Origin of the sequence: Acinetobacter sp. AYS6 (genome assembly GCF_025630795.1) — a bacterium.
GTDB lineage: Bacteria > Pseudomonadota > Gammaproteobacteria > Pseudomonadales > Moraxellaceae > Acinetobacter.
The window spans coordinates 288,358-346,028 of sequence record NZ_JAOTNV010000008.1 but is presented as its reverse complement, the minus strand read 5'-3'; the positions used below and the strand labels follow the sequence as shown (position 1 = coordinate 346,028).

Here is a 57,671-nt window from a genome sequence, read left to right as displayed (position 1 = left end):
CGTTTCACACCGTATATTGGTGTGGGTGCTACAGCATTTATTCCTTGGGATGAAGAAGGAGTTGCTGACAAAGTAAAAGAAGATTTTGGTGTGGCAGGACAAGTTGGTTTTAATTTTCAACCTGCTGATGCTAAAAACTGGGGAGTATTTGTAGACGTTCGTTATGCAGATTTAAGTCCTGAAGTTACTTTAACAAATGGGACTAAATTTGATTTGGATATTAATCCATTTATTTACACTTTAGGTTATAGCTATAAATTTTAAGCATAATAATAAATAGAACAATATAATAATAAACCTAGACTCAGGCACCTCACATATATTTTATGTGAGGTTTTTTTATGAATTTTATTTGCACTAAAAAAATCATAAAACAGACAGTTTTATACATATCTTATGCCAATTTTTTTCTAAACTAATTTTATTCATTACAAACATGGAAATAAAATCATGAACAAAAAATTAGCAATCTGTTTGGCTCTTTTTAGTGGTATCGCTTTTACACAGAGTTTGCAAGCCGCAAGTTTCTCGTGTGATGCTGCAAAAACGAAAACAGAAAAAAGTATTTGTAAAAACCGCTCTTTAAACGATGCCGATGTCAAAATGGCGACGACCTATCAAATCGTTTTGCATGCTTTACCAATGGGCGGACGGGATAACCAAAAAGATGCTCAGCAGCAATGGTTGAAAAAAAGAAATGCTTGTGCTGCTGGTGTAAGTTGTATTAGCAAAGCTTATCAGCAACGTCAAAAGCAGTTAGATATGATATTGCAAGATAGGGTGTTAAGCCACGGTCCATTTTAATTAGAGTAAAAAATTTTAATATTCAGGATTGAAAAATTCTAGAAGTACTCCATTCATAAAGCATTCGAGAACAAACAGCTTCAAAATTTAAGGAGTGATTTATGAGTGAACAAGCATCACAAAATTATAGTTTCCAAGCGGAAGTTGCCCAGCTTTTACATTTAGTGACGCATTCTCTCTATTCTAACCCTGAGATTTTCTTACGTGAGCTTATCTCTAATGCTTCAGATGCATGTGATAAGTTACGTTTTGAAGGAATTAATCATCCTGAATATTATGAAAATGATCCAGATTTACATGTACGAATCAGCTTAAATAAAGAAGATAAAACCTTAACCATCTCTGATAACGGTATTGGTTTAAGCCAACAAGAAGCGATTGATAACTTAGGTACAATTGCGAAATCAGGCACTAAAGATTTCATGTCAAAATTGACTGGCGATCAAAAAGCAGATGCTCAGTTGATTGGTCAATTTGGTGTGGGTTTCTACTCTGGCTTTATTGTTGCCGATAAAATTACGGTTGAATCCCGTCGTGCCGGTCTAGAGGCATCTGAAGGGGTGCGTTGGATTAGTGGTGGTACAGGCGAGTTTGAAGTTCAGCAAATTGATAAGGCGTCACGTGGTACTGACATTATTCTTCACTTGCGTGATGACGCGCTTGATTACTTAGAATCTTATAAAGTTAAGCAAATTGTTAATAAATACTCTGATCACATTAGCTTGCCAATTGAAATGCAAAAAGAAGTTTGGCAAGAAGAAGAGGTTGCCGAAGGTGAAGAACCTAAAGGCGGCCAAATGGTCAAAACTGACGAGTGGGAAGCGATCAACTCGGCAAGTGCTTTATGGACGCGTAACAAAAGCGAAGTGACTGAAGAGCAATATGTTGAGTTCTATAAAAACTTAACACATGACTTTGAAGCACCATTAGCTTGGGCGCATAACCGTGTTGAAGGTAGTACTGAATATACCCAACTACTTTATATTCCAAGTAAAGCGCCACATGACATTTTTACACGTGAAGCAAAAGCCGGTATTAAGCTCTATGTAAAACGTGTGTTCATCATGGATGATGCAGATAATTTAATTCCAAATTATTTACGCTTTGTTCAAGGTGTAGTGGATAGTGCTGACTTACCACTGAATGTCAGCCGTGAGTTGTTGCAAGAAAGCCGTGATGTCAAAACAATTCGTGAAGGTAATGCACGCCGTGTATTAACCGTACTTGATGGTTTGGCTAAATCAGAAGATGAAAAAGACCAAGAAAAATTCAAGACATTCTATAGTGAGTTTGGCTCAGTACTTAAAGAAGGCTTGGGTGAGGACTTTGGTAATCGCGAACGTATTTTAAAATTATTACGTTATGCGACTTCAACTAACGATGAAGTGTCGACTTCTTTTGCTGACTATAAAGCGCGCATGAAAGAGGGCCAAAAAGCTATCTATTATGTGACTGCTGACAGCTTGGCGGCAGCGAAAAACTCGCCACAGTTAGAGTTGTTTAAGAAAAAAGGCATTGAAGTATTATTAATGGCAGAGCGTGTTGACGAATGGGCAATGAATTTTGTCCAAGAATTTGACGGTACGCCATTAAAGAATGTCTCTAAAGGTGCGGTTGATCTAGGTGACTTACAAGATGCTGAAGAGAAAAAGGCACTTGAGCAAGCAGCTGAACAGTTCAAACCTGTGGTTGATAAGCTAAGTGACTCATTGAAAGCTAAAACTAAAGAAGTACGTGTAACCACGCGTTTAGTTGATTCTCCTGCATGTTTAGTGACAAGTGAAGGTGAATTATCACCTCAACTTATTCGTATGCTTAAACAAGCAGGACAAGCGGTGCCAGAAATCAAACCGATTTTAGAAATTAACCCTGAACATCCTTTAGTGAAAAAACTTGAAGGTTCAGAGCAGTTTGATGACTTGGCTAACGTAATTTTCGATCAGGCTGTGATTGCTGAAGGTGGTTTACCAGAAGACCCAGCAGCTTATGTAAAACGTATTAATAGCTTATTGCTGAAATAATTTAGCTTTAAAAAAGCCTCTGAGCCTTCAGGGGCTTTTTTGTGGATAAAGAAAGAGTTATCCACAATTTAGTGATTTCTGTTTAAAAATTAGCTTCGAGATTCATTTGAACGCTGAGTTGATGTTTCGAATCATCATCAATATGGTTAAAAAAGTTAAGGTCATTTTGCATAAAAAGCCAATTTCGCCACACAGGCTGGCGCCATGAAATATAAGGTCCCCAGCTATTTAGTCGAATATCATTTTTTGTATATACGCCACCGCTATAGACACCGTAAGTAAGATGATTATCTTTTAAAAATTGATATTGCTGGAAAGTCCAATTCCCCCAGCTATAATCTTCATTTTCACTCTTATTCACATTAAATTTATTAGCGAAAAGAGTGTTATCTTGCATTTTCTGCGTTAAGTTTAGCGTCGTTTCAGTGTAGTTCCGGCTGGTTGAACCATAACGAAATACCTGCTCTGTATCTATGCTAATGTTATGTCTTAAGTTCCATTTTTTCTTTGCCAAAAATTGTACATAGACATCGTTTTCTGAGTTTGAACCTAAATCAAGATTATTTTCAAAAGGTATCCAAGTTGAAATGGTAGCCCAGCTTGCACTCAGTGGATTAGTTGTCGAAACCTGAGCTGAAGAGTTCTTCTTTTTTCTTTTGCCAAAAGCTTTATAAGAATGTTCAGCCTGGGTTGCACGTTTCCATAACGTATCATTTCCGAACACAGCCATAAGTTCTTGAATTAAAGCTGCATTGGGTAAAGCATCATTTGTCTCTATTTCACAAGGAGAGAGTGAAAGTGATTGTCTTTTTCCTTTAGCGAAACTTGTAGAATAATAGGGGTAACGCCGTGACCGTTGGTGCTTTAAAGAGTTATAAAAAAATTGAGTATGCGGAATAAAAGCCAATACGCCCAAACTATAAATGCAAACTAAAACAGTCGATTTGTATTGAAATGAAAAAGGAGAGAATTGATTCATCGTTCAAAGTAATAAAGAATCAAAAATTAGAATAATATTTTAAGAAGCTAAGCTTAAATTTTTATTTAAAAGTATTTTATTATTCATCACCTTGGATGGGTTCCAAGGTGATGTTTAGCAGCTTAAAAAAGAGCTTCTAAGCGCAAGAATGTGCTGACGAAATGGTTGCGATCTTCACGGTGGTCATTAAAATAATTTACATCTCCTTGAACAAAGAACCATTCACGTAAAACGGGTTGGCGCCATGAAACGAATGGTCCCCAACTATTTAAACGTAAGTCATTGTCGTTGTAATAACCACTTGTATAAATACCATAGTTAAAACGGTTGTTTGCAAAGAAACTGTGCTCGCGGAAAGTCCGGTTTTCCCAAGCTAGATCATCATCTTGATCATCGGCATAGGTCAGGCTGAACTGATTCGATAAAATCGGTTGATTTGGTCTAGCATGTGTTAGTTCTAAATTGGTACGCAAGTAGTTTTCGCTATCTATACCATAACGATAAATCTGCTCAGCATAAAACTTAAAATCATTACGGAGTTGCCAATCTCTCGATGCTTTTAAACGAACATAAATATCGTCCCCAGAACGAATACCTAAGTCAGCATCTGTCTCAAAAGGCAATTTTTTCGAGAAATTTGACCAGCGTAAAGCAATGGAGCTGTTGTCATCTCGAGTTTGTTTACCATCTAACTTCTTATTTGAATTTTGATTTGGGTTCTGATTGATATTGGCTGGGCTATTATTAAATTCGTTATCTAGAGAGTCATCACCAAAAACCACGCTTAGACGTTTTTCTAGAGTGGGTAGCTTAATCTTACCCCGAATTCTGGGCTTAATTTCAAAGTTATCGTATTCATTCCAATAGTTATCGACCATTACGCGGATGGTTGCTGTAGCAGGTTTTTGTGGATCGACTTCACCAAACCAGTTATCAATTTTTTCAGAAGTACGATCGGCCCAATTCCGAATTTTCTTTTGTTTACGGTCAACCCAAGTTTGTTCTTCGGTTTGTTCGGTAGGAGGAACAATAGGTTGATTAGATTGCTCTGGAAAAATAGTAGGGGTCGCATCTACCCAACGTGGAATCTGATCAAGAAGATTTTCATCTGTGGGGGCTTCAGTTTGGACTCCAGAAGACAAACCTTTCACTTGCTGGTTTTGAGAGGATGAGGTGGTTTCTGCATGAGCGATGCATACTGAACCGAATCCAATAGTTAAAAGTGCAAAAAGCTGCCGATAAGGCATTACGTGAAATGTTTTCATATCTATCTTTATGTTTTGTTGTTGTTTCCACTTTTGTTGATTTTTCTAATAAAATCAAGAGGGCGACACAAAAGTTAAGTAAATTTAACTTTTCTTACATATTTGAAATAAATTAAAAAGTTTAAGCTAGTAGCGTTTATTTTTAACAAAAAAAATCCCCCAGTTACGGGGGATGATAGATCAAGGAAACTTCAAATTCCGATCATTAAACACATAAAAAACAGAACATTACAGCGCGAATATTCTAAGCGGCAATAATAAACTGATTTTAAACAATTGGATAGTTCTTTTTTTAGAACGCTCTATTGCTAAAATGGTGATAAAACATACGATTTAATCACACTTTTAATTGTGTTGATTTATTTCTGTGGAATATCACATGATTCATCATTACAAACAGCTGCATCCTCTTGCTCAACTGCTTCAGCATTTGCTTTAAGTTGTGCTTGCTCTAAAACTTTTAAAAAGACTTCACGTGGTTGGGCACCAGCGAGTGCAATTCTTTGATCAAATACAAAGAATGGCACACCCGTAACATTTAACTGCTCTTTAGCAATCTTTTCGTCATGACGAACAAAGTCAGATAGCTCATTGGTATCTAATACAAATTCAACTTCTGCATTATCAAGACCAATACGAGACGCAATTTCTTCTACAACTTCACGTTCACCAATTGCCAGACCTTCGGTCATATAAGCATGGAAAAAAGCTTCTTTTGCTTGATTGCCTAAGCCTTTGCTTTGCGCAAGGTGGATAATACGGTGTGCATTGAAACTATTGCCAGAATTCGCCTTTTGCCATTGGAAATCAATACCTTCAGAGGCAGCCATGGCAGCAATATTGCGTTCCATTTCTTCCATCTCTTCATAGGTACGGCCATATTTTTTAGCCAAACGTTCTGTATTTGATGTGTCATGTTTTGCTGGCGCATCAGGATCTAATTCAAAACTATGCCAGTGAATTTCAAGCTCAATACCTGCTTCAGCAGCTACATGTTCAAGGCGTTTTTTGCCGATATAACAGAAAGGGCAAACTACATCAGACCAGACATCAACACGCATGGGAGAATCTCATAAATTTTAATTACCCATCATAATAGGGATGATGGATCAGGATTTAAAGCTTTGAGTAGCGAATACAGTGTTGCGTATTGTGAAATAAATGACATATAAAGAAGAATAAGCTCTATTTTATAACTATAAAGAGCAAAACTATAAGAATGGAAATAGGAGGTGTGTATGCGCCGAGTTTTGATTGCGATTGCAAGTCTGATTGTTATCACAAGCATTATTTTTTTCAGCTATCAACATATTAAACAGCAACAGGCTAAAGACAGTAGTCAAATGTTTGATGTGGTCATGACTGAAAAAATGAACCAACTTTATGAACAAGCACAAGACTGGTCTAAACCCGTCCAGCTTGATATTCATGATAAGCGTTTGGCAGGACACTATAAGCAAATTTCAGAATTTCTTTTAAGTTATTGGATTCAAAATATAAATGCCCGTAATGAATATTTAAGAGAGTTAAAGGCGGCAAAATGGGATACTTTTTTAAATGTTGACCGTTTAGATCTTGATAAAAAACAAAAGTATGTAGAAACAGAAAAGATGTTAGCCGATGTTCGTACGGCTTCAGATAAATATCAAACTGAATATGAAAAAATTCATAAAACTTTCTTAGCAAAGGTTCAAGAATTATCTGTTGATGCAGAAATGAGGCAATTGCTTGAAATGAAATTGGGAACTCAACAAAAAGCTGATCAAGATCATGCAATTTTTATGATTGAGCTACAAATTTTAGATAAAGCAGAAGAAATGTTTAAACTTCTAAAAAATTATGAATGGCAGAAGAAAGATCAGATGATTTTTTTTCATGAAAATGCTCAGGTCAAAAAATTTAATGGGCTGTATCAAGAGGTTTTAAAGCTAAATGCAAAAATTGAAAAAATTAAGAAAAAGAATGTAGCTTCATTAGAAGGAGAGTTAAAAGAATGAATTTTACGTGAGCATCAAAAAATTATGGTTTGGTGCTCTCAGCTTTTCCTTTGGTTAAAAAAGATTGTAATAAATTTTGAGAAGATTGTAGTTTGATTAACTGCTGAGAAACCTGCATGAGCTCGGTTTGTAACTTTTCTTGAACCACTGGACACAGCGTAAATACGCGCTCATCTAAATCAAAACAAGGTAACAAAACCTGAATATCTTTTAGGTTCATTCCTGCATCATTTAATATTTTAATTTTCTTAATATTTTCAATGTCTTTTTGCGTATAACTGCGATAGTTATTGCTTGCCCGATGAGGTTGTATAAGGCCTAAACTTTCGTAATAACGTAGCATACGAGGGCTTACTTTTGTGAGTTCGGCAACTTTAGCTAAGTTCATAAAATGGGGTTGACCTTAACAGTGGTGTCATAGTTTAGCATGTTTTTATCTTTCAAAATGGTACTTGTTTCATGTTCAGAAAACTCATTTTATTGGTGTTATTCGGATTAATGACATTTGTTACAAATGCCAAAACACTACAACTTCAGGAGAACAACATGCATCAAATATTTGTGCTTCACGGTTATTCTGCTTCTATAAATGATCACTGGTTTCAAGATTTAAAGCATCAAATAGAAGATGAACACACTTCTGTTACCCTAATTCCATTTCCAGATTCTGAGAATCCGGATGTAGATGCATGGCAGAAGGTTTTAGATCTACAGATCCCAAATGTGGATGAAAATACCTATTTTGTTGCACACAGTTTAGGGGTGATTACGTTACTGCACTTTTTGCAAAGACACGATTATCAAAATATTGGAGGAATGATTTTAGTATCTGGATTTTCTGATTTCATTTCAGATTCTTCTGTTCTTAATAGTTATATAACAAAGAGTAAAGTCGATACGAATTACTTTAAGGGTATAAAGAAAAAGCTGGTGTATTTGTCTGATAATGATGATTTGGTTCCGCCTAAACTGACGATTCAATTGGCGAAAGAAATTGATGCGCCGTACATTACAGTACCTAATGGTGGGCACTTTTTAGGACGAGAAGGTTATACGGCATTTCCTCAATTGGTCGATTCTTTAAAAGAAATGCTAGAGAGCGAATAAAGTTTATAAGATGAATAGCACTCTATAATCTGAACACTTTTGTTCAAGTTATAGAGTGCCTTATAGGATGCAGTTTTAATAACTAGAAGAGCCGTACTATTACATTAAAAAATTTAATTATATTTACCGTTTATCTGAGCATTACTGAATCAAATTTGACTTTGTTGTAGCCTATTTATAGATACTTTTAATTTAATCATCATCTTTTAATTGAAATAGGATGACTGATTTTTGGAGCAAGTTATGAACTTTCTAAAACAATCAGCTTTGATTGCTGCATTTGCTTTTATGGGTTTACCGACTGTTCAAGCAGAGGAAGTAGCGACTTTACCAACAATTCGTGTTATGGCTGAATCTGAGCTACGTGAAGAGGTGGGATTTGTGCCTTTTCAAGAAGATAAAAAAGTGCGTCAGGCTCTGCAACATCGTGAGTATAAAATTCATAACGATATTCAGAATGCTTTAGTCCCTGAAGGCATGACTACGGTAGATTATCAGCCTGTTATGGCACAACCTGATTTGTCCCAGCTTTCTCCATTCTTACAACAATACATTTTAGCGGTAGCAGGTGGAATACAGTCTTCTGATCCAACCAACGGTATTTTTGAAATGTTAAGACCATTGAACATTAACCGAAGTAATGTTGATGCTTATCGTGAGGGTACGATGAAAGTGAATATTACTGACCTTATAAATTTACAGCAGCAAATTCAAGATGGCTTAAAAGGCCGATAAAATAAAAATCCCCGCATTGAGCGGGGATTTTTTTATCTTGGTGTTAATTAAACACGTTCGATCACTGTTGCAATACCTTGACCAAGGCCGATACACATAGTCGCAAGACCGATTTGAGTATTTTGTTGTTCCATGACGTTTAACAACGTAGTGGTGATACGTGCACCAGAACAGCCAAGTGGGTGGCCCAAAGCAATCGCACCACCATTTAAGTTAATGATGTCTTGCTTGTCATAAATACCTAAGCCTTTCATTACTGATAAGCCTTGAGCAGCGAATGCTTCGTTTAATTCGATAGTTTGAATATCAGCCATCGTTAAACCAGCACGTTTAAGTGCTTTTTGAGTTGCCGGAACTGGACCATAACCCATGATTGCAGCATCACAACCTGCAACTGCCATAGAGCGAATTACAGCGCGTGGTTTTAAACCTAACGCTTGTGCACGCTCAGCAGACATAAGCAACATTGCAGAAGCACCGTCAGACAACGCTGAAGATGTAGCAGCAGTTACCGTACCGCCTTTTGGATCGAATACAGGACGTAGTGCTTTGAACGACTCAAGGTTTGCATCTGGACGAATTACTTCGTCGATGTCACAAAGGATTTTAAAGCCATTTGCATCATGGCCTTCAACACCAACGATTTCGTTTTTGAAACGACCTTCTTGAGTTGCAGCCCAAGCACGGCGATGAGATTCAACACCAAATGCGTCTTGCTCTTCACGGCTAATGCCATTCATACGACCTAACATTTCAGCAGTTAAGCCCATCATGTTAGATGCTTTTGCATAGTGCTTAGATGCTTCTGGGTTTAAGTCGATGCCATGCATCATACCTACGTGGCCCATGTGCTCTACACCACCAATAATGAAGATATCACCTTGGTTGGTTGCAATCTGTGCAGCAGCAGTATGAAGCGCTTGCATAGAAGAACCACAAAGACGGTTTACCGTTTGACCTGCTACAGTTTTTGGTAAGTCAGCCAATAAGCCAATGTTACGGCCAATGTTCATACCTTGCTCTAGAGTCTGGTTTACACAGCCCCAGATCAAATCTTCAACTTCATTGGTGTCAAATTGGTTACGAGCAACGAGTGCACGAACCAACTCAGCAGATAAGCTGTCAGCACGTACATTGCGGAACATACCGTTTTTGGTTTTACCCATTGCAGAACGTACGCCATCAACGATGACAACGTCACGTGGATTTAAAGTAGCCATTCACGTTGCTCCTTAACCGTAGAATTTTTTGTTGTTAGCAGCCATGTCACGCAACATTTGTGGCGCTTCATAAGCCTTACCTAAGTGTGCATATTTGTCGCAAAGTGCAACATATTCAGCAACACCTGTCTGGTCGATATAACGACATGGACCACCACGGAATGGAGGGAAACCTACACCCATAATCATTGCCATGTCTGCTTCAGCAGCAGTTGCAACGATGTTGTCTTCTAAGCAACGAACTGTTTCGTTACAGAAAGCAAGCATCATGCGGTCAATGATTTCTTGGTTATCAAACTCGCGTTTTTCACCAGTAACGAAAGGAGCAATGATTTCATACGCTGTTGGATCAACAGTTTTTGCTTTTTTGCCTTTCTTATCGAGTTCGTATTTGTAGAAACCAACGTCATTCTTTTGACCAAGACGTTTAGCTTCGTACATTGCTTGGATTGAACCTTTGTAGTCTGGCTTCATGCGGTCTGGGAAACCTTCAGCCATGACTTCTGCACCATGCACACCCGTGTCGATACCAACAACGTCGATAAGGTAAGCAGGACCCATTGGCCAGCCAAATTTAGACATTACATTGTCAACTTGCTGGAAGTCTGCACCGTCTTTTACAAGAAGGTCAAACGCACCAAAGTAAGGGAACAATACACGGTTAACCAAGAACCCTGGGCAGTCGTTTACAACGATTGGTGTTTTACCCATTTTTTGAGCAAGCACAACAGTAGTTGCAATCGCTTCTTCAGAAGTCTTTTCACCACGAATGACTTCTACAAGCGGCATCATGTGAACTGGGTTGAAGAAGTGCATACCTACAAAGTTTTCAGGACGCTGTAATGCTTTCGCTAAACGTGTAATTGAAATTGTAGACGTGTTAGATGCAATAATCGTGTTTTCACGAACATGCTTTTCAGTATCTGCAAGAACGATTTCTTTAACTTTTGGATTTTCTGTAACCGCTTCGATCACGATGTCGACTTCTTTAAACTCATCGTAGCTTAAAGTAGGACGGATACGTGCAAGGGTTTCACCCATTTGCGCAGGTTTCATTTTCTTACGTTCAACTTGTTTAGTTAACAAGCTGTTCGCTTCTGACATACCTAGTGCAAGTTGTGGGTTACCAATATCTTTCATGATGATTGGAGTGCCTTTGCTTGCTGCTTGGTAAGCAATACCACCACCCATGATACCAGCGCCAAGTACTGCTGCTTGGTTTACAGGATGAGCACCTTTTTCATGTTTTTTAGCAGTTTTCTTAACAACTTGGTCATTGAGGAATAAACCAATCAATGCACCAGCTTGTGGAGTAATCGCAGCTTTAGCAAAACCTTCAGCTTCTGCTTTTAATGCTTCGTCACGCGCAAGGCTTGCACCTGCTTGTAATGAATCAAGTAATAATTTTGGAGCAGGGTATTGAGCCGGATTTGCTTTAGCAAGTACAGCACCTTTTGCTGTGTTGAACGCCATCATTTGTTCAAGTGGGTTCAATTTTACAGCATCAAGTTTTTCTTGACGTTTTGCTTTCCAGTTCAAACGACCAGAAATTGCTTGCTTAACTAAGTCAGTTGCAGCTTCAAGTAATTTATCAGCAGCTACAACCGCATCTACAGCACCATCTTTTAGTGCAGCAGCTGGTTTTTTCGGAGCAGCCATCGCCATCCATTCAACCGCGTTGTCGATACCGATAAGACGGCTTAAACGTACGCTACCGCCAAAACCTGGGTAAATACCAAGTTTAATTTCTGGTAAGCCCACTTGTGCAGCTTCTGACATCACACGATAGTCACACACTAAACACATTTCAAAACCGCCGCCTAACGCCATACCGTTAATAGCAACAACTTTTGGAATTTCTAAATCTTCAAAGCTATTGAAGATTTCGTGAACAGGCATAAGCCAGTCAACAATCGCTTTTTCACCTTGAGCGAAGTTTTCACCAAATTCGGTAATGTCTGCCCCAACAATAAATGTCGATTTGCCAGAGGTAACCACTAAGCCTTTAATATCATTATTTGCTTTTACCGCAGCAATAGCAGCTTGGAAATCTTCAATTGTTGCACGGTTAAATTTATTGACCGACTCACCTTGTAAGTCAAAGCGGAATTCTGCAATTCCGTCCGAAAGCATTTGGACGGTAATGGCATTGCCAGCGTGGATCATGCCTGATCTCCTTGGTTTTGGAGGACTTCTAAATTGATGTTATGAAGCGTGTGCACAGCTTAGGTACACATTTATGCTTCGCTAATCTTACGATAACTATATCTAAAAAAAACCTGACAAGTTGTATCAAGCCGTGACGCAAGGGTCATCAATTATTTTTAAATAATTTTTTTAATCTATATTTATGAAAAAAATATTTTTAATTGTAAAAGCTTCTTGTTAAGAAGGGGCAAGATAAAGCTGGGGAATGTATTAGACAATTAATAAATTATTTTTGGTCTAGTAATAAAAATTGATATTTTGTGTGAATTATTAGACAGACAGTATTGTCTATTTTTTTATCTTTAGATAAACTTTGTGTTATAAAAATGTTCAATAAAGTATCTATTATGTTAAAAAATAAATTTATGATTTTGGCCATCCTTCCTTTTATGTTGAGTGCATGTGGAGGTGGTGGTGGTTCTAGTGATAATAATTCTGCGAATAACAACCAAAGTGGTACATCACAAGATTCTATTGCGGATGGTACGCGTTATTATTTTATGGATTATAATACTAATGAAAAAACAGATGAGCTAAATAATGCTTATTTTGAAATTTTTAATAAAAAATCAATAGATGGCTCCTCTAATCAAGCTTTAAATGAGTATTTGTTAACAGAGAAAAAACTCTATTTCCCTACTGATAAAGCACTCAATGTCATGAATTTTAATTCAATGACAGATTGGAGATTAGACATCATTGGAGATGTTAAAGAGGATTGGAAATTTCAAAGAGTTGATTTATCTGATAAGAATATGTTTGATACTGTCTTGCCAGGATATCGAGCATTAGGCTTTTCAGTAAGTGATGAAAGTACGACTAATGGGCGTCTATTTCTTACTACCTATGGACAGAATAAATTCCCTCAAGGAAGTAGCTGTTATCGTTTAGTTTCAAAAAAATCTAATCAAGAAACATTTGCATTTAATATTGATCAAAACTATGAAATTAATCAAAGTTTTGATCAGTTTGATGCTGAAAATGGTCCCTATCTTAATTATTTGAATCAAACAAATCCATTTGGTTTTACTTATAAAGCAGTTAAGGGATCATGGCAAAATGTTCTATGGACAACGATTTATGATACTACTTTAGGTTTTGCTATTGGTGATGGTGTTGCGGTGCAATATCAAGGTAAGCTCTATAAAGCAAATTATACGAGTAACATTGCTTGGACTGCTGATCAAGAGATTAAGCATTGGGAAATATATTTAAAAAATACAGATGATCCTGAAGAGCTCCGTTTTGCCCAATTAACAATTGCTCAATTGAAATCTGGTTGTTATGCCTACAATGAAACCGCTGCAAAAGCACTCGTTTCTCTGTCTGGATTAGATTGGAAACCATACCAAGACTAACTTTGAATGTTGAGTTTGAGAAATCTCAAAAATGGTTATTTTTGAGATTTCAATTTAGTCAAAAAATAATACTTGCTGATCTAGGTCTGAATTTTCTTCGAGACTTTGTTATTATTCCCTCAATTTCAAATTCCTTCGAAGTATCTTTAAAGATGCTTAAATGCGAGTAACTATATGATTAAGTGGATCATATTAGCGATTTTTGTGATATCAGCATTGTATATCCAGCATCGCGGCAAAGTGCGGCACTCGTTTTATCGTCAATTTTTTGACCATTCAACCTTGCTCGCACCGATTAACTTTTTAATGTACATCTTTTCAAAGGTGCCAAATCAACCTTATATCGACACACAGCATTTTAAAGATTTAAAAGTGTTGGATGAAAATTGGGAAATGATTCGTGATGAAGCGAAGGCATTATATGACCAAGGTGGGATTAAAGCTTCAAGTACATATAATGACTTAGGTTTTAACTCATTCTTTAAAACAGGTTGGAAGCGTTTTTATTTAAAATGGTACGAGTCAAGCCATCCATCGGCTGCTGAGCTTTGTCCGAAAACTACTGCACTTCTTAAAACATTACCGACAATTAAAGCAGCAATGTTTACTGAACTTGCACCTGACAGCCGTTTGGTAAGACACCGTGACCCGTATGCAGGATCACTCCGTTATCACTTGGGTTTAATTACACCAAATGATGACCGTTGTTTTATTGATGTCGATGGTGAAAGATATTCTTGGCGTGATGGTCAAAGTGTCGTGTTTGATGAAACGTATATTCACTATGCTGAAAATAAGACTGATCAAAACCGTATCATTTTCTTTGCAGACGTTGAACGTCCAATGAAAGTGAAATGGATGGAACGTTTTAATCATTGGTTTGGTCGTAGTGTCATGACTGCGGCGAGTTCACCGAATGAAACAGGTGACCAAACAGGTGGCTTAAATAAAGCTTTTGGTTATGTTTACCAAATTCGCATTAAAGCTAAAGCATTAAAAGCTAAAAACCGTAAGTTGTATTACTTTTTAAAATGGTTATTAATGCTTGGGATTTTCTTCCTGATTTTTGTTCGACCATATGTATTTTAATTAAAGCGCCCGAAAGGGCGTTTTTATTTTAAATAATGATATTCATCATGCATCATTTATTGCGTATTGAATGATCTTAAATACAAGGTCTTGATTATTTAATGAGTTATCAAAGTCTTCTATTAACTCTTTGATAATAAATACTTCAAGAAAATAGCTATAGCACTTATCCTTGATAATAACCTCCATCTTTTCATCATTTGATAGAGCAACTGCTTTGGATGTAATAGCCCAAGGTTGCTCAGCATAGATGGTTTGCTCATCAGAAATATATTCAATATTTGATATCATTTCTTGTAGGGATAGGGGATTTTTCAATGGGATCTAACCTGTTATTCGAATTACCACAAAACTTTTATAAAGGTTCATGATGTTACTAATTAAATTTTAATATTGAAGACTTTTAGATTAATTTAGCATGGAAAATTTTAGTTCTCTTTTCTAAAAGTAAAAATAAAAAAGACTATAAAATAATTTAGAAAAAAAGATGATAGCAGTGAGATATCTTCTCTAATTAAATAATTTTGTTTGGTTTGATATTAAGTTTTATAGAATAATTCTTAATAAAACTATAGTACCTCTCATCTGAATTATTTAATTTTTACATTGCCAAAAAGAGCAAATTATTGATAATACAGATTACATTATATTAATAATTTAGGAACATAATGAAAAAGTTAATACTTTCATGTTTATGTGCATTTGGACTTTCAGCATGTAATGAATCTGATAATCAGGAACAGAATACGTCAGTAACACCAGCGCAGACTTTGGTTGGTTTTTCTGCGAGTCAGATCGCTGGGAATCCAATGCTTGAGAAGAAAAATTATAAGATTCAGGATAATAAAATTTATATAAGCTATCCTGATAATCATCCATTAGGGTATGAACTTAGTCAACATTACTTCACTGATCAGGGCGTAACTTTAGAACCGATTAAAACAACTGATGGGACATGGTATTTATTGGGTTCCCAAGTCCAATTTTCTGACACAGCTTTAAATTATCAACCAGCCAACTTAGTGAAAGGCGATAATTTATTTCTATATCAAGATTTAGTTAAAATTGATATTTCAGGTCAACCAGTGACTAAATATTTAGGCCAGTGGCTTTATGAATCACTACCTCTTAGTCAACAGGGCTTTTTTGAAGCTTATTACAAGGCATTATTAGAAGAAGATTCAGTGAAGTTTCCGAAAGGTTCCACCTGTTGGATGATTAATAAAACTTACAGCAATAAAGATTATATAGGGTTCTCTAGTGACGGTACTGCGCCTTTATATGTTGATTCAAATGCTACTGCGCCTGCAATGGGAACATGGCAAGGTATTAACTGGTCGCGCGATGAGTTATTATTAGCAATGAAATTTACAATAAACGATACCGAATATTCTGGGCAGTACCATCATAAGTCTGGTGTTGACGAATATGTTCCACCTTATGCAGGTAAATATTGTGACTTTGTCACTGAAAATGCTGCGGATGCTATGCTTAAGGCTTGGAAAGGTGAATCTTTAACCCAGTAATAATATATAAATAAGTATTTTTATTACGCCCGAAAGGGCGTTTTTTTTATGCTATACAGTACTTAATAGATTTTGTGACTCACTTCACAGTGCTGGCAATTTGTTACAACTATTAAAAACCAATAAGCAATTTTGATTCTACAATGGCGCGGTTTTTTCGAAGACTGGTTAGCGGAAGTAGGTTTTAAAATGGCTCATGCTCATCACGCAGTTCATGCACATGTTCATCATATCGAAGAGAGAAAAGAAGAAAGCTCTCAAGATGATTTAAAAATGAAAGTGATGTTAAGACAAGCAGCTTCGACGCCTGAAAAACATAAAAAATCCGATGCGAAAAAACATCAATCTGAAGATCAAAATATTAATTTGCATAAGTTCTCAAGTAAACTTGAAAGTATATCTGCCAACCATAGTAAAGAGAAATGCGCCAAAAATATTCGCATTGCTTTACAAGCAGCAGGCGCCGATGTGTCTAAGCATCCGGTAGCAGCTTCAGACTGGGGGCATACACTCGAGAAGAACGGTTATAAGAAAATTAAACCTGCTTTTAATCGTCCTCAAGAAGGCGATATTTATATTATTGAGCGGACAAATGGTCACACATATGGTCATATTGCGGGATATACAGGGAATGGATGGTTCTCAGATTTTCGCCAAAAAACCTATGCGGTGTATAAAGACAAAGACGTGAAATATAGCTATTATCGTCTCGATTCTTAAGCGAGTACGACATAGTTTGTCGGAGCCTGTCAAAATCTCTGTCCAAATTTAGGTTCTGGCACAGTAACGCACTTGAAAAGTAGGGTTGAAAACATCACATTAGGTATTCAGTATTAAGCCATGTATGCCAATAGTGAATCAAAACGCTCGTCCCCATATTGAAAAAATTTTAGCCAACATGACCCAACTTCCAGGCGTTTATAAAATGCTAGGTAAAGAGGGTGAATTATTATATGTGGGCAAAGCAAAAAACCTAAAAAATCGGGTAACGAGTTATTTTGCTAAAACGATTGAACATCCTAAAACTCAAGCCTTAGTTGCACGAATTTATAATATTGAAACGTTAGTCACTCGTTCAGAAACTGAAGCACTACTCCTTGAGCAAAACTTAATTAAACAACATCGCCCGCCTTATAACATCATGCTGCGGGACGATAAGTCCTATGTCTATATTTTTATTTCAGCAGATAAACCTTATCCTCGGCTTGCTAGTGGTCGTGGTAAAGGAAAGCATCAAATTGGGAAGTTCTTTGGTCCTTACCCAAGCGCCTATAGCGCTCGGGATACTTTACTGGTTCTGCAAAAACTTTTTAATGTACGGCAGTGTGAAAATAGCTACTTCGCACAGCGCAAGCGTCCGTGTTTGCAATATCAAATTAAGCGGTGTTCAGCTCCTTGTGTCGGCCTGATTTCACCCGAAGATTATAAAGAAGATGTGAATAACAGTATTCGCTTTTTACAAGGTGACACCAAAGAACTCAATCAAGAGTTAATTGCCAAAATGGAGCAAGCGGCAGCTGAACTCGAATTTGAAAAAGCTGTTTTTTACCGTGACCGATTATCTTTACTTCGTGAAGTTCAAGCGCAACAAGCTGTTTTTAAAGTCAAAGGTGAAGCTGATATTCTGGCAATTGCATATCAAGCAGGCGTGACATGCGTGCAGATTATGTATGTTCGCAATGGACGAATGTTAGGTGGCAAAAGTTATTTCCCGGACATGCTCGGTGATGATCTTGGTCAAATGCTCAGTGATTTTATGGCTAACTTTTACTTTCAGGTTGCCGATGAAGTACCAAATGAACTCATCGTGAATATTGCATTGCCTGACCGTAAAGAATTAGAAGAAGCATTGGTACAGCAGTTTGGCAAAAAAGTTCAAATTAAGAGTAGTGTGCGAGAAACTCGTGCCGAGTGGCTAGAGCTCGCCGAAATGAATGTTCAACATGCGATTAAAGGGCAGTTGAGTAACCATTTAGAACTCAATGAGCGTTTCCATCAGTTAGAACAAGTGATTGGAAGGCCCGTCGATCGTATCGAATGTTTTGATATTAGTCACACCATGGGTGAAGCTCCAATTGCGTCATGTGTGGTGTTTGACCAAGGTGGTGCTCGTAAGCGTGACTACCGCCAATTTGCCATTCAAGATATTACTGGTGGCGATGATTACGCTGCTATGCGCCAAGCCTTAACACGACGATATAAAAAAGCCATATTGCCTGATTTATTGTTGATTGATGGTGGTAAAGGTCAGCTTCATATGGCGATGGATGTCATGCAAGAGCTTGGGCTTGACGCTTTTATGGTGGGTGTATCTAAAGGTGAAGGGCGTAAACCGGGTCTTGAAACACTCCATTTTACAGATGGCACAAAAATTCAATTACCAGAAGACAATAAAGCATTGCACTTAATTCAACAGGTGCGTGATGAAGCCCATCGCTTCGCTATTACTAAACACCGAGCTAAACGTGATAAACGCCGTAGTACCTCTGTTTTAGAAGCAATTCCGGGGTTGGGACCAAAACGCCGTCGAGATTTATTAACCCATTTTGGTGGGATTCAAGGTGTTTTAAAAGCATCTGAAAAAGAGCTTACACTTGTGCCTGGTTTTGGTGAGATGATGGCCAGAACAATTTATAAAATTCTGCATGAGTAAGCATCAGTTTAAAGGTCGACTGACAAAATAACTCGCTAATTACTCAATGATTGACCATTCACATTCCAATCAAAATGATGAAAGATCATTCCTAATCACACTTTCATTTTAGGGAAAGGAATGTCATTGCTGCAATTATTTGAAGAAATAAAACAAAAGGAATGGATTGAAATACCTGAAGGGTGGTTACAAGGTTGGACTGTTTTTGGAGGTCTTGTTGCAGGACTGCTGATGCAAAAAGCATGCTGCAATATTCAAGACTCCAATAAGAGATTATTAAGTTGTAGTATTACTTTTGTGGGTCCTGTACAGCAGGGGCCCGCTCAATTGACTATTGAAATTTTAAGAGAAGGAAAGTCGGTCACTACGCTTGAAACCCGTTTATGGCAAGATGGCGCGGTACAAACCATTTTGGTCGCAAGCTTTGGTGTACCTCGCACTTCGAATATAGAAGTACGCCAAGAACCTATAGTTCCTGCATATGCGCAACCAGAAGATTTACAACCGATTCCTTTTGCTAGACAAATGCCAGAATGCTATCAACATTTTGATGTATGCTGGGCAGAAGGTCATCATCCTGTTACAGGAAGTCAATATCCTGACTTTGGAGGATGGGCAAGGTTCTCTCCAGAGAAGCATGAAAATCGTCAAATGACATTGCCAGATTTAATTGTTTTGATGGATATTTGGCCGCCTGGTGTATTGCCGATGTTTAAACAAGTTGCTCCTGCAAGTTCTTTAACGTGGCACATTACCTATGTCCACCCTTTTCGACATCAGTTGTGTGACTGGTTTAAATATAAAGTGGTGACTGAATATGCCGGTGAAGGTTATTCCACAGAATATGCCCATCTTTGGGACCAAAATGATCATTTAATTGCAATTTTACGGCAAACTGTTACGGTATTTACCTAAGCAGTCTACTTCCTCGATTCATATATTTCGTATAAAGTGGCTGTTACAGATAGATACAATATTGAAGAATGTATTTTTGTCTGTTACAAGATGCATGAAGACTAAATTGGCGGTGTTTATGACCACAGGGCGAATCCTGAATATCCCAAATATCCTAACATTGGCGCGTATCGCGCTTATTCCTGTATTTTTGGTGATTGTGTATTGGCCGCCTGCAATGGGTATTGGTGAGCAAGCAGGAAATATGAGTCGTCATATTATCTTGACTGCTATTTTTGTGTTGGCTGCTATTACCGATTGGTTTGATGGCTATTTGGCACGAACTTTAAACCAGACTTCAGCATTTGGCCGTTTTTTAGATCCAGTTGCAGATAAGCTCATGGTGGCGGCAGCACTTATTGTCTTAGTGCAATGGAATCCAACCATATCAATGGCTTTTGCGGCTATTGTTATCATTTCACGAGAAATTACAGTTTCTGCTTTACGTGAGTGGATGGCAGAACTTGGCGCAAGAACCAGTGTGGCTGTATCGACAGTAGGCAAATATAAAACAGCTTTTCAAATGATTGCCATTAGTGTGTTTTTACTCAACTGGCAACCTTTAGAAATGTTGGCTTACGCGTTGTTATATACAGCGGTCATTCTAACTTTATGGTCAATGTTTATTTACCTTAAAGCGGCTTGGCCATATTTAAAGCAACCTTAAGCGCATATTGAATGATTAAGCCTTTCTATCATGAAAGGCTTTTTTATTTTCAAAAGTGCAAGAATCGGGTCGTCACCGAGCTTTGGCTACTTTAATGTAAGATATAAGTGCTAAGGAGGTGACACATGCAAATGCTTTCTTCTCGGCAATTTGCTGTAATTGCCAATGTAATTGAATATTTATATGAACATCTTGACCAGCAACCCAGTCTGGACGATGTAGCAAGTCATATGAATTTAAGTTCAGGTTATATCCAACGTCAGTTTCAAGAATGGGTGGGTATTAGCCCGAAAAAATTTGTTCAATATATGAGTTTGCAACAGGCTAAATATTATCTGTTGCAAAAGCGAAGCTTATTAGAAACTGCTTTAAACACGGGTTTGTCGGGTACTGGCCGTTTACATGATCTGTTTATTCAGCTCGAAGGGATGACGCCTGGTGAATATAAACAGCAAGGCGAAGGCGTTATTCTGAATTATTCGGTTGAGACAAGCCCATTTGGTGAGCTCTCGGTTGTAAGTAGTGAAAAGGGCATATGCTCGATTCGTTTTATCGAGACTCGTGAGAATATTGAAGATTTAATTAAGCAGTATTTTCCAAAAGCTCAATTGATAAATCACTCGCCGATTTGGCATCAACAAGTGGCAGAGTGGTTCGGACAGGATTTTTCAGAACGCTTACAGCAAAAACTTCCTCTTAATTTGGCTGGAACCCCATTTCAACTGCAAGTATGGGAAGCCTTGCTCACCATTCCAGAAGGGCAATTGCGGACTTATCAAGATATTGCTGAGCAAATTGGCAAACCTAAAGCTGTTCGAGCTGTTGCTACCGCAATTGGACAAAACCCGATTGCCTATCTGATTCCCTGCCATCGAGTGATCCGCGCAACAGGAATGGTCGGAGAATATCATTGGCAAAAAGGACGTAAATTGGCATTGTTAGCTTGGGAGATGTCAAAGCAACAGGGAGAGACCGTATGACCTTGGATTTATTTTCTCCAGAACCTTGTGAGAATTTATTACCCTACGATGGTGAAGTTCAGGACTATGGTTGTATTTTAAGCCCTGAAGAAGCTGAACAATATTTTCACTATCTTTACCAGCACCTCGCATGGAAACATGACGAGGCTAAGTTATATGGCAAGCACTTTATTACCCCCAGAAAAGTTGCATGGTATGGAGATAATTATTATCAATATAAATATTCTGGTGTCGCACGTGATTCTTTGCCTTGGGATAAAGCACTTGCCCAACTAAAACAACAGGTAGAGCAAATACTTTCAGAAAAATTTAATTCTTGCTTGGCAAACCTTTATGAAGATGGGACTCAAGGTATGGGGTGGCATAGCGACTCAGATGTGTCTTTAGCAAAAACCACAACGATTGCATCTTTAAGTTTTGGAGCTACCCGTAAATTTTCTTTTAGACACATTCGGAGTAAAGAGAAAGTTGAATTATGGCTACAACCAGGTCAACTCATCGTGATGCGTGGCGAGACGCAACAACATTGGCAACATCATTTAAATCGCTCAACCAAGATTTTACAGCCGCGTATCAATCTTACTTTCAGGCAGTTTCAGTTTTCATGAGTTTTATTAAAAATTGGGCAAGAAAAAAGCCCATGGTGGCAACATGAGCTTATTCCTCTGAGGGGGATGCTTCTATTGATGAGCTGCTGATGAAAAGAATCATCAATAGGAGCTAAAATCATAATATGAGAATATTGTGAGATATTCAATGTTTTAAAGTGTAAGAAAAGTTTAAATTATCATAAGGTAGGGTTTTAGATTTCACCTTTTTCAGATAACTCCATAAAACGTTGTTCAATAAGTGCTGCATTTTCTTGTAAAATTTCGATGAGCTTTTCAATATTTAAAAAATCAAAACGATTTTTAGAAGCCACTAAAGTTAAAGCTAAAGGCACTTCTTTGTTCGAAAAACGAACTGGAACGGCAAGGCCAGAAACATTCGGGTCAATCTCACCTTGTGAGAAATAGAACCCTTGTTTTTTAATTTTACGCATACGCTGAATAAAGCTCGGTTCATCTTCTGCAAAACCAGATTGTTTTAATTCTTGCTGGTAACGATGATAGTAGTCCTGCATCCGTTGTTTACTTAAATGCGAAACCATCGTTTTTGGAGATGAGCCAACGTAAATAGGTCTTGGGCAGCCTCGGCCATATGAAAGTAATTCGGTGTCTTTAAATATTTCATGATGAATGTCAATGCAATAGTCATCATTTAAATAGGTGAGCAAGCAACACAGTTCAGTACGCTCTACAATATTGCGCATAAACGGTGTGCTGATCTGAACCAATGGATCTGTTGTTCTTGATACATAGTCAAGAACTGCAATTTTTGAGCCTAAGGTATAATCGCCAGAGGTCCCATTAATGCGTTTTAATAGGTCGGTAGACACCAGTTCTTTTAAATAACGGTAACTGGTTGGTTTAGACAAGCCAAGTTCTTCGCAAATAATATCGACATTAATCACTGGACGCGAAACTGAAAATAGGTCCAGTACGGTTAAAATTTTGCCAAAACTTGAAATTGCCATAGTGTCTTGTTCGTATCCTTTAACAACGAGTCATCTTTGAGTTTTTATAACAGAAAAAAAGAAAATTTGTCTCAATTCTAAAATAAATGCCTGATTTGAGTATTTTACTCTGACAAAGAGAAAACTTCTCTTGGCTCATACATCATATACGATTATTAAAAAACATATCAAATTATCAAATAGAGATATTTTAGTTGACTAAATCGCTTTATTTTGAAAAAATTGCCAAACAAAATATCTAATCGAGAAATTAGTCGGTTCTAGGCGAATTTCTTGATACCTCTTCTTTCCAAAGTTTGGCCGTTTAAATAACGTCCCAACTGAAATCATCTGGGCCAATCAGGCAGGATGTGGAAAAATCATTGTATTGAAGGATGCTCCTCATCTCATTTGCTTTTAGGCAAATGACAAAGTTTTGTTGTCTTTAGAAAAGACAATTTAACATTGACGAGCATGCTCATCAGTTCAAATCTGTATTTGAGATGAGTTCATGTTATTAAAGCAAATACTGGCGTTTCGCCCGAGTAGGCTTGATCTGATCTTTGCAATCAAAACATTTATTGCCGGGATGCTGGCGTTATTTGTTTCATTTGAATTAGATCTGATTAATCCAATGTGGTCGATTGGTACAGTCCTGATTATTGCCAACCCTTATTCAGGAATGGTGTCCTCTAAGTGTGTCTATCGTGTTATAGGAACGATGGGTGGGGCAGTGGTTGCCTTAACGCTAACGCCACATCTCATTAATACACCTTGGTTATTTACCGTGGTGTTGTCGTTGTGGGTGGGTTTTGCACTTTATGTGTCTTTACTCGACCGGACTCCACGTAGTTATGCTTTTATGCTGGCGGGTTACTCGACAGCCATGATTGTCTTCAATGCGATTACGTATATTGATCAATACAATATTTTTGATATTGCTTTAGCTCGGGTCATTGAGATTTCGATTGGGGTGATTTCAAGCGCTGTGGTTTCTGCCACCGTTCTTCCAATGCATATTGGTTCTGCGATTAAGCAGCGCGTCATCAAAACGCTTAAAGATACAGAGAATCTGTTTGCTAATTTATTAACTGCTGATCCGCAGCAGAACAATACTCAACTTTTAGCGACCATTACTCGCGACACCACCGATATTCATGCTTTGGCAGTACATTTGAGTTATGAAAAGGGTGAGTTGCATGGCATGACCAAACCTTTGCAGGAAATGCTTCATCAAATTTCAATGGTCGTTGCTAATTTGGTCGCTTTATCTGAGCGTATTAAGCAGCTTCAAGAACTTCGGTTTATCGAAACTCATTCAGAAAAATTGCAACAGCTTTCAGCACATGTTGTACATTTTCTGGAGCAAAAAGATCTGATTATTGATGAAAATATTTTGCAGTTACCAGACGAGTTTGAAAGTGATTTCTTGAGTTTAATGGAATCTGCTTCTACACATCAGCAAGTTTTGGTGGCAGCCATGAAAATGGACGTGCGGCATTTTATTAGCAATGTTTTAGCAGTTAAAGTTTTATGGCAACGAATTCAGCAAGGTAATAAAGAAATCCCTGACAACATTACTCCGATGACCACCAAATATCCAAGTTTACACCGTGACCATGGGGTAGCTATACGAGGTGGTATTAGTGCAGTCCTCATTACATTTATTGTGACTGGGGGCTGGATTATTTCGGGGTGGAAAGCTGGATTTATGATGGCGCAAATGGGTGCAGTAACTGCCTGTATTTTAACGGCCTTAGATAACCCTGTTCCAGTTTTGCGTATTTTTATCTGGGGCAGTATTGCTTCAGCAGTTTTAGTCTTCGTTTATGCATTTGGTATTTTCCCTCATGTCACCACATTCTGGGAGCTTGGACTGGTTTTATTGCCGATGTTCCTGTTTGCTGTGTCTATGATGGCCAATCAAATGCTTATGCCAGTAGGCATGGTTTTGGGTATTAATACCATGATGGGCCTGAATCTACATAATGCTTATAGCATGGATGCGGTGTCTTATCTTGATGGTTCTTTTGCCATGATCTTAGGCGTTTTAGTGTCGTTGGTTGTCATCGACGTTGTTCGTGCAATGTCTCCAGACACGAGTGCCAGCCGTATTCTGGCCTTGCATTATCGTGCCATGAGACAAGCGATCTATTTGCCTTATGGTCTTGATTTTAAAGTTCACTTACGCAGTATGTTGGACCGAATTGGAATTCTTAACAGTAAAGTAGTGCAATCTAATGAGATTAAAACCTCAATTCATCAAGCATTGATTGAATCGAGTAGTATTGTCGATTTAAGTAGATTACAAGAACTGGCAAATCAGACTCCGCAAAATTCGGAACTGGCTCATCACATCGGAAATTTGCAACAAAATTTAGATGAACTGTTTAGAGCTAAAGAAAATGATGTAGATAATACGGTGGCTTTGGTTGAGCAAATCCATCACGGCTTATTTGAATTAAAACAGCTTGCTTCAAATATTGAAGATATGACCATGCGACAAAGATTACTCATTTCACTTAACAATATTGCTTATAGCATGTGTCATGTTTCATCAGATCAAATGAATGAAAACAGCACCTTAAGAGGAGCCACAGCAAATGGGTGAGTTTAATGTTTATGGTATTTACGTGCCTTCTTTGCTCGTTCAAGCGCTCTTGGCATATATATGTTTTCGTGGGTTAAGTCCTTTGACCAATAAGTGGATTGCACAAGGCTGGATTGCATTACCTAGTATTTTTAATTTGTGTTTTTACCTTTTATTGCTTTTGGTCATACATCAAATTTTTGTTGGGGTGGGTGCATAGAGATGAATGCGAAATTAAAGATTGAGTTAGGTGAGTGAAATGAATCAGGTGGATTTGAAAAAGGTCATCCGTCCAGTAATTTTGATTGTCGCATTAATGGTCGCGGTCTATACCATTGTGCATTTGTGGAACTACTATAATGCAGCGCCGTGGACACGCGATGGTCGAGTGCGTGGTGACGTTATTCAAGTATCTTCAGATGTAGCAGGTCTTGTCACAGAAGTATTAGTGCAAGATAACCAGACTGTGAAAAAAGGTCAGGTACTCTTTAAAATTGATGTTTCTCGCCGAGCTTTAGATGTAGAGCAAGCAAAATCTGATTTAGCAAAAGCGAAAGCAGCATTTGCTCAAGCAGAAGCAGGCTTAGCTCAAGCAAAAGCAAACTTAATTAAATCGGCCAGCAATATCAAATTGGCCGAGAAAAATGCCAGTCGTTATTCAAACTTAATGGATGGGGCTATCTCTAAACAAGAACAAGACCAAGTGTTTGCAACACGTGATCAATCCCATGCAGAGCATGAGCAGCTAGAAGCAGCAATTCAGCAGGCTGAAGCAACGGTTAAGCAACAACAGGCTCTCATTGAGGTTGCAACAAGCAATTTACATTTAGCCGAACTTAATATGCATCGTGCCGCAGTCATTGCTCCCGCTGATGGGACTTTATCTAACTTTGATATGCGTCCAGGCAACTATGTTCAAGTGGGGCAGGCTGTTGCAGCATTGCTTGATCGTAAACAGCTCTATGTGGTGGGCTATTTTGAAGAGACGAAGTTAAACCGTATTCATGTAGGCGATCAGGCTACTGTGCAATTAATGGGTGATAACCAGAAAATTAAAGGCCATGTACAAGGTATTGCATCGGGTATTGAAGACCGTGAGCGTTCAAGTAGCTCTAAGCTTCTTGCTAATGTAAATCCAACTTTTAGTTGGGTTCGTTTAGCGCAGCGTGTACCTGTGAAGATTGTGTTAGATGAAACACCGAAAAATCAGCTTGCTTTTGTTTCTGGACGAACAGCGACTGTACATATCGTTGAAAAATAAAATCGAAGTGATTTAATTTAAAAAAAGCATGTAGTTAAAACTACATGCTTTTTTGTCTTATGGCGTAAGACCTACAGGATTTCTGTACCAACTTTGAATAAGTAGTGCCGCGGCAAAACTATCTGCTGATAGCTTTTTCGCTCGACCTTGCTCTTGGTAAAAACCGAGCTCTTCTCTCGCTTCACGTGTAGTTAAACGCTCATCCACCATCAATGTTTCTATGTTGGTTTGATGACGTAAACGTCTCGCAAATTTGCGAGCACGGGTAGAGAGTTCTGACTCGCTATCGTCCATATTTAATGGTAGGCCAACCAAAAATAAATCAGGTTGCCATTCTTTCACGATTTTTAAGAGCTGATCCCAGTTCGGGATACCGTCTTTCATGATAAATAGAGGGAGAGGGTTGGCACTTTCAATTGAAGATTGGCCAATCGCCATTCCCATTTTTTGAGTGCCAAAGTCAAAAGCCATAATCGATTTTGGTGGTGTATCGGTCATTAAGCGTGTCCGATTTCAGATGCTAGCCACGCACGATCTACACCGATTTTTTTATAAGCTGCATCCCAACGGTCATCATAAGGCAGGTTAAAAATCAGGTCCATATCGGCATCGCAAATGAGCCAGTCACCACGCGTAATTTCGTCTTCTAACTGATTTTTGCTCCAGCTCGCATAGCCTAGAGCAATCTGATATCGACCTACACCTTCATTATGGGCAATCGCATCAAGAATATCTTTACTGGTGGTAATACAAACATTTTCACCCACAGCAATAGATGAATGCCATGTCGGTTGTCCAGTATGAAGAACAAATCCAGCTTCAGGACGTAAAGGGCCACCTTGTAAAACCGCATGTGGATTTACATTGTCTGCTTCAATGTCGAGATCATTGAGTAATTCTTTAATTTGAATACCAGAAGGACGATTAATAATAATGCCTTGGGCACCTTCTTCATCATGACGGGCAAGATAAATTACAGTGTTTGCGAAAAAGTCATCTGCCATTTCTGGCGGGGCAATCAGACAACGGTGAGTCAGATATTGTTTGGTCACCTAAGCGGTTCTCCCTCAAAAAATGTCACTAGAGGGCCTCTCGACCCTTTTATCTATATAGGTTCTTTTTATCAACATACAAGAGTTAATCGGATTTCGCCAATCTTTTTCTCTCATTTTCTTTATTAATTTGAAGAAGCCTGAAATTTAAGTTGGCGTAATTGTTTTGCGTGCTGCAAGGTTGTTTCATTAATTTCCACACCACCTGACATGCGAGCTAACTCGAAAATGATTTGATTTTCATCAAGTTCCACAATTGTACTGCTGGCTGGGTCAGTTTGTTGTTTTTTCACTAATAAATGCTGATCAGATTGTGCAGCAACTTGTGCTTGGTGAGTAATACATAAGAGCTGAACATGTTGTGCTAAATCGGCAAGTAAACGTCCTACAACTTCTGCAGTGCCACCACTAATCCCGACATCAATTTCATCAAACACTAATACTTCGGCTTCAGTTTTTTCTGCATTCATGACTTGCATCACGAGTGCAATACGAGAAAGCTCACCACCTGAAGCCACACGTGCCAATGGTTGTGGAGGAATACCTTTATTGGCAGTAAATAAAAGTTGAATAAAGCTTAAACCCTCTGCACCTGGTTGCTCTAATGGTTCGAACTTAAACTCGAAGTGTGCCTCTGGTAGCGCTAAAGGTTTCACTTGTTCAGTTAATTGTTTCGCAAGCGGAGCGGCAGCTTCACGACGTATATTGTCTAAATGCTGAGCTTTTTCTAAAAACTCCTCATGCGATTTTTCAACTTGCTCTGCTAGAGTTTCTGGGTCTTCAAGTTGATGTAACTGCTCAAGCTCAAGTTGCCAAGCTTCATATTCCTCTTTGAGCGTTTCTGGTTGAGTCCGATATTTGCGTGCCAGACGATGAAAAACCTCAAGTTTAGAGTTGAGCTCTTCCATTCGCTCTGGATCAAAACTTTGTCGATCAATAAATTGACGCAAGTTTGCTGTTGCATCATCTATTTCACTTTGAGCATTCAATAAAGAATTATAAATCTCAGAAAGGTGTTCGCTACGCCCAGCATGGGACTCTAGTCGGCGAATAATCGAAGACATTTCTTGAGTAATATTTTGCTCGGCTTCATCTAAAACATTTAAGCTGTAGCTACAGTCTTGCATGATATGTTCATGATGACTAAGGCGATCAAACTCTTGCTCAATTTCTTTATAGTCAGTTTGAATAACCTCTTCGAGTTCTTCAATTTGATGCTCTAAAGTGCCAATACGTTGTAAACGGGTTGCTTGCGCATCTAAAGCTGCTTGGTGCAAACGAATCGTGCGTTGCCATGTGCTATAGGCTTCACGTACATCATTCGCTTCAACATAAAAATTGTTATAACGATCTAACCAATGTTTTGGATAAGGTGGTTCAAGAAGTTGCTGCTGGCTGTGCTGACTATAGAGTTGAACCAGCAAGCGTCCCAATTCTTTAAGTTCAGATAAACTGCTCGGGCGGCCATTGACCCATGCTTTACTACGGCCAGTTGCAAAAATAACACGACGTAAATGAATTTCCCCAGAATCATCATCTAGCTCGTGTTCTTGTAGCCATTTTGCTTCAGGGCTATTATTTTGATAGGTAAAAACAGCGGTGATATCCGCTTTGTCCGAACCATAGCGGACATAATTCGTATCGGTACGTTCCCCTAGACAGGCAGAAAGTGCATCCAGTAATAATGATTTTCCGGCACCTGTTTCACCTGTTAGAACATTAAATCCCTGTTCTATATCAATAGCTAAATGATCAGCTAATGCAAAATTAATTAAAGTTAAATGTGTGAGCATAAACGCATCCAACGCGCCAAATTATGGGTTAAAGATAGAGAAGTTTTGAATTTGCTACAAGTGATCTATTATTCTAACTGAAATTATAGAACAGCAAGATTGCGGATATTTACAATGAAAAAAACATTAAGCTTACCGAAACCGCCCATAGGGATGATCAATCGTCACAAAAAAAACAATCCTGCGGAAATGAATAAAATTTTAAATCAACATTTTAATGCATTTAAACAAGCTGCCGCACAAGGCGATTATGCCAAAGCTTATCAACATGTTAAACAAGCTGTTAGTTTAGTTCCTAAACATCCGGGAGCTTTAGCTGACTTGGCTTATACCGAACTACGCTTAGGCCGTTATAACGATGCCTATCAACATTATTTACAAGCGATTCAGGCCAGCGGTCCTGCTGTAAATACAAATTTATATGATGGACTTACAGAAGTTTGTCATCATTTAAATAAAAAAGAAGAAACAATCAAATTTGGACGCTTGGCAATTACAACAAAAAAAGAACTTGCTAAGAGTGAGCCTGTTTTGCCGATTCCAAATCATGCACCACCCGAGTTTAGTTCAAACCCTCAAGAAAATATTATTGCTTTTTCATTGTTTGGAGCAAACCCACGTTATTGTGAAACCTCTATTTTAAATACTGAGTTAGCTAAACAGATTTATCCAGAGTGGACGTGCCGATTTTATGTCGATGAAAGTGTGCCAGTACCTATCCAACAGCGCTTAAAAGAGAAGGGCGCGCAAGTTATTCAGGTTACAGATTCTCAGAAACAACTATCTGGCCTGTTTTGGCGCTTTTTGGTGATGGATGATCCGACAATTAAGCGTTTTCTGATACGTGATGCCGACTCTATTGTGTCGCATCGTGAAAAGGCTGCTGTAGATGCATGGCTCAAAAGTGATAAGTGGTTTCACTTAATGCGAGATAACTATTCTCATACTGAGCTAATTCTGGCTGGAATGTGGGGCGGATGTACGGGGATTTTTCATAATATTGAAGCACATATCAGGGATTATGTTGTCACCGGACGTTATTTGGATAATCGGGTGATGGATCAACATTATCTGCGTTATTGTATTTGGCCGACTTTAAAACAGAGCGTGCTGATACACGATAGCCAACAATTTGATTCAGATAGTATCGATTTTCCAGCTTATGATCTGGCGTTAATGCAAAGCGACAATGAAAATTTTCATGTAGGAATGAATGACGGTTCACCAGTAATTGCTACAGCAGTTACCCATCCAACAGCTCAAAGAGTGTGTTGGGTGCTCCTCGATGAAAATCAGGTCGAAGTTTGCAGATACGATGCAATTGTGTCGAATAGTCGAAATATTGAGATTAACTTACCTCATGCTTTTGCCAAAAAAATTCAGGCCGAGCAGTGGAAATTACAAGTCTATCCGTATGAAAACTGATTGATTAGTTATTTAGGCACAATTAAACTACATTCATCATAATTTATATAAATACGGCATTATCTGGAGAGTGTGCATGAGTACAAACCAATTTGATCATGTAACGGTCATCAAAAAATCAAACGTTTATTTTGGTGGAGCATGTATCAGCCATACTGTGCAATTTGAAGATGGAACGAAAAAAACACTAGGTGTTATTTTGCCGACTGAGCAACCTTTAACTTTTGAAACGCATGTACCTGAGCGTATGGAAATTATTTCAGGTGAATGCCGCGTAAAAATTGCAGACAGTAATGAAAGCGAATTGTTTCGTGCAGGCCAATCTTTTTATGTGCCTGGAAATAGCGTTTTCAAAATCGAAACTGATGAAGTGCTCGATTACGTGTGCCATTTAGAAGGCTAAGAAATTCCTGTTCAAATCGGGTACACTATGCCCAAAGAAATCCTGCGAAGTTGGCTTTGCAGGATTTTTATTTTTTTGCTCAAACGTTGTTAGAGGTCATGCATGGCAAAACAGGAATATTATTATGGCGTTCATTCAGTGGAGTCATTGTTAGAGCTTGAGCCGGAGCGTGTGCTAACCCTGTTTACTTTAAAAGGACGGGATGATCAGCGTTTGCAAAAGATTTTGCAATTGGCAGAGCCTTTTGGAATCAGTGTACAAAAAGCAAGCCGCGATAGTCTTGAAAAACTTGCAGGTCTACCATTTCATCAAGGCGTAGTTGCAGCAGTGCGTCCGCATCCTGTCTTAAATGAACAAGATCTTGATAAAATCTTAAGTGAAACTCCAGATGCCTTGTTGTTGGCGTTAGATCAGGTGACAGACCCGCATAACTTAGGGGCTTGTATCCGTACCGCCGCTGCGATGGGCGTGCAAGCAGTCATAGTGCCTCGTGATCGCTCAGCAAGTTTAACGCCGACTGCTCGTAAAGTTGCAGCCGGTGGAGCCGAGAAAGTTAAATTCATTCAAGTCACAAATTTAGCCCGTACATTGGCTCATCTTAAAGAAACTACGCATGTACGTGTGATTGGTACCATGCTTGATGAAAGCGCGTTACCACTTCAAAAATGTGATTTTTCTGGCCCGGTTGTGATTGTAATGGGAGCAGAAGATACAGGTTTGCGCCCAATTACACAGGCACAGTGTGATCATAAAGTTTATATTCCGATGTCTGGAAATTTACAGAGTCTCAATGTGAGCGTGGCAACGGGTATGGCACTTTATGAGGCTTGCCGTCAGCGTTCTGAGGTATAATTTAGCTGCCTTTCTAGTTTTTAAGTCTTGATATGTCTCCCCGTAAGCAAGGTTATTTCTTTGTATTGGTGACCATGTGCATTTGGGGCGGGTTTACACTTTTTGCCCGTTTAAATGCACAGTGGCACATCAGTGCTTGGGACATTGCCGCACTGCGCTTCGCTTTAGCCTTCTTAATTTTAATGCCTATTCTGATCTATAAGAAAGATCTCGCTTTTTTATGGAGTAAGCATGCGGTTATTTTGGCACTCATTGGCGGCGTCATCTATTGTCTTACCGTCTATACTGCTTTTCTCTATGCGCCCGCGGCACACGCTGCAATTTTCTTAAATGGTTGTATCCCAATTTGTACTGCGTTTGCAGCATACATTTTATTTAGGCAGCCATTTGATAAACATACATGGGTGAGTCTTGCAATCATGATAGCCGCTTTGGCCCTTATGAGCGCTTTGATGCTGCAAAGTAATGCTTCTGCTTTTGGAGTAGGTGATTTACTCCTTTTTATTAGTGCGATTTGGTGGGGCATTTTTACTGTGTTACTTAAACAGTGGAAACTGTCTGCATGGCACTCTATGGCAAGTGTTGCGATTTGGTCTGCAATTATTTATTTGCCCATCTATCTTTTATTTTTGCCTAAGCATTTCATGCAAGTCAGTCCTGTCCACTTAGCGATACAAGGCATTTTCCACGGTGTGTTTGTGGTTATTATTGCGACTCTGACTTATGTAGCAGCGATTCAGCGACTTGGCGCTTTTAAAACAGGAAGTATTGTAACTTTGGCGCCGTTTATTGCTGCCATTTTAGCTGTACCTTTACTCGGTGAAGCATTAAGCCCATCTATTGTTGTGGGCTTGGTCGGAATGGGAATCGGTGCCTTACAACCTTGGCGCTGGTTTCGACAAGACAGCTTGGCACAACAAATTAAGCAGCAAAATAAACAAGATTAGTTGGTGCGCTTCAAATAGCTTTGATGTAAGGGCTCTAATTGCTGATATAAATGCTCGAGTAATCCATCATTAAACACAATGTCATTAGCAAGTTCGCGTTTACGCTCACGTGGCATTTGTGCGGCAATAATTTTCTGAATTTGTTCTTGGTTTTGTCCATCGCGCTGGCTGGCACGCTGAATTTGAGTTTGTTCACTCGCATCAACTAATAAAGTGTGGTTAACCAATTCATGCTGGTTGGTTTCGAAAAGTAGCGGTGAAACCAAAATCACATATGGACTTTTTGGGTTTTGTAGCTGTTGAATAATAGACTGGCGAATGGCTGGATGTGTGATTTTCTCAAGTATTTTTCTTGCTTCAGGATTTTGAAATATATACTCGCGTAGAGCACGACGGTCTAGGCTTCCATCAGGTTGAAGCACCCAATCTCCAAAAGTTTGTTGGATTTTTTGCAGGGCAGGTTGGCCTTTTTCAACCACTTCGCGAGCAACGATGTCGGCATCGACGACTTGTATTCCTTGGGACTCAAACCATTGTGTTGCAGCAGATTTTCCGCTACCAATTCCACCTGTGACTCCCAGAATAAAAGCCATCTTAACCTCCCAAATAGATTTTCATAATCTGGTCACCCCATAAAAAGGCAACCCAACCTGCAATGGCAATGTAGGGCCCAAAGGCAAAGGGCTGATTGTCATTACGTAATTTTAGTAAAATGATGCCAATAATTGCACCCAGTAAAGATGACAATAGCACAATTAATGGCAGCATCAATGGCCCCATCCATGCGCCTAAAGCGGCAAGCAACTTAAAGTCGCCGTAACCCATGCCTTCTTTGCCAGTAATCACTTTAAACAGGTAATACACAATCCACAGGCATAAAAAACCGATTAAGTAACCCCAAATGGCTGAAGTGGGGCTGGTGTAAATGCTAAAGGTATTAATGCCTAAACCAAGTGCGGCCAAAGGCAGAGTAAAGCGATCAGGTAATAACTGCGTATCGAAATCAATAAAGGTTAAAGCAATTAAAACCCAAGTAAGGACTAATCCAAAAAGCATTTGTATGGTTGGGCCAAATACCATGACCACAACCAGTGAACATGCCATGGTGAGTAGTTCAATGGCTGGGTAGCGCATACTGATAGGGTGCTGACAATGCCCACATTTTCCTTTTAAAACCAACCAGCTTATGACAGGAATATTTTGGTACCAGCGAATGGGCTGGTGACACGCTGGGCATGAGGAAGCAGGTTTACTTAATGTCAGTTTTCCATGGTCAATAATGGGCTGCTCAGGATCGAGCAACATTTGACATTCTTGATGCCAATCTTGCTCCATCATTTTTGGGGTGCGGTAAATCACCACATTTAGAAAGCTACCAATACACAGGCTCAATAAAGCAACTGCAATATAAAGTGCAGTTAAGTTTTGAATAAAATAAGCAATCATTTCTTGCATTATACGACTGAGCCCATTTGGAAAATTGGAAGATACATAGCAATAACCAGACCGCCTACGAGTACCCCTAAAATTGCCATGATTAAAGGTTCCATCATTGAAGTTAAGCCATCGACGGCATTATCAACTTCATTTTCATAGTAAGTGGCAACTTTATCGAGCATGCTGTCTAGTGCACCAGATTCTTCACCAATTGCGACCATTTGTATAGCCATCGATGGAAAACGATTTGAAACGCGCATTGCAAATTGGAGTTGTTGACCTGTTGCAACATCTTCACGAATTTTCATTACAGCTTGTTCATAAATAACATTGTTGGTTGCACCAGCCGTTGATTCAAGCGCATCAATGAGCGGAACACCTGCGGCAAAGGTGGTGGCTAAAGTACGGCTGTAGCGGGCAATAATTGCCTTGTAAACCAGATCACCAAAAATGGGTAATTTAAGAGTGAGTTTATCTAAACCATCACGGAATTTTTTACTGCGCTTTTTAGCTTCCAGAAATGCGGCAATAATTGCACCAATCACAATAATCATAATGAACCAGTATTCCTGCATCCATTTCGACATGTTGACAACCATTTGAGTAAAAGCAGGCAAATCCGCACCAAAGGAAGAAAACAGGTCTTGGAAAACGGGAACGACTTTAACCATCAAAATAATAGTAACGATTATGGCTACCACAACAACTGTGGCCGGGTATTTCATGGCCTTCTTAATTTTCTGTTTGAGTAATTCACTTTTTTCTTTGTAAATTGCCACGCGGTCTAGCATGGTTTCAAGCGCACCCGATTGTTCGCCAGACTCTACAAGCGAGCAAAACAATTTGTCGAAGTGTTGAGGATACTTTCTTAAAGCAGAGGCAAAGGTACTACCACCTTCAACTTCACCTTTAATACCAAGCACTACCTCGCGCATAGCTGGGTTTTCTAAACCCTCCGCTACAATTTCAAAGCCTTGTACCAATGGAACACCAGCTTTCATCATGGTTGCAAGTTGTCGGGTAAAAATCGTGATATCGAGCGTTGATACTTTTTTCTTGAATAAACCCTCAAGAATATTTTTACGCTTTTCCCGAATATTACGGACAGTTACCCCTTGTTTGCGTAGGGTGACTTTGGCTAAAGCCATATTTTTAGCCGGAAGTTCTCCCTTAATTTTTACGCCTTTACGGTCAACCCCTTCATAAGCAAAAGTCGGCATCAATTGTGCCTTTTTGACAGTCATGACATTATCCTTATTTTAAATTGTCTTTTATTCACTGGTCACGCGATTGACTTCTTGTAAAGAAGTAACACCTTGCATGACTTTCTTTAAACCTGAGCGACGCAGATTACTAAACCCCAATTTTTCAGAAGCAGCAGCGATTTCTAAAGCGTTGCCATCTTCCATAATAATCTTGGAAATCTCAGGTGTGACTTTCATTACTTCATAAATACCAACTCGACCTTTGTAACCCTCACGACATTCTGGACAACCGACTGGCTGAAAAACTTGAAAATCGGGATGTGTGAGGTCTTGTTCGGTAAAACCCATTTCTAATAGGCTCTGTTTAGGAATATCCGCAGCTATTTTACATTGTGAACATAATCGACGTGCCAAACGCTGAGCAATGACCAGATTGACCGATGTCGCAATATTAAAAGAGGGAACTCCCATATTGCGTAGGCGAGTCAGTGTTTCAGGGGCACTGTTGGTATGGAGCGTAGACATCACCATATGCCCCGTCTGAGCCGCCTTAATCGCGATTTCAGCTGTTTCTAAATCACGAATCTCACCAACCATAATAATGTCAGGATCCTGACGTAAAAATGATTTAAGCGCAGCCGAAAAAGTAAGGCCTACCTTAGAGTTCACGTTCACCTGATTAATACCTTCAAGGTTAATTTCGACTGGATCTTCAGCAGTCGAAATATTGGAACTTTCAGTGTTTAAAATATTGAGCCCTGTATATAAAGATACTGTTTTACCGGAACCCGTCGGACCTGTGATTAAAAGCATACCTTGTGGCTTATCTAATGCTTCCATAAAGAGCGCTTTTTGCTCTTCTTCATATCCTAGAGCATCAATTCCCAGCATGGCACTCGATGGGTCGAGGATACGCAGAACTAGCTTTTCACCAAATAAGGTCGGAAGTGAATTCACACGAAAATCAATTGCTTTAGATTTCGATAACTTGAGTTTGATACGACCATCTTGAGGGACACGCTTTTCGGAAATGTCCATTTGGGACATTACTTTTAAACGTGAAGCTAAACGATTAGCCAGTTGCAAAGGCGGATTGGCAATTTGACGCAAAACGCCATCAACCCGATAACGGACTCGATACGATTTTTCATAGGGTTCAAAATGTAAATCAGAAGCTCCCATACGAATCGCATCAATTAATAACTTGTTAATATATTTAACAATAGGTGCTTCATCGCCCTGCGGAGTATCTTCATCCTCTTCTGGAGCAGTTGAATTATCAAGATCTACATCAAGATCAAATTCTTCATCACTAAACTCGAAATTGCTTTCTTCAGTAAATTGCTGCGCCAGAATTTTCTCAAGTTTATGATGTTCGACAATAACTGGCTCAACCATTAGCTTGCTGTTGAACCGAATAGCATCAATAGCCTCAATATTACTGGGATTACTGGTCGCAACATATAAAATCTGTCCTCTTTGTATAAGAGGTAAGACCCGATGTTTTAAAATCAGTTTCTGGTCGACCAAATCTTTGGGAATTTGGCTGGGATCGTAAACGTCCAGATCAAAATATGGTTCAGAAAATTCAATAGAAATTGTTTCAGCTAATAAAGAAGGAGATAGATGAATCTCTTCAATCAGGTACGCAACCGTATCCCGCTTAGCTCTTTTTGCTGCATCTAATGCTGTTTGCATGGTCGCTGCCGACACATGTTTTTCTTCGACTAATCGTCGAAAAAACCCCGAAAATTTTGGAGATGTATGTATGACTGACATCTGCCTACCTATGCTCATATGTTTATAATTGGTATATAAAAAATTATACTTTTGTTATCTAAAATTACTACCTGAGAAAATGATGCTCTCGTCTTGATCCGATTGTTAAAGCTTGAACCAGTCGAAGTTTTTATTCATTAATTTTTAAAAGGTGCGGCTTTTGGTTCAATAAAGTTTTATTACTGTTTTCAAATAGTAGAAAAGATATGAGTAAAGCCGTTAAAGAAAAGTATCTGAAATTTGTAGAAATGCGTGTAGAATGTGCTGCATTTTTGATGAAAGGTGAGCCGTATGTCGGGTTCGACGATTACGCCTTGGGTAGTTGGCAACTGGAAAATGAACCCAATGCGTGCCAATGCCAAACAACTTATAGAAGAATTTAAACAACTATTGCAACAAAACGAAATTACAGATGAAAGCTGTCATGTCGGGGTTGCTCCGGTTTCTATTGCACTTGCAATGGTACAAACACAATTGCAAGATGCTGCAAGAACAGTATATACAGTTGCACAAGATGTTTCTCGTGTAGCAGGTACGGGCGCCTATACGGGTGAAGTCAGTGCAGAATTATTAAAAGATAGCCAAATTAATTTTGTATTGGTGGGTCATTCTGAACGCCGTGATTTATTAGGTGATAACGTTGAAATTTTGAAGGCTAAACTCCAAAACTCTTTAAATGCAGGCTTAACTGTCATTTATTGTGTAGGTGAAAGCCTCGAACAGCGTGAACAAGGTTCGGCAGAGCAGGTTGTATTGCAACAAATCTGTGATATAGCTCCTGTAGTGACCGCAGAGCAGTGGCAAAAGCAAATTGTAATTGCTTATGAGCCAATCTGGGCAATTGGTACAGGTAAAACTGCTTCACCAGAAGATGCACAGGCAATGCATGCTAAAATCCGTGAAGGTTTAAGTCAGATTACCTCTGCGGGTCCAGACATTGCGATTTTATATGGCGGTAGTGTAAAAGCTGAAAATGCAGTCGAGTTGGCAGCATGTCCAGATATTAATGGCGCGTTGGTAGGAGGAGCTTCGTTAAATGCAGCCTCTTTCTATCAAATCGTAGAAGCCTTTGCACAAAGTAAATAACGAGGATAGGGTATGCACTCTTTTGTACTGATCGTACATATTATTTTAGCGGTACTGATGATTGGCTTGATTCTAGTGCAACACGGTAAAGGTGCGGACGCTGGTGCCTCTTTCGGTGGTGGCGGAGCAGCAACTGTATTTGGTGCATCAGGTTCAGCTAATTTCCTTACTCGCCTTACTGCTGTTTTAACAGCACTGTTTTTTGTGACGAGTTTAACCTTAGCTGTTTTTGCGAAAAAACAGACTACTGAGGCATATAGTTTGAAAACTGTACAAACAACAGCACCAATTCAAACAACATCGCCTGAAACTTCACCAAATGCACCAAAAACGAGTCAATAATTCGAAATAAGGCTTTCCTTTTGCAGTTGGAAGCACTAGAATGCGTCCCACAAGCTGCGGTGGTGGTGGAATTGGTAGACACGCTACCTTGAGGTGGTAGTGCCTTCGGGCGTGGGGGTTCAAGTCCCCCCTTCCGCACCAACTTTGAACCAGAAAGTTGAGTGCAAGCAGTTTTTTGATGCGGGATGGAGCAGTCTGGTAGCTCGTCGGGCTCATAACCCGAAGGTCGTTGGTTCAAATCCAGCTCCCGCTACCAAATTGATTAAGGTGCAACTTAATCAGACAGTATCGAGAAAGTTTACATTGACTTTATTTGATATTTGTATATAATTTTTGCACGTTGATGCGGGATGGAGCAGTCTGGTAGCTCGTCGGGCTCATAACCCGAAGGTCGTTGGTTCAAATCCAGCTCCCGCTACCAAGTTTCTTAAAAGAGGCTCACAGACAAGTGGGCCTTTTTGCACAGTGGACTATTGTTTTCTGTGCAAGATAGGGGCGATTAACGCCCTTTTTTATTGGTTATCGTATCGCTATCGTGTAGTTTCGACATCAATTGGTCAAATAGTCATGCTTCACTATAGTAGGTCTGTGTCGGTTAAAACAACCGATTGAATCGCACGAGAATGACGAGAGTAAATGAAATTATCAAATAAATCCCAAGCATTGCATGACTTAATTGTTCCTGCAGTACAAGCATGTGGTGTCGACCTTTGGGGAATCGAGTTTCTCCCACAAGGCAAACGTTCATTATTGCGTATTTATATCGATAAAGCGGTAAGTGAAGATGCTGAGCCTGTACTTAATGAAGATGGCGAAGTAGAACAAGGCCGTGGTATTGGTGTACAAGATTGTGTGCGTGTAACACAACAAGTTGGCGCAATGCTGGATGTCCATGATCCAATTTCAGGTGAGTATTCATTAGAAGTTTCTTCACCGGGCTGGGATCGTCCATTTTTTCAACTAGAACAGTTACAAGGCTACATTGGACAACAAATAGCTTTACGTTTGATTGCAGCAGTAGAAAACCGTCGTAAATTTCAAGCAAAACTTATCGCAGTAGATCTTGAAAATGAAGAAATTCAGGTTGAAGTTGATGGGAAGCACGTGCTTGAGATCGACAGCAACAATATCGATAAAGCAAACTTGATCTATCAAGATTAAATTTATTAAATTTTATAAGAAATCGGTAGGTGACTTATGGGCCGCGAAATTCTTACCGTTGTTGAAACGGTTAGTAATGAAAAAGGTGTTAGTCGTGAAGCGATCTTCGAGGCTTTAGAACAAGCTCTAGTTGCTGCAACGAAGAAAAGATTTTACGAAGGTACGCATGCTGAAGAAGCTCAGCTTCGTGTAGAAATCGATCGCAAAACTGGTGATTACCGCACATTCCGTCAATGGACTGTTGTGGCAGATGAAGATCATGAAATGCCAGCTTGCCAAGATGCGATTTCTGACCTTGACCCATCTAAATGGTCAATTGGTGATGTGCGTGAACTCGAAGTGGAATCTATTGAGTTCGGTCGTATCGCTGCACAAATTGCAAAACAAGTTATTGTACAAAAAATTCGTGAAGCTGAACGTGCTTTAGTTGCTGATGCATACGAGTCTAAAGTTGGTGAGTTAATCTACGGTGAAGTTAAAAAACAAACCAAAGATGGCTTCATTATCGATTTAGGTGACAACGCTGAAGCTTATCTTGCGCGCGAAGAAATGATTCCTAAAGAAATTCTTCGTCCAAAACAACGCATGAACGCGATTTTATATAATGTTAACCGTGAAGGTCGTGGCGCTCAGTTGTTATTATCGCGCGCTAAGCCTGAAATGTTAATTGCTTTAATGAAGAAAGAAATTCCTGAAATTTCTGAAGAAATTATTGAAATTAAAGCGGCGGCACGTCAGCCAGGCGTTCGTGCTAAAATTGCAGTGAAAACAAATGACCATCGTATTGACCCGGTAGGTGCATGTATTGGTATGCGTGGTACGCGTATTCAAGCGGTACAACAAGAGTTAAACGGTGAACGTATTGATGTAGTGGTCTGGTCTGATGATCCAGCTCAATACATTGCAAGTGCATTAGAACCAGCTGATGTTTCAGGCATCGTGCTTGATGAAGATGCAAGAAGTGCCGATATTATTTTTGCAACCAGCGATCAATTGGCTCGTGCGATTGGCTCACAAGGCCAAAATGTTCGTTTGGCTTCTGATTTAACTGGCTACAAACTCGACATGATGCTTGAAGAAGAGTATCGTGCTCGTCAGCAAAATGAAGCTCAGCAATATCTTGACATGTTTGTATCACGTCTCGATATTGAAGAAGATTTAGCAATGGCATTGGTAGAAATGGGCTTTACCTCTTTAGAAGAGATTGCTTATGTTCCAGCTGAAACTTTTGACGAAATTGAGCTTGATGCTGAATTGGTTGAGTTATTGCAAAGTCGTGCAAAAGAAGCAGCACTTACTGATGCTTTGAAACAGCAAGAAAATATTCAAGAACCGAGCGCAGACCTTCTAACTATGGAAGGCATGACTTCTGAGATCGCTTACTCGCTTGCCGCTCGCGGTATTATTACTGTCGATGATTTGGCAGATCAGGCTACTGACGATATCTCTGATATTGAAGGACTTGGTCATGAAAAAGCAGGTCAATTGATCATGAAAGCTCGCGAATCATGGTTTAACTAGGAGATGAAATATGACGGACAAGTCGATTAAAGAGTTAGCTCTCAGTGTAGGACGTCCTGTTGAGAAGCTCCTAGAACAGGCTCGTGAAGCAGGTTTGCCTCAACGTACAGCAGACGATATTATTACCACTGAACAACAGGATACTTTAGTCAATCATTTGAAAAAAGTGCATGGTCAGGAAAGTGGTAACACAGGAAAAATTGCGTTGAAACGTAAAACAACCAGTACCGCTAAAGTTGCAAGTACTTCAGGTAAAGCAAAAACAATTAACGTAGAAGTACGTAAAAAACAGGTTTTTGCTAAACCAAACCCTGAACAAATTGCAGCTGAAGCTAAAGCACGTGCAGAAGCTGAAGCTAAAACACGTGTAGAACAGCAAACGCGTGACACTGAACAGCAAAACGCGCGTCTTCAAACAGAGCAAAAAGCAAAAGCAACTTTAGATGCTATGCGTGCTGCTCATCAACAAGATAGCGCTGCGCAGACAGCTCCTAAAGCTGCTGTAGTAGTGAAAAAACGTGGTGGTGGTACAGTAAAACCTGCACCAAAACCAGCAGAAACATTAGAGCAAAAGAAAGCGCGTGAAGCACAAACAGCTCAGTTAAAAGCAACTGAAGAAGCTGCGCGTCGTAAAGCGGCTGAAGAAGCTCAGCAACGTACACTTGAACAAATGCGCAAAATGGCGTCTAAGTATTCAAATGACGAGGCTACTACGACAATTCGTGTGATTGATGATTCTCCACTTGCTTCAGGTCTAGTTGGCCAAGCTTATGAAGATTCATTTAAGCAAGAAGACCGTGAAATTAAACGCGGTGGCGCAACCACTAACCCACGTGCGGGTAAAAAAGGTGGTCGTCGTGGTCAAGAAGAGCAAAGCTTTGTTAACCATAACAAACGTGGTTTAAAATCAAGTCAGGCAAATAAGCATGGATTTGAAAAGCCAGTTAAAAAGCAAGTTTATGATGTAGAAATCGGTTCAAGCATTGTTGTTGCCGATCTTGCTCAAAAAATGGCGATTAAAGTACGTGAAGTTATCAAAACACTTATGAAAATGGGTGAGTTGGTTAATCAGGAACAAGCTATTGACCAAGATACAGCAGCACTTGTTGTTGAAGAAATGGGTCATAACCCTGTATTAGTTTCTGATACCCAAGCGGAAGATAACTTGCTTGAAGCGGCTGAAGAAGCACGTGGTGAGCAAACAACTCGTCCGCCAGTTGTTACCATTATGGGTCACGTTGACCATGGTAAAACATCATTGCTTGACCGTATTCGTCGTTCGAAAGTGGCGGCAGGTGAAGCAGGCGGTATTACCCAGCATATTGGTGCATATCACGTTGAAACAGACAAAGGAATTATTACATTCCTTGATACACCGGGACATGCTGCATTTACTTCAATGCGTGCACGTGGTGCTAAAGCAACGGATATCGTTGTATTGGTTGTTGCAGCAGATGACGGTGTAATGCCACAAACTGCAGAAGCAATTGACCATGCGCGTGCAGCGGGTACTCCAATTATTGTTGCTATCAACAAAATGGATAAAGAATCTGCTGATCCAGACCGTGTGTTAAATGAATTAACAACGAAACAAATCGTTCCAGAAGAATGGGGTGGTGATGTTCCGATTGCTAAGGTTTCTGCACACAGTGGACAAGGTATTGATGAACTTCTTGATTTAATTCTTATTCAATCAGAATTGATGGAATTAAAAGCATCTGCTCAAGGTGCTGCTCAAGGTGTGGTTATTGAAGCACGTGTTGATAAAGGCCGTGGTGCAGTAACTTCTATTCTTGTTCAAAACGGTACATTAAATATTGGTGACCTTGTTCTTGCAGGTTCATCATATGGTCGTGTCCGTGCAATGTCTGATGAAAATGGTAAGCCTATTAAATCAGCAGGACCATCTATTCCAGTAGAAATTCTGGGTCTTCCAGATGCTCCAATGGCAGGTGATGAAGTTCTTGTTGTGAATGACGAGAAGAAAGCACGTGAAGTTGCTGATGCTCGTGCTGACCGTGAACGTCAAAAACGTATTGATCGTCAAAGTGCAATGCGCCTTGAAAATATCATGTCGTCAATGGGCAAAAAAGATGTTCCTACAGTCAACGTTGTTTTAAGAACAGATGTACGTGGTACTTTAGAAGCATTGAATGCAGCTTTACATGAATTATCTACTGATGAAGTAAAAGTTCGTGTAATTAGTTCGGGTGTTGGTGCGATTACTGAGTCTGATGTGATTCTTGCTGAATCTTCAGAAGCTGTATTGTTAGGCTTTAACGTTCGTGCCGATACGACTGCTCGTCAGAGAAGTGATCAAGACGGTATCGATATTCGTTACTACAGCATCATCTATGAATTAATTGATGATGTGAAAGATGCCATGAGCGGTAAACTTGCTCCTGAACATCGTGAAACAATCTTGGGTGTTGCTGAAGTACGTGAAGTATTCCACTCAAGTAAGTTTGGTGCAGCAGCAGGCTGTATGGTACTTGAAGGTGTATTGCATCGTAATAAACCGATTCGCGTATTACGTGATGACGTGGTTGTGTTCCAAGGTGAGCTTGAATCTCTTCGTCGCTATAAAGAAGTGGTTGAAGAAGTTCGTGCCGGTATGGAATGTGGTCTTGCGGTGAAAGGTTATAAAGACATCAAAGTGAAAGATAAAATTGAAGTCTATGATGTTCAATTGATTAAACGGAGTCTTTAATGGCGGGTAGCCAACGCTTAAAGCGCATGGCGGATTCAGTGCAACGCGAGTTGTCTGAGCTGATCCGTCAGGAGCTTAAAGATCCTCGCTTAGGTGGTCTAGTGACCATCTCTGCGGTGAAAGTCAGTGCAGACATGGGTTATGCTGAAGTTTATGTCACTGTAATGGGACGTGAACTTGGCGATGAGCAAAGTGAAGCAGCAAATAAAGAAACTTTAGAAGTATTAAATAAAGCTTCTGGTTTCTTGCGTCATGAATTGAGTCGTCGTATCAAGACACGTATTACGCCAAGATTGCGTTTCCATTATGACAAGACGAATGCTTATGGTAACTATATGTTTGGTCTGATCGAGAAAGCGGTAAATGATTTACCGAAACGCGAGTCAGATGACGAACAGTAATATAAATTAATAATAAAAAAGCCACCTTCGGGTGGCTTTTTTATTGATTGGCTTTTCTCTCTACTCTTTAGGAGGGTCCATAGGCGGTTTATTTTGTGAGAAACGCTGTCCAATTTTATAACGGTCCCAAGGCAGGGGGCGCTCAATTGCTTCTGGAACTTCTCCACTCAGCGAACGCAAACGTAAATGTAGCGCAGCTTGAGCAATTAAATTGGCAGAAACCGGTGCGGTAATAAAAGCTAACAGTGTGATCAGTAGCTCGGCAAAACCGAAGCGGCCTTGGAAAGCAAAAAAGATCATAGAAGCGATCAAGAAGCTACCTAATCCTAACGTACTTGATTTTGTGGGTGCATGTAAGCGCATAAATAAGTCAGGTAGACGTACCATCCCAATTGAGCCGACTAACATAAAGAAAGCACCAAAAACCAGAAAGACCGAAACAATAATTTCCATTACAAACTGCATTTTGATCTCTCCTTAATCGATAACATGACCGGTTGTGAAGTAGCGTGCTAAGGCTGCTGTAGATACAAAACCTAGCATAGCAACCAGTAGGGCACCTTCAAATAAAGAGGTCGTCATCCAATAAATGCCTAAAACAACAATCAGGCAAGTTGCATTTAAGAAAAGCGTATCGAGTGCTAAAAGTCGGTCTACAATTGATGGGCCAATGACCAATCTGAAAAGGCAAAGTAGCATAGAGATTGTTATGGCAATCGAGCTAATACCTAGAGCATAGGGTAGGATCGTCATACACTTGTCTCCGTTTTGCTTTTTACATCAAAAATTTCCATAAGTGGCATTTCGTAACGTTGTTTGATGTCTTGAATATCAGATTCGGTGTTATCCGTGCTTAACGCATGAACCAGAATATCTCCACGCTCCTGATCAATACCCGCAGAAACCGTACCGGGTGTTGTGGTAATGATCATTGCCAGTAAGCTATTAACCTGCTCATGTTCCGTTTCTAAGGGCACACGATACCATTTAGGATGTAAATTTTTGGTAGGCCCTAAAACGAGTTTTGCCACCCGAAAGTTAGAAATGACAATATCCCAAAGAACTACAAAATATAATTTAACAGCTGGTTTCCAGTGAATATGTGGTGTACGGGTAATAAATGGTTGGACTAAACGAGGAATGACTAAACCTAAAAGCACTGCCGTCAGAAGGTCGCTAGCATCAAGACTATGTGACAACATCAGCCAAAATAAAATGATAAGAACGGAAACAAATGGATGTGGAAACCAACGTTCAAGCAAATGAGATAACTGCATTGTTATGGCTCCATAGGTTTCAATTGACTTTCATCAACAATGGTAGGGGTTTGTAGTTTGTCCTGTTGTTGTATTTGCCGATGTTTATATTCTGAAATATGTTCACCATTGAAGGTATCTTTCGAAATAACATCTGGAACAAGGTACGCGTTATGATCTTCGACTTCACCACCATATTTGGTTTCTGGTAGATAAGAGGGATCAAATGGTTGCACACTGATAGCTTCACCATTTTTATCTACTTTGAGAATAGTGCGTTGGTAAAGCGCATGGTCTTGAATCTGTTGGGCAGTACTTAATGTGTAATGCTGAATAGGTGCAGCAAATACAACATAAGCCATTAAGCCAGCAAGTAACACATATATGACTTGATCATTACGTGGTGGTGCTCGCTCTGGTAAGGCCCGATAAAGAATATACGCTGGATGAATTGGATCTTCCTCTGGAGGACTTGCTCGCCAGAACAAAATAAAACCAACACGTGTCAAAGCAATAATACTTAATAGGCTGACAACAAGTACTACCCCAATAATCCAGCCTTGATAACTGGTTTCAACTGTCGCTTGTAAAATAAATACTTTTCCAAGAAAACCACTAAAAGGTGGTAAACCTGCGAGCATCATGGCAATTAAGAAATAAGTCAGCATAGCGGCTTTTTCTTGTTTGATTCTTGGGGCAACTTTTAGATGATCTTTAAAATCTCCACGTTGTGAGGTGATCCATCCACAAAATAGATAAAAAGCTGCTCCAATCAATGTACTGTGCACTAAATAATATAATGCGCCAGACCATGCTTGTGTATTCGACATGGCAATTGCTGTGAGCAATGTACCAATTGAAGAAAGCACCATAAACCCGACGAAGCGACGTAACCGATCTGCTCCAATTGCTGCAATCACCCCGTAGAGTGAAGTAATCAAACCAATAGGAAGTAGCCAGCTTTTCAAGATGTCTTGACTAAGCGCATCGTCAAATACTGTTCCATTTACACGCAAAATCGAATAGATCCCGACCTTGGTCATAATGGTAAAAATTGCAGCTACAGGCGTGCTTGCAACAGCATAAGTTTTTGGTAGCCAAAAACCTACAGGAAGCATGGCTGCTTTAATGCCAAACACTACAAATAAAAGTAAGGCACCTGCTACGGCTAATTTGTGTTGATCTGCTTCGAGTGTGGGAATAAGGCGTGAAACATCTGCCATGTTGAGGCTGCCCACACTGCCATAAATCATACCAAGACCAATTAAGAATAGGGCAGAGGCTAAAAGATTGATAATGACATAGTGAACGCCAAGCTGAAAACGAGGTTTGCCTTGTCCATGTAAAAGCAAAACATACGAAGCCATTAACAAGATTTCAAAAAAGACGAAAAGGTTAAATAAATCGCCTGTTAAAAATGCTCCACAGATACCCATTAACAAGAAATGCACCATGGCATGAAAATAGCGACCACGGGTATCCCAATTGTCACTTGCATACCATAAAACTGGAACAACTAACGCGTAGGTGAGTACCAGCATAAAAGTAGAAAGACGATCTAATACGAGCACAATACCAAACGGTGCTGTCCATTCACTCAGTTGGTAAGTGGTAATCTGCCCCGTGCTTGCAAAGCTCAAATATACAATTGCGGTAACTAATCCGGCAATTGCGGAAACAAGACTAATGCCTCGTCGCCATGGTTGACGCCAGTCATCGTTTAAAGCACCTGCACCGGGGTTGCCTAGCAGTAATAATACAAAAGCAGTAAATGCTGGGATGAGAATGCTAAAAATAGGCGCATGTTCTTGCCAGAAAGATAAAAAATCAAACATTACGGCTCATCCTCGCGTGGGTCGTATGTTGGAGAGATGTCTTCTTTAGCATCAACATGATCACTACCTGACTCATAACGGCTACGCAGCGCCAGTTGTACAATAAAAGCGGTGGTTGCAAAACCGATCACAATGGCTGTTAACACCAGCGCTTGAGGAAGTGGATCGGTTATTTTTGTTGTTTCAGTTAAAATTGCGGGTGAGCTAATTTGTAATCGGCCCATCGCAAATAAAAATAGGTTTACAGCATAGCCAATTACAGCTAATCCAAGTACGACAGGGAAAGTACGAGCACGTAAAATCAGATAAATACCTGTGGCAACAAGTAAACCAATCGCAGAAGCCAATAAGAATTCTAAACTGATCATGATGATTCCTCCCGATGTGGTACTACAGGTCCAGACATACTTGAGTGGCGAGAGTCTCCTAGTACCGAGATGAGCAACATTGTTGCGCCAACAACGGTGATATAAACCCCTAGGTCAAAACTCGCAGCAGAGGCCAAATGTAGTTTTCCTAGAATAGGTAATTCAACATACACGTGCGCGCTGGTGAGGAATGGACGTAACCAGAACCATGCTGCTATACCAGTAAGACCAGCAATTGTTAAACCTGAACCAATCCAGATTTCGTAAAGACGACCAGACTTTGCTTTGAGTAAGTATTCAGTTTGGTCTTGGCCTAGCGCAATATATTGGATAATTAACGCCATTGAGGTAATTAGACCTGCAATGAAACCACCGCCCGGATAGTTATGGCCTCGCATAAAGATATACACACTCACGACAAGCGCTAATGGCAATACCCAAGAGGCTGTAATACGAAACATGAGTGGAGATGGATTAAAACGGTAGGTGAGACCTTGGGTTATGGTGGTACCGTGTACACGCATACCGTCCATGAGACAAAGTGAACCAATAGCAGCAATGCCTAGTACCGTAATTTCACCGAAGGTATCGAAGCCACGGAAGTCGACTAAAATGACATTTACAATGTTTGAGCCACCGCCAAGTGGTAAAGACTGTTGGGCAAAGAACCATGAAATCGAATTATGATCACGGGTTAAGATCAGCCACGCAATCCAGCCAATTCCTAAACCTCCAATAATTGCTAAAGCAGCATCTCTTAAACGTCTAGAACGAAGAGACTCATACGGCGTTAGCTGTGGAAGTAAAGATAAACTCATTAATAGAAGAACAGTGGTTACAACGTCTACCGTAATTTGAGTGAGAGCTAAATCTGGTGCTGACATGGTGACAAATACCATCGTTACAACCAGACCAATTGCACCACTAATAAGGACTGCTTTAATACGTTCATGGTGGAACCACAGCATCATCCAGCAACCTGAGAATAAAGTCAGCCAAAGAACAATGGCAATCCATGGTGCATGAGTGAGTTCTCGTGTGCCTGTACTAAGCCCTTGATTGAGTAACGGCATGGTGACCATGATGATGCTAAAAGCAATGATCAAGAACAAGTAACTTTGCAATGAGCCATTTTCAGTTTTTTGTTTGATTTTTCGGCTTGTGAGCAACAGATGTTTTAAAAATAAATCAAATAAAATGCGGCCTTGTAATTTGCCGAGACGCGGGTCAAGGTCAATTTTACGAATCATGCCATCTTTTGCTAAAGCAAAATAGAACAGTGTGCCGCCCACTAAAGCAATAATACTCATCACAAGAGGAGCGTTAAATCCGTGCCAAATTGCAAGATGGGTTCCTGCAAATTCTGGTTGCATCAAGCTTGCTCTCGTTACGCTATTTACGAGTGGCTCTACCAACAAAGAAGGTAAAACGCCGACTAAGATACATAGCACAGCAAGAAGAAGAGCAGGTGCGCGCATGCCCATAGGCGGTTCATGAGCCTCTTTATTTGGCACTTGTTTACCAATTGGACCGTCAAAAAACACACCGTGCACTAAGCGAATTGAATAACTCACTGCAAAAATACCAGCAAGCGTTGCAATGATGCTGGCAAAAATAACGGCTGAACCTGAAAGATTCGCCAATAGCTCGGTAAAGAACATTTCTTTAGAAATAAAGCCATTAGTGAGTGGTACACCTGCCATAGAAGCAGCGGTGATCATGGTTAATGTGGCAGTGAAAGGAAGTAATTGCCAAATACCACTGAGTTTTCGTAGATCACGTGTACCAGTTTCATGGTCAATGATCCCTGCAATCATAAAGAGTGCAGCTTTAAATGTTGCATGATTAATAATATGAAAAATAGCAGCAGCAACTGCTAAAGGCGAACCAATACCAAGTAAACAAACAATAAGTCCTAAATGACTAATTGTTGAGTACGCAAGTAAACCTTTTAAATCTTCTTTAAAAATGGCAAAACATGCTGCCATACAAAGTGTAAATAGGCCGATAAATGTCACAATATTATGATAGAGCGCAGCGCCTACAAAAATTGGCAGTAAGCGGGCAAGTAGAAAAATACCGGCTTTTACCATGGTCGCAGAGTGTAGGTAGGCAGACACTGGGGTTGGTGCTGCCATCGCGTTTGGTAACCAAAAATGAAATGGAAACTGAGCACTCTTCGTAAATGCGCCAAGCAAAATAAGCAATAACATTGGAACAAATAGAGCATGGGCTTGAATGGCGTCTTTCATGCCCATGATGTCACTAATTTCATAGGTCCCGGTGATTTGTCCTAATAGAACAAATCCACCCAATAACGCCAAACCACCCATCCCTGTAATGGTCAGTGCCATTCGAGAGCCGCGTTGAGCAGCTTCATAATGACTCCAGTAACCCACTAACAAGAAAGATGAAATACTGGTGAGCTCCCAAAAGACTAATAAAATAATAAGATTATTAGAGAGCGAAATACCCAGCATTGCTGCCATAAACAGCATGAGTAAAGAATAGAGTTTGCTTAAAGAATTTTTAGGGCCAAGATAGTAGTAGGCGTATATATAAATGAGTGTACCGATACCGGTAATAAGTAGAGAGAATAATAAACCAAGAGCATCGAGTCTGAAGCTTAGATTAATTCCTAATTGAGGTAACCAATCCCAGCTTTGTTGAATGCTTGCACCACCAAGCACAGTTTTAGCTTGAGTCAGTAATAAACCAAAACTGGTTAAACTGACTCCAATCGCCCCTAAAGCCGTTACTCCACGAGAGAACCGTTGAAGCAATGAAACAAGGGTGGTGCCTAATATTAACGGTAATAAGATAATTATCGGTAGCACACTCGTATCCATATGTGATTTAGGCCGAAGCCTAAAAGTGAAATTTTAATTTCAGAATAGATAGGAATTCAAAGAGAGTTCCAAGGCTTGTATTCTGAAAGCCCAACCAAATTAGAAAAATAAAGCGAGAAACAAGTTGTATTGCGCAACTTGAAGAATTAAAACGCAAAATGAAATTTATTGTACACTAAAAAAGCAGTAAAAATCTGATGTTATTACATGTAGTAACAACATCTAGTGATTTTAGAGCTTAAAAATCCTGTTTAAACTATATATTGTGCGACACCGAATTTCATTCTAAAAATAGAATAAATGAGTCATAAAAATTAAATTGAAGGACTTTCTTCGGGTGTATCTCCTGCATGAATCATGCGTAGCAATTCATTCTTTTGTTGTTCATTTAAACCCTGAATCTGTTGAAATAAAATATCAATCTGTGCTGGAGACGGGATAGGGTCTATTAAGCTCGGAGGCGGTGTTTCTATATGAGAAACCAAGGAATCGCTTTTTTGAAGTAATGTATAGATATGTTCAAGCTGTTGCTTGGTTGTATTTAAATCAAGATGGCTAATTTTACCATGCTCTAGTTTTAAACATTGATAGGCCGAGGCATGTTCCAGTAACTCCTCACGACTTCCAGTTGCAATAATTTGTAAGCGTGGGAATGCTTGGTGAAGCCGATTTAAGATTTCTGTGCAATGTGTCGAGTCGAGCTGCGCATCAATCTGATCAATGAGTAAAATTCCTTCCCCTTCAAGGCACGGGTTTAAGCTTAACGGATTGAGTAAACAGATTCTGCGGGCAATATCGCCTACTAAAGCAATCCATGTTTTTGTGGTGTTGGAAAGCTGCTGAAACGGCAGGGTTTGACCATCATAGTCAACCATGAGTTGAAGCCGAGGCTGATATTGTAAATAGATGTCTTTGAGCTCTGGCAAAACAATATTTAATGCATTTTTAAGTGCGTAGAGATTCGGAGAGGTAAGCTGTTTAGGCTGCCCAGATAACTCTTTTTGAAGCTCATTTAATAGTTCTGTCTGATCTTGTTGATCTGATTGCTTAGATTTAATGCGTTGTAAGAGATGTGCAGCTTGAGCATTTTCGATATCGCTAATTTCACGTAACCATTCAAAAAAACGCGTGAAGGTTGTAAATGGAACTGGGCTAATATCATAGGCTGAAATGGGTTGAGTAATGCCGGGTAAATTTTTATTGAGCAGATTAATATCATTTACAAATCGCTCGGCTGGATAATAAGCGACTAAGGGCAATCCTTGTAATGGATCTTTTTTGATAACCTGTTGGTAAAGTGCCATCGTCTGATCAAGTTGCTGAGTTTCGACTTGGCTGGTCCCAATGCCACTTGCATTTAGGGTTTTAAAAAGTTTCCAGCTACAAAGAGAAGAATCCACCTCTTGAGCAGAGGTGCTTTCTGGTAAAGAGCCAATTTCTGGGGGAACTTGAAGGGTGACTTCGATTTTTGATTGTAGCCGCGATTGGGTAATGTCCTGATCAGGCATAACAATACCGGGGCTACGTAAATCTTTAAGACGAGCAGGGAACCAAGTTAAAGCATGATAAGTATGTTTCAATAACATACTTTTACCGGTTGCTTGCTCACCTAAAATTAGGGTAATAGGTTGTTTTTCATATTGAAACTGTATTTTTAGTTCTTGAAATAGAGCAATATGTTTAAATTGGATAGATTCAAGTTTCATAGGCTCACCTAAGTATGAGCGCTTCAACCAACCGATTGACGAAGACTTAAAGGCGCCCTGAGTTTTAATTGTTGTATCAGATCATAAAGATGATGGATATTTAGACTTACTTTAGCACGAGTACAGGCAACGTAAAGTAATCTTAATTCTTCATCCGTAATCTTGTGTTCTAAGCCATTAATTTTAAATTGATAGTCATCTTCAATATGAACGCGGTTCCATTCTAGCCCTTTCGCTTTGTGGGCCGTCGAGATGACGTAATCAGCTTGCTCAAGTGGTGTAATCTTTGCAAGTGCTTTTTTTAATGGTTCAGTTCCGTGATCATCAACCAGTTTAACCAGAGGTTTAATGTCGCTTCCTTCACTGGTTTCACAGTATTCATGAACATCATGCCATGAATTGAACCATGCTAGCTCAGGAACGTCCGTGACCCTTTTGCCTTGTTTTAAGAAACTTGCAGCATCTACAAAACGGTTTAGTTTTTGATGGTCAGCTTGCAAACTCACTTTATCGCCATGAACCAAACCTGCTAATAAAAGTTCCATTGCACGAGCATTGGTGCGGCATAAAATCGCATCACGCATTTTAGTATGCGGTTTATTTACGACGCTCGATTTCTGGTTTGGATTACCCAGCAAGGGCACAGTTTCATTTAATCCGCCAAGCAGTGCATTGGCCACATCGGCAATAGCCTCACCAAAACGAAAAGAAGTGGTTAACCGAGATTCCGGCAAAGGCAATTGTTGCATGGCATTAATTGCACCACGCCAAGCGTAGATTTGTTGATGCGCATCACCTACATAAATAACTTGAGTATTTTTTTGGCGAAGCAAAATGCCCAGCATTAGAGGGTCAGCATCTTGTGCTTCATCAAATAATACATAGTCAGTAGGAATGTTTGGTTCAGACAATGCCCAAAGTTTGAGGTAAATATCATGTCCAATACCAGCTTGATGGTTTTGGTCAATCGACTCTAACCAGCGCCGTTCCACAGCAGGGTAAAGATGATTTTGTAATTCAATAATATCATCTGGATGCAACCAGTTGGGCGCCTGAATATGTCGAGGTGCCGGATATTGAGAACTCGTTGAGCAGAAATAGCTTACTGCATTTGCGACAAGGCTCGCTAGGCGACTTGGCATTAAAACATATTTTTCGTAACGCCCACCCATCATACGTCGTAGCGTAATAGGTGCTAGTCGATATTCTTTCGCAATAAAACTTGGGCTTAGTCGGGGTAGGCGTAATTTGTCAGTTACACCGCGGGGCACGCTACGAAAGGCGAGCGAGTGAAAAGTACGACAGTCCACATTACGATGGAATTTGTTTTGTGCTTCACCCGCAATAGCTTTGTTAAATGCGAGATACATACCGCGCCGTTCAGGCATGGCATCGCTAATCATTTGTAAAGTGGTGGTTTTACCTGTGCCAGCATAGGCAATCACTTTAAATGACTGCCCAAGACGTGCGTTATCTATGGCAATGGCTTGTTCATAGGTGGCTTTAGGTTTTTCAATATTCGACACTGAGTGATTTTATACCTTGTTGCGGTTAGCTTTTTCAACTAAACCAGATAAACCCTGACGGCGGGCTAATTCTTCAATAATAACGTGTGGATTAATATCGAAATAACCCAACATGACAATAGTATGGAACCACAAATCCGCTGTTTCATAAACGAGATCGTTTAAGTGAGCTTCTGAATCCTGTGCGGCAAAATCTTTAGCAGCAATAATCGCTTCTACACTTTCCTCACCGACTTTTTCTAAGATTTTATTGATACCCTTTTTGTAGAGGCTTGCAACATATGAAGTGTCTGCTTCAGCTTGCTTACGCTCTTGCATCAATTGACCTAAGTGAGCAAGTACGTCGACTTGTTCTGTGGGTTGTACATGATCGTGTGCTTCAGTTTTAGCTTTTTCGCCATAAATTGCAGTAGGGTCTTTTAACTGTGCATCGACAATTTCCCAACCCTGTGGTGTAAGTTTGCGATAGAAGCAAGACTCACGACCTGTATGGCATGCAATACCACCGTGTTGTTCAATTTGTAGCACAATCACGTCGCCATCGCAGTCCAGACGAATTTCATACACTGTTTGGAAATGACCTGATTCTTCACCCTTGTGCCAGAGTTTTTGACGAGAGCGAGAGAAATAGACAGCCTGATTTTTTTCTGCTGTTAACGCGAGTGCTTCACGGTTCATCCATGCCACCATCAAAACACGTCCGGTTTGATGATGTTGAGCAATGGCAGGGATAAGACCTTGTTCGTTAAATTTTACTTCATCGAGCCATTGCGCGTTATTCATGAGGAATCACCAAAGAAATATGAACTATAAATTGATTTAAGTCAGATGCTAAAAATAGCTTGTATAGTGTACGGCATCAGCGTCGTTTTGCGGAGAAATTCTTTGCGCTTTTTCTTTCTGTCATGCTAAAGAACGACTTATCTTCATTACTTGTCAGTATGTTATTCAGATATTTGCGACGGTTAAAACCGAATAATCAAGATCGGTAATTTTCAAAGGTTATTCTTCTATTTTTTAAACATTTATATGCTAAAACTAAGAATAACCTTTGCTAAGGAGAAGTTATTTCAATATGCGCCAAAGTGCCAATAAACTGCTTAGCACAATTAAAATAATAGAAACAAACCATGGGCTAATAATCGCGATGGTCAGTAAAATCAGCATGCTACTACCGAACATCCAACTGCGGCGTTGTTGATGTTCCATTTGTAAACGAAGTTGCTGAATTTCGCGTAACTGACGGTCTTGCCAAGCAGACTGATTTTTTAAACCATTTAAACTATCAATAATTAAGCTTGGAAAATCTTGAGCACCTAAAAGCAGGTCTGGTAGTTGCTGTCCTAACTCTTTTATATTTTTGACTGGGTTCATATTGGCCTTGACCCATTCAGTCAAAATTGGTTTTGCCAATTTCCAGATGTCGAGCTGTGGATAAAGATCTGTACCTAGGCCTTCAACATGCACTAAAGTTTTTAGCAACAACATGAGCTGCGGTGGAATTTCTAAATGGAAGCGGCGGGCAATATCCATCACTTGAATTAGAATGCCAGCAAAATCAAGTTGATCCATTGGTTTAGACACCATTGGGCCAACGGTGCGTCGCATTTCACGTGATAGCGCATCTTGGTCTGTACCCGGTGGGATCCAGCCAGCTTGGTGCACAATTTGAATGAGTTGCATAAAGTTGCTGTTCATTACAGCAAGCAACATGCGGGCAATTGTCATCTGGTCATGCTTAGATAACTCACCCATAATCGCACAGTCGAGTGCAATAAAGCGTGGATTGCTTGGGTTAATTGTTTCTACGAAGACATTGCCGGGGTGCATGTCGGCATGGAAAAAGTTATCGCGGAATACTTGCGTAAAGAAAATGGTTAATCCTTTTTCTGCAAGTTGTGCGCGGTCCATGCCTAGACGGTCAAAAGTTGCCGTATCTGAAATAGGAACACCTGTAATGCGCTCTGCTACCATGACATCTTTGGTGTCCATGTAGACTTCAGGCACATACATCATGGTTGAGCCAGTAAAATAATGGCGCATACGACGGGTGTTGTCTGCTTCAATACTCAAGTCCAGCTCATTTAAAATGATTTGGCGGTAGTCTTGAATAATTTCAGTGAGATGTAAGGCACGAGCCGCTTCAAGGCGACTTTCTAGTGTGTTGCCTAACCATGCCAAAATTTCAAAGTCTTGCAAAATTTGGTTGCGAATGTCGGGGCGAGTCACTTTAACAACAACTTCTCGACCATCGTGCAAAGCAGCAGTATGAACTTGGGCAATTGAAGCAGCCGCTAAGGGCTGGTCATCAAAGCGAGCAAACAAGGTATTTACATCAGCTTTTAACGAGTCTTGAATGCGTTGTTTGGCGACATTGCTATCAAAAGGTTTTACCTGATCTTGAAGTAAGACCAATTGAGCAAGTATTTCTGGTGGAATCAGATCACGTCGAGTTGACAGTAATTGTCCAAGCTTAATTGCGAGCGGTCCCATATCTTCTAAAGCTTCTTTTAGCTTTAAAGGATTTTTACGTTCGCGACTAGACCATGCAGCCGGATGCATTTTAATAATGCTTAATGCATGTTGAGCTTTAACTGGTAATTCATCCGCAGGGAACAACGTATCGAGTCTATAGTGCGCTGCAATACGCCAAAGTTCGAGTAAACGTGAAACGTGCGGAATCATATACGGTCTTACCTAATCTTGAGAGGGTTGTAGTTGTGCGTTGAGTTGCTGCAATCTTGCTTCTAGACGATCAATGTCTTGATTGAGCTTGCGAGTTGCTTGAGTTAAGTCGTCCATTTCCCAACGAGGGGCAAATAGTCCGCTATCTTCTTTTAATGCATCTTCAGCAAAAAATAGATGGCTTTGCACCGAGCGTTTTAAATGTTTAGGTACAAGCTGAATCTTGCCAATTTCGTGGGCAAGTTGGGGACCCACCCATCTTGATAAGTGCGCAGCTAAATCTGGTTCAGCTTGCTGCATAATCTTTTGAATATCCTGTAACAGGTGATAATCACCTTGCAATGGGATATTACCAATCTGATC

The 57,671-nt window shown here is 39.7% G+C and carries 54 protein-coding genes, 3 tRNA genes and 1 pseudogene (2 of these 58 only partly in view); 32 read left to right on the top strand and 26 right to left on the bottom strand.

Annotated features, from left to right (window positions below; genetic code table 11):
- From OD757_RS14400 to htpG, 3 genes are all read left to right on the top strand, one after another.
- Window positions 1-264, top strand: the final stretch of a protein-coding gene (locus OD757_RS14400) for an OmpW/AlkL family protein (RefSeq protein WP_263032288.1). 318 nt of this gene lie to the left of the window's left edge; only the last 264 of its 582 coding nucleotides appear in the window; its start codon lies beyond the left edge, outside the window; its stop codon occupies window positions 262-264.
- Between the two features lie 186 nt (window positions 265-450).
- On the top strand, window positions 451-804 hold the full coding sequence (locus OD757_RS14395; RefSeq protein WP_263032287.1) for a lysozyme inhibitor LprI family protein: 354 nt from the start codon (window positions 451-453) through the stop codon (window positions 802-804).
- A gap of 101 nt (window positions 805-905) precedes the next feature.
- Window positions 906-2,825, top strand: a complete 1,920-nt coding sequence (gene htpG, locus OD757_RS14390; RefSeq protein WP_263032286.1) for a molecular chaperone HtpG — start codon at window positions 906-908, stop codon at window positions 2,823-2,825.
- An 82-nt stretch (window positions 2,826-2,907) separates the two neighbouring features.
- Here the strand turns inward: htpG and OD757_RS14385 are convergent, their stop codons facing one another.
- From OD757_RS14385 to OD757_RS14375, 3 genes are all read right to left on the bottom strand, one after another.
- Entirely contained in the window at window positions 2,908-3,804 is an 897-nt protein-coding gene (locus tag OD757_RS14385; RefSeq protein WP_263032285.1) for a selenocysteine synthase, read from the bottom strand.
- Between the two features lie 122 nt (window positions 3,805-3,926).
- A complete protein-coding gene (locus OD757_RS14380; protein WP_263032284.1) occupies window positions 3,927-5,069 on the bottom strand; it encodes a hypothetical protein in 1,143 nt (380 codons plus the stop codon).
- 359 nt (window positions 5,070-5,428) lie between these two features.
- The gene (locus OD757_RS14375) at window positions 5,429-6,130 is read right to left on the bottom strand and encodes a DsbA family oxidoreductase (protein ID WP_263032283.1); all 702 of its coding nucleotides are present in this window, start codon (window positions 6,128-6,130) and stop codon (window positions 5,429-5,431) included.
- Between the two features lie 177 nt (window positions 6,131-6,307).
- On the opposite strand from OD757_RS14375, the gene OD757_RS14370 reads away from it, so the two are divergent.
- Window positions 6,308-7,066: a hypothetical protein gene (locus tag OD757_RS14370; protein WP_263032282.1), complete on the top strand. Its 759-nt coding sequence runs from the start codon at window positions 6,308-6,310 to the stop codon at window positions 7,064-7,066.
- Window positions 7,067-7,088: 22 nt separating this feature from the next.
- Here OD757_RS14370 and OD757_RS14365 read toward each other — a convergent pair whose 3' ends face one another.
- Window positions 7,089-7,454: a MerR family transcriptional regulator gene (locus tag OD757_RS14365; protein ID WP_009393197.1), complete on the bottom strand. Its 366-nt coding sequence runs from the start codon at window positions 7,452-7,454 to the stop codon at window positions 7,089-7,091.
- A 71-nt stretch (window positions 7,455-7,525) separates the two neighbouring features.
- Between OD757_RS14365 and OD757_RS14360 the strand changes: the two genes are divergently transcribed.
- Both OD757_RS14360 and OD757_RS14355 read left to right on the top strand, forming a co-directional pair.
- Window positions 7,526-8,173 carry an RBBP9/YdeN family alpha/beta hydrolase gene (locus OD757_RS14360; RefSeq protein ID WP_263032281.1) on the top strand — a complete coding sequence of 216 codons (648 nt, stop codon included), beginning with the start codon at window positions 7,526-7,528 and terminating at the stop codon, window positions 8,171-8,173.
- Between the two features lie 243 nt (window positions 8,174-8,416).
- Window positions 8,417-8,908: a hypothetical protein gene (locus OD757_RS14355; protein ID WP_263032280.1), complete on the top strand. Its 492-nt coding sequence runs from the start codon at window positions 8,417-8,419 to the stop codon at window positions 8,906-8,908.
- A gap of 47 nt (window positions 8,909-8,955) precedes the next feature.
- Here the strand turns inward: OD757_RS14355 and fadA are convergent, their stop codons facing one another.
- Window positions 8,956-10,128, bottom strand: a complete 1,173-nt coding sequence (fadA, locus tag OD757_RS14350) for an acetyl-CoA C-acyltransferase FadA (protein WP_263032279.1) — start codon at window positions 10,126-10,128, stop codon at window positions 8,956-8,958.
- Between the two features lie 12 nt (window positions 10,129-10,140).
- On the bottom strand, window positions 10,141-12,294 hold the full coding sequence (gene fadB, locus OD757_RS14345) for a fatty acid oxidation complex subunit alpha FadB (protein WP_013199092.1): 2,154 nt from the start codon (window positions 12,292-12,294) through the stop codon (window positions 10,141-10,143).
- 389 nt (window positions 12,295-12,683) lie between these two features.
- Here fadB and OD757_RS14340 point away from each other — a divergent pair, with 389 nt between their 5' ends.
- Together OD757_RS14340 and lpxO are read left to right on the top strand one after the other, a co-directional pair.
- Window positions 12,684-13,694, top strand: coding sequence for a hypothetical protein (locus OD757_RS14340; protein ID WP_263032299.1), 1,011 nt, complete (start codon window positions 12,684-12,686; stop codon window positions 13,692-13,694).
- 174 nt (window positions 13,695-13,868) lie between these two features.
- Entirely contained in the window at window positions 13,869-14,783 is a 915-nt protein-coding gene (lpxO, locus tag OD757_RS14335; protein WP_056483156.1) for a lipid A hydroxylase LpxO, read from the top strand.
- 45 nt (window positions 14,784-14,828) lie between these two features.
- Here lpxO and OD757_RS14330 read toward each other — a convergent pair whose 3' ends face one another.
- The gene (locus OD757_RS14330; protein WP_263032278.1) at window positions 14,829-15,101 is read right to left on the bottom strand and encodes a hypothetical protein; all 273 of its coding nucleotides are present in this window, start codon (window positions 15,099-15,101) and stop codon (window positions 14,829-14,831) included.
- A gap of 350 nt (window positions 15,102-15,451) precedes the next feature.
- On the opposite strand from OD757_RS14330, the gene OD757_RS14325 reads away from it, so the two are divergent.
- From OD757_RS14325 to OD757_RS14290, 7 genes are all read left to right on the top strand, one after another.
- Window positions 15,452-16,309 (top strand): hypothetical protein, encoded by an 858-nt coding sequence (locus OD757_RS14325; RefSeq protein WP_263032277.1) that lies wholly within the window; start codon window positions 15,452-15,454, stop codon window positions 16,307-16,309.
- 189 nt (window positions 16,310-16,498) lie between these two features.
- Complete coding sequence (locus OD757_RS14320) at window positions 16,499-17,029, top strand: CHAP domain-containing protein (protein ID WP_263032298.1); 531 nt, start codon at window positions 16,499-16,501, stop codon at window positions 17,027-17,029.
- Between the two features lie 133 nt (window positions 17,030-17,162).
- Window positions 17,163-18,962, top strand: coding sequence for an excinuclease ABC subunit UvrC (gene uvrC, locus OD757_RS14315; RefSeq protein ID WP_263032297.1), 1,800 nt, complete (start codon window positions 17,163-17,165; stop codon window positions 18,960-18,962).
- Between the two features lie 120 nt (window positions 18,963-19,082).
- Entirely contained in the window at window positions 19,083-19,877 is a 795-nt protein-coding gene (locus OD757_RS14310; RefSeq protein ID WP_263032276.1) for a thioesterase family protein, read from the top strand.
- Between the two features lie 118 nt (window positions 19,878-19,995).
- Window positions 19,996-20,583 carry a CDP-diacylglycerol--glycerol-3-phosphate 3-phosphatidyltransferase gene (gene pgsA, locus OD757_RS14305; protein WP_009393091.1) on the top strand — a complete coding sequence of 196 codons (588 nt, stop codon included), beginning with the start codon at window positions 19,996-19,998 and terminating at the stop codon, window positions 20,581-20,583.
- 125 nt (window positions 20,584-20,708) lie between these two features.
- Entirely contained in the window at window positions 20,709-21,563 is an 855-nt protein-coding gene (locus OD757_RS14295; RefSeq protein WP_411267188.1) for a methylated-DNA--[protein]-cysteine S-methyltransferase, read from the top strand.
- Window positions 21,560-22,171 (top strand): alpha-ketoglutarate-dependent dioxygenase AlkB family protein, encoded by a 612-nt coding sequence (locus tag OD757_RS14290; RefSeq protein WP_009393241.1) that lies wholly within the window; start codon window positions 21,560-21,562, stop codon window positions 22,169-22,171. The genes OD757_RS14295 and OD757_RS14290 overlap by 4 nt, the downstream gene beginning before the upstream one ends.
- A gap of 194 nt (window positions 22,172-22,365) precedes the next feature.
- Here OD757_RS14290 and OD757_RS14285 read toward each other — a convergent pair whose 3' ends face one another.
- A complete protein-coding gene (locus tag OD757_RS14285; protein WP_009393025.1) occupies window positions 22,366-23,139 on the bottom strand; it encodes an IclR family transcriptional regulator in 774 nt (257 codons plus the stop codon).
- A 367-nt stretch (window positions 23,140-23,506) separates the two neighbouring features.
- Here OD757_RS14285 and OD757_RS14280 point away from each other — a divergent pair.
- The 4 genes and pseudogenes from OD757_RS14280 (at window position 23,507) to OD757_RS14265 (ending at window position 26,969) form a co-directional block, all read left to right on the top strand.
- Window positions 23,507-23,639: pseudogene (locus tag OD757_RS14280) on the top strand (hypothetical protein).
- The gene (locus OD757_RS14275) at window positions 23,630-25,729 is read left to right on the top strand and encodes an FUSC family protein (protein WP_263032275.1); all 2,100 of its coding nucleotides are present in this window, start codon (window positions 23,630-23,632) and stop codon (window positions 25,727-25,729) included. The pseudogene OD757_RS14280 and the gene OD757_RS14275 overlap by 10 nt, the downstream one beginning before the upstream one ends.
- A complete protein-coding gene (locus OD757_RS14270) occupies window positions 25,722-25,928 on the top strand; it encodes a DUF1656 domain-containing protein (protein WP_004795042.1) in 207 nt (68 codons plus the stop codon). Before OD757_RS14275 ends, OD757_RS14270 begins: the two co-directional genes overlap by 8 nt.
- Window positions 25,929-25,967: 39 nt before the next feature.
- On the top strand, window positions 25,968-26,969 hold the full coding sequence (locus OD757_RS14265; protein WP_009392986.1) for an HlyD family secretion protein: 1,002 nt from the start codon (window positions 25,968-25,970) through the stop codon (window positions 26,967-26,969).
- 57 nt (window positions 26,970-27,026) lie between these two features.
- Here the strand turns inward: OD757_RS14265 and ruvX are convergent, their stop codons facing one another.
- From ruvX to recN, 3 genes are all read right to left on the bottom strand, one after another.
- Window positions 27,027-27,467 (bottom strand): Holliday junction resolvase RuvX, encoded by a 441-nt coding sequence (gene ruvX, locus OD757_RS14260; protein ID WP_263032274.1) that lies wholly within the window; start codon window positions 27,465-27,467, stop codon window positions 27,027-27,029.
- Window positions 27,467-28,021, bottom strand: coding sequence for a YqgE/AlgH family protein (locus tag OD757_RS14255; protein WP_003654562.1), 555 nt, complete (start codon window positions 28,019-28,021; stop codon window positions 27,467-27,469). Before OD757_RS14255 ends, ruvX begins: the two co-directional genes overlap by 1 nt.
- 125 nt (window positions 28,022-28,146) lie before the next feature.
- Window positions 28,147-29,814, bottom strand: coding sequence for a DNA repair protein RecN (gene recN, locus OD757_RS14250; RefSeq protein ID WP_009392954.1), 1,668 nt, complete (start codon window positions 29,812-29,814; stop codon window positions 28,147-28,149).
- A 114-nt stretch (window positions 29,815-29,928) separates the two neighbouring features.
- On the opposite strand from recN, the gene OD757_RS14245 reads away from it, so the two are divergent.
- The 4 genes from OD757_RS14245 to OD757_RS14230 all read left to right on the top strand — a co-directional run bounded on the left by OD757_RS14245 (window position 29,929) and on the right by OD757_RS14230 (window position 33,441).
- Entirely contained in the window at window positions 29,929-31,239 is a 1,311-nt protein-coding gene (locus tag OD757_RS14245; RefSeq protein WP_263032273.1) for a tetratricopeptide repeat protein, read from the top strand.
- Between the two features lie 76 nt (window positions 31,240-31,315).
- The gene (locus tag OD757_RS14240) at window positions 31,316-31,642 is read left to right on the top strand and encodes a pyrimidine/purine nucleoside phosphorylase (protein WP_009392983.1); all 327 of its coding nucleotides are present in this window, start codon (window positions 31,316-31,318) and stop codon (window positions 31,640-31,642) included.
- 102 nt (window positions 31,643-31,744) lie between these two features.
- Window positions 31,745-32,494, top strand: coding sequence for a 23S rRNA (guanosine(2251)-2'-O)-methyltransferase RlmB (rlmB, locus tag OD757_RS14235; protein ID WP_009393119.1), 750 nt, complete (start codon window positions 31,745-31,747; stop codon window positions 32,492-32,494).
- A gap of 32 nt (window positions 32,495-32,526) precedes the next feature.
- Complete coding sequence (locus tag OD757_RS14230; RefSeq protein WP_263032272.1) at window positions 32,527-33,441, top strand: DMT family transporter; 915 nt, start codon at window positions 32,527-32,529, stop codon at window positions 33,439-33,441.
- On the opposite strand, the gene coaE is transcribed toward OD757_RS14230, so the two are convergent.
- Genes coaE through pilB form a run of 4 tightly spaced genes read right to left on the bottom strand, consistent with a single transcriptional unit; the run spans window position 33,438 to window position 37,862 of the window.
- On the bottom strand, window positions 33,438-34,034 hold the full coding sequence (coaE, locus tag OD757_RS14225; protein ID WP_263032271.1) for a dephospho-CoA kinase: 597 nt from the start codon (window positions 34,032-34,034) through the stop codon (window positions 33,438-33,440). The two genes, OD757_RS14230 and coaE, sit on opposite strands and share 4 nt — an antisense overlap.
- A gap of 1 nt (window position 34,035) precedes the next feature.
- Window positions 34,036-34,896, bottom strand: a complete 861-nt coding sequence (locus OD757_RS14220) for a prepilin peptidase (protein ID WP_263032270.1) — start codon at window positions 34,894-34,896, stop codon at window positions 34,036-34,038.
- Window positions 34,896-36,122: a type II secretion system F family protein gene (locus OD757_RS14215; protein WP_263032269.1), complete on the bottom strand. Its 1,227-nt coding sequence runs from the start codon at window positions 36,120-36,122 to the stop codon at window positions 34,896-34,898. Before OD757_RS14215 ends, OD757_RS14220 begins: the two co-directional genes overlap by 1 nt.
- A 27-nt stretch (window positions 36,123-36,149) precedes the next feature.
- Window positions 36,150-37,862 carry a type IV-A pilus assembly ATPase PilB gene (pilB, locus tag OD757_RS14210; RefSeq protein WP_263032268.1) on the bottom strand — a complete coding sequence of 571 codons (1,713 nt, stop codon included), beginning with the start codon at window positions 37,860-37,862 and terminating at the stop codon, window positions 36,150-36,152.
- Between the two features lie 291 nt (window positions 37,863-38,153).
- Here pilB and tpiA point away from each other — a divergent pair, with 291 nt between their 5' ends.
- The 9 genes from tpiA (at window position 38,154) to OD757_RS14165 (ending at window position 45,083) form a co-directional block, all read left to right on the top strand.
- A complete protein-coding gene (gene tpiA, locus OD757_RS14205) occupies window positions 38,154-38,948 on the top strand; it encodes a triose-phosphate isomerase (RefSeq protein WP_009393253.1) in 795 nt (264 codons plus the stop codon).
- A 12-nt stretch (window positions 38,949-38,960) separates the two neighbouring features.
- Window positions 38,961-39,290, top strand: coding sequence for a preprotein translocase subunit SecG (secG, locus tag OD757_RS14200; protein ID WP_005037186.1), 330 nt, complete (start codon window positions 38,961-38,963; stop codon window positions 39,288-39,290).
- A 56-nt stretch (window positions 39,291-39,346) separates the two neighbouring features.
- Window positions 39,347-39,431 (top strand) — tRNA-Leu (locus tag OD757_RS14195).
- Window positions 39,432-39,469: 38 nt separating this feature from the next.
- A tRNA-Met gene (locus OD757_RS14190) sits at window positions 39,470-39,546 on the top strand.
- 88 nt (window positions 39,547-39,634) lie between these two features.
- Window positions 39,635-39,711: transfer RNA gene (locus OD757_RS14185), tRNA-Met, on the top strand.
- Between the two features lie 215 nt (window positions 39,712-39,926).
- A complete protein-coding gene (gene rimP / locus OD757_RS14180) occupies window positions 39,927-40,451 on the top strand; it encodes a ribosome maturation factor RimP (RefSeq protein ID WP_009392981.1) in 525 nt (174 codons plus the stop codon).
- A 36-nt stretch (window positions 40,452-40,487) separates the two neighbouring features.
- A complete protein-coding gene (gene nusA, locus OD757_RS14175) occupies window positions 40,488-41,972 on the top strand; it encodes a transcription termination factor NusA (RefSeq protein ID WP_009393117.1) in 1,485 nt (494 codons plus the stop codon).
- 10 nt (window positions 41,973-41,982) lie between these two features.
- The gene (gene infB / locus OD757_RS14170) at window positions 41,983-44,682 is read left to right on the top strand and encodes a translation initiation factor IF-2 (protein WP_009392995.1); all 2,700 of its coding nucleotides are present in this window, start codon (window positions 41,983-41,985) and stop codon (window positions 44,680-44,682) included.
- Window positions 44,682-45,083: a ribosome-binding factor A gene (locus OD757_RS14165; protein WP_009393224.1), complete on the top strand. Its 402-nt coding sequence runs from the start codon at window positions 44,682-44,684 to the stop codon at window positions 45,081-45,083. Before infB ends, OD757_RS14165 begins: the two co-directional genes overlap by 1 nt.
- A gap of 60 nt (window positions 45,084-45,143) precedes the next feature.
- Here OD757_RS14165 and OD757_RS14160 read toward each other — a convergent pair whose 3' ends face one another.
- The 11 genes from OD757_RS14160 to OD757_RS14110 all read right to left on the bottom strand — a co-directional run.
- Window positions 45,144-45,548 (bottom strand): Na+/H+ antiporter subunit G, encoded by a 405-nt coding sequence (locus tag OD757_RS14160; protein WP_005037179.1) that lies wholly within the window; start codon window positions 45,546-45,548, stop codon window positions 45,144-45,146.
- A gap of 12 nt (window positions 45,549-45,560) precedes the next feature.
- Window positions 45,561-45,836 carry a monovalent cation/H+ antiporter subunit F gene (locus tag OD757_RS14155; RefSeq protein ID WP_004795001.1) on the bottom strand — a complete coding sequence of 92 codons (276 nt, stop codon included), beginning with the start codon at window positions 45,834-45,836 and terminating at the stop codon, window positions 45,561-45,563.
- Window positions 45,833-46,360 (bottom strand): Na+/H+ antiporter subunit E, encoded by a 528-nt coding sequence (locus OD757_RS14150; protein ID WP_263032267.1) that lies wholly within the window; start codon window positions 46,358-46,360, stop codon window positions 45,833-45,835. The genes OD757_RS14155 and OD757_RS14150 overlap by 4 nt, the downstream gene beginning before the upstream one ends.
- 2 nt (window positions 46,361-46,362) lie before the next feature.
- Window positions 46,363-48,174: a monovalent cation/H+ antiporter subunit D gene (locus OD757_RS14145; protein WP_263032266.1), complete on the bottom strand. Its 1,812-nt coding sequence runs from the start codon at window positions 48,172-48,174 to the stop codon at window positions 46,363-46,365.
- Window positions 48,174-48,542, bottom strand: a complete 369-nt coding sequence (locus OD757_RS14140) for a Na+/H+ antiporter subunit C (protein ID WP_003654595.1) — start codon at window positions 48,540-48,542, stop codon at window positions 48,174-48,176. The genes OD757_RS14145 and OD757_RS14140 overlap by 1 nt, the downstream gene beginning before the upstream one ends.
- Complete coding sequence (locus OD757_RS14135) at window positions 48,539-51,391, bottom strand: monovalent cation/H+ antiporter subunit A (RefSeq protein WP_263032265.1); 2,853 nt, start codon at window positions 51,389-51,391, stop codon at window positions 48,539-48,541. The genes OD757_RS14140 and OD757_RS14135 overlap by 4 nt, the downstream gene beginning before the upstream one ends.
- A gap of 314 nt (window positions 51,392-51,705) precedes the next feature.
- Window positions 51,706-53,097 carry an AAA family ATPase gene (locus OD757_RS14130; RefSeq protein WP_263032264.1) on the bottom strand — a complete coding sequence of 464 codons (1,392 nt, stop codon included), beginning with the start codon at window positions 53,095-53,097 and terminating at the stop codon, window positions 51,706-51,708.
- A 23-nt stretch (window positions 53,098-53,120) separates the two neighbouring features.
- Window positions 53,121-54,623, bottom strand: coding sequence for a UvrD-helicase domain-containing protein (locus OD757_RS14125; protein WP_263032263.1), 1,503 nt, complete (start codon window positions 54,621-54,623; stop codon window positions 53,121-53,123).
- 9 nt (window positions 54,624-54,632) lie between these two features.
- Window positions 54,633-55,406 (bottom strand): bifunctional phosphoribosyl-AMP cyclohydrolase/phosphoribosyl-ATP diphosphatase HisIE, encoded by a 774-nt coding sequence (gene hisIE / locus OD757_RS14120; RefSeq protein WP_263032262.1) that lies wholly within the window; start codon window positions 55,404-55,406, stop codon window positions 54,633-54,635.
- Window positions 55,407-55,688: 282 nt separating this feature from the next.
- Window positions 55,689-57,308 carry an ABC1 kinase family protein gene (locus OD757_RS14115; protein ID WP_009393215.1) on the bottom strand — a complete coding sequence of 540 codons (1,620 nt, stop codon included), beginning with the start codon at window positions 57,306-57,308 and terminating at the stop codon, window positions 55,689-55,691.
- Between the two features lie 12 nt (window positions 57,309-57,320).
- A protein-coding gene (locus OD757_RS14110; RefSeq protein ID WP_263032261.1) for an SCP2 domain-containing protein crosses the window boundary here: on the bottom strand, window positions 57,321-57,671 show its 3' portion. 318 nt of this gene lie beyond the right edge of the window; the window shows 351 of its 669 coding nt (coding positions 319-669); the start codon falls outside the window, past its right edge — the gene reads right to left on this strand; it ends in the stop codon at window positions 57,321-57,323.

Excerpts from the sequence above, each read along its gene's own strand:
- OD757_RS14395 (WP_263032287.1), top strand. The coding sequence starts at position 451 with ATGAACAAAAAATTAGCAATCTGTTTGGCTCTTTTTAGTGGTATCGCT.
- htpG (WP_263032286.1), top strand. The coding sequence starts at position 906 with ATGAGTGAACAAGCATCACAAAATTATAGTTTCCAAGCGGAAGTTGCC.
- OD757_RS14385 (WP_263032285.1), bottom strand. The coding sequence starts at position 3,804 with ATGAATCAATTCTCTCCTTTTTCATTTCAATACAAATCGACTGTTTTA.
- OD757_RS14380 (WP_263032284.1), bottom strand. The coding sequence starts at position 5,069 with ATGAAAACATTTCACGTAATGCCTTATCGGCAGCTTTTTGCACTTTTA.
- OD757_RS14375 (WP_263032283.1), bottom strand. The coding sequence starts at position 6,130 with ATGCGTGTTGATGTCTGGTCTGATGTAGTTTGCCCTTTCTGTTATATC.
- OD757_RS14370 (WP_263032282.1), top strand. The coding sequence starts at position 6,308 with ATGCGCCGAGTTTTGATTGCGATTGCAAGTCTGATTGTTATCACAAGC.
- OD757_RS14365 (WP_009393197.1), bottom strand. The coding sequence starts at position 7,454 with ATGAACTTAGCTAAAGTTGCCGAACTCACAAAAGTAAGCCCTCGTATG.
- OD757_RS14360 (WP_263032281.1), top strand. The coding sequence starts at position 7,526 with ATGTTCAGAAAACTCATTTTATTGGTGTTATTCGGATTAATGACATTT.
- OD757_RS14355 (WP_263032280.1), top strand. The coding sequence starts at position 8,417 with ATGAACTTTCTAAAACAATCAGCTTTGATTGCTGCATTTGCTTTTATG.
- fadA (WP_263032279.1), bottom strand. The coding sequence starts at position 10,128 with ATGGCTACTTTAAATCCACGTGACGTTGTCATCGTTGATGGCGTACGT.
- fadB (WP_013199092.1), bottom strand. The coding sequence starts at position 12,294 with ATGATCCACGCTGGCAATGCCATTACCGTCCAAATGCTTTCGGACGGA.
- OD757_RS14340 (WP_263032299.1), top strand. The coding sequence starts at position 12,684 with ATGTTAAAAAATAAATTTATGATTTTGGCCATCCTTCCTTTTATGTTG.
- lpxO (WP_056483156.1), top strand. The coding sequence starts at position 13,869 with ATGATTAAGTGGATCATATTAGCGATTTTTGTGATATCAGCATTGTAT.
- OD757_RS14325 (WP_263032277.1), top strand. The coding sequence starts at position 15,452 with ATGAAAAAGTTAATACTTTCATGTTTATGTGCATTTGGACTTTCAGCA.
- OD757_RS14320 (WP_263032298.1), top strand. The coding sequence starts at position 16,499 with ATGGCTCATGCTCATCACGCAGTTCATGCACATGTTCATCATATCGAA.
- OD757_RS14310 (WP_263032276.1), top strand. The coding sequence starts at position 19,083 with ATGTCATTGCTGCAATTATTTGAAGAAATAAAACAAAAGGAATGGATT.
- pgsA (WP_009393091.1), top strand. The coding sequence starts at position 19,996 with ATGACCACAGGGCGAATCCTGAATATCCCAAATATCCTAACATTGGCG.
- OD757_RS14295 (WP_411267188.1), top strand. The coding sequence starts at position 20,709 with ATGCAAATGCTTTCTTCTCGGCAATTTGCTGTAATTGCCAATGTAATT.
- OD757_RS14290 (WP_009393241.1), top strand. The coding sequence starts at position 21,560 with ATGACCTTGGATTTATTTTCTCCAGAACCTTGTGAGAATTTATTACCC.
- OD757_RS14285 (WP_009393025.1), bottom strand. The coding sequence starts at position 23,139 with ATGGCAATTTCAAGTTTTGGCAAAATTTTAACCGTACTGGACCTATTT.
- OD757_RS14275 (WP_263032275.1), top strand. The coding sequence starts at position 23,630 with ATGTTATTAAAGCAAATACTGGCGTTTCGCCCGAGTAGGCTTGATCTG.
- OD757_RS14270 (WP_004795042.1), top strand. The coding sequence starts at position 25,722 with ATGGGTGAGTTTAATGTTTATGGTATTTACGTGCCTTCTTTGCTCGTT.
- OD757_RS14265 (WP_009392986.1), top strand. The coding sequence starts at position 25,968 with ATGAATCAGGTGGATTTGAAAAAGGTCATCCGTCCAGTAATTTTGATT.
- ruvX (WP_263032274.1), bottom strand. The coding sequence starts at position 27,467 with ATGACCGATACACCACCAAAATCGATTATGGCTTTTGACTTTGGCACT.
- recN (WP_009392954.1), bottom strand. The coding sequence starts at position 29,814 with ATGCTCACACATTTAACTTTAATTAATTTTGCATTAGCTGATCATTTA.
- OD757_RS14245 (WP_263032273.1), top strand. The coding sequence starts at position 29,929 with ATGAAAAAAACATTAAGCTTACCGAAACCGCCCATAGGGATGATCAAT.
- OD757_RS14240 (WP_009392983.1), top strand. The coding sequence starts at position 31,316 with ATGAGTACAAACCAATTTGATCATGTAACGGTCATCAAAAAATCAAAC.
- rlmB (WP_009393119.1), top strand. The coding sequence starts at position 31,745 with ATGGCAAAACAGGAATATTATTATGGCGTTCATTCAGTGGAGTCATTG.
- OD757_RS14230 (WP_263032272.1), top strand. The coding sequence starts at position 32,527 with ATGTCTCCCCGTAAGCAAGGTTATTTCTTTGTATTGGTGACCATGTGC.
- coaE (WP_263032271.1), bottom strand. The coding sequence starts at position 34,034 with ATGGCTTTTATTCTGGGAGTCACAGGTGGAATTGGTAGCGGAAAATCT.
- OD757_RS14220 (WP_263032270.1), bottom strand. The coding sequence starts at position 34,896 with ATGCAAGAAATGATTGCTTATTTTATTCAAAACTTAACTGCACTTTAT.
- OD757_RS14215 (WP_263032269.1), bottom strand. The coding sequence starts at position 36,122 with ATGACTGTCAAAAAGGCACAATTGATGCCGACTTTTGCTTATGAAGGG.
- pilB (WP_263032268.1), bottom strand. The coding sequence starts at position 37,862 with ATGTCAGTCATACATACATCTCCAAAATTTTCGGGGTTTTTTCGACGA.
- tpiA (WP_009393253.1), top strand. The coding sequence starts at position 38,154 with ATGTCGGGTTCGACGATTACGCCTTGGGTAGTTGGCAACTGGAAAATG.
- secG (WP_005037186.1), top strand. The coding sequence starts at position 38,961 with ATGCACTCTTTTGTACTGATCGTACATATTATTTTAGCGGTACTGATG.
- rimP (WP_009392981.1), top strand. The coding sequence starts at position 39,927 with ATGAAATTATCAAATAAATCCCAAGCATTGCATGACTTAATTGTTCCT.
- nusA (WP_009393117.1), top strand. The coding sequence starts at position 40,488 with ATGGGCCGCGAAATTCTTACCGTTGTTGAAACGGTTAGTAATGAAAAA.
- infB (WP_009392995.1), top strand. The coding sequence starts at position 41,983 with ATGACGGACAAGTCGATTAAAGAGTTAGCTCTCAGTGTAGGACGTCCT.
- OD757_RS14165 (WP_009393224.1), top strand. The coding sequence starts at position 44,682 with ATGGCGGGTAGCCAACGCTTAAAGCGCATGGCGGATTCAGTGCAACGC.
- OD757_RS14160 (WP_005037179.1), bottom strand. The coding sequence starts at position 45,548 with ATGCAGTTTGTAATGGAAATTATTGTTTCGGTCTTTCTGGTTTTTGGT.
- OD757_RS14155 (WP_004795001.1), bottom strand. The coding sequence starts at position 45,836 with ATGACGATCCTACCCTATGCTCTAGGTATTAGCTCGATTGCCATAACA.
- OD757_RS14150 (WP_263032267.1), bottom strand. The coding sequence starts at position 46,360 with ATGCAGTTATCTCATTTGCTTGAACGTTGGTTTCCACATCCATTTGTT.
- OD757_RS14145 (WP_263032266.1), bottom strand. The coding sequence starts at position 48,174 with ATGTTTGATTTTTTATCTTTCTGGCAAGAACATGCGCCTATTTTTAGC.
- OD757_RS14140 (WP_003654595.1), bottom strand. The coding sequence starts at position 48,542 with ATGATCAGTTTAGAATTCTTATTGGCTTCTGCGATTGGTTTACTTGTT.
- OD757_RS14135 (WP_263032265.1), bottom strand. The coding sequence starts at position 51,391 with ATGGATACGAGTGTGCTACCGATAATTATCTTATTACCGTTAATATTA.
- OD757_RS14130 (WP_263032264.1), bottom strand. The coding sequence starts at position 53,097 with ATGAAACTTGAATCTATCCAATTTAAACATATTGCTCTATTTCAAGAA.
- hisIE (WP_263032262.1), bottom strand. The coding sequence starts at position 55,406 with ATGAATAACGCGCAATGGCTCGATGAAGTAAAATTTAACGAACAAGGT.
- OD757_RS14115 (WP_009393215.1), bottom strand. The coding sequence starts at position 57,308 with ATGATTCCGCACGTTTCACGTTTACTCGAACTTTGGCGTATTGCAGCG.